At 56.0% G+C, this 55895-nt stretch carries 57 protein-coding genes (2 of these 57 running past the window's edge); 26 read left to right on the top strand and 31 right to left on the bottom strand.

Translation table 11 applies throughout. The features are described 5' to 3' along the window. On the top strand, positions 1–650 hold the 3' portion of the coding sequence (locus tag AAC636_RS04490) for a LysR substrate-binding domain-containing protein (protein WP_340300549.1). The gene continues 331 nt to the left of window position 1, outside the view; only the last 650 of its 981 coding nucleotides appear in the window; its start codon lies off the left edge, out of view; its stop codon occupies positions 648–650. Between the two features lie 2 nt (positions 651–652). On the opposite strand, the gene AAC636_RS04485 is transcribed toward AAC636_RS04490, so the two are convergent. From AAC636_RS04485 to AAC636_RS04475, 3 genes are read right to left on the bottom strand one after another with little or no spacing between them, the layout of a single operon-like run. Next, positions 653–1405, bottom strand: coding sequence for an SDR family NAD(P)-dependent oxidoreductase (locus AAC636_RS04485; RefSeq protein ID WP_317656145.1), 753 nt, complete (start codon positions 1403–1405; stop codon positions 653–655). Positions 1406–1442: 37 nt separating this feature from the next. After that, the gene (locus AAC636_RS04480; RefSeq protein ID WP_340252268.1) at positions 1443–2489 is read right to left on the bottom strand and encodes a transketolase family protein; all 1047 of its coding nucleotides are present in this window, start codon (positions 2487–2489) and stop codon (positions 1443–1445) included. Further along, on the bottom strand, positions 2486–3304 hold the full coding sequence (locus AAC636_RS04475; RefSeq protein WP_340301087.1) for a transketolase: 819 nt from the start codon (positions 3302–3304) through the stop codon (positions 2486–2488). The genes AAC636_RS04480 and AAC636_RS04475 overlap by 4 nt, the downstream gene beginning before the upstream one ends. Positions 3305–3529: 225 nt before the next feature. On the opposite strand from AAC636_RS04475, the gene AAC636_RS04470 reads away from it, so the two are divergent. Continuing rightward, the gene (locus AAC636_RS04470) at positions 3530–4870 is read left to right on the top strand and encodes an NAD(P)H-dependent oxidoreductase (protein ID WP_340300548.1); all 1341 of its coding nucleotides are present in this window, start codon (positions 3530–3532) and stop codon (positions 4868–4870) included. 10 nt (positions 4871–4880) lie between these two features. Continuing rightward, a complete protein-coding gene (locus AAC636_RS04465; protein WP_340300547.1) occupies positions 4881–6830 on the top strand; it encodes a transketolase family protein in 1950 nt (649 codons plus the stop codon). Here AAC636_RS04465 and AAC636_RS04460 read toward each other — a convergent pair. Genes AAC636_RS04460 through uxaC form a run of 4 tightly spaced genes read right to left on the bottom strand, consistent with a single transcriptional unit; the run spans position 6827 to position 11228 of the window. Beyond that, entirely contained in the window at positions 6827–8254 is a 1428-nt protein-coding gene (locus tag AAC636_RS04460) for a mannitol dehydrogenase family protein (protein ID WP_445322539.1), read from the bottom strand. The genes AAC636_RS04465 and AAC636_RS04460 overlap by 4 nt on opposite strands. Further along, complete coding sequence (gene kduD / locus AAC636_RS04455) at positions 8244–8990, bottom strand: 2-dehydro-3-deoxy-D-gluconate 5-dehydrogenase KduD (RefSeq protein WP_340300545.1); 747 nt, start codon at positions 8988–8990, stop codon at positions 8244–8246. Before kduD ends, AAC636_RS04460 begins: the two co-directional genes overlap by 11 nt. After that, positions 8987–9811, bottom strand: a complete 825-nt coding sequence (kduI, locus tag AAC636_RS04450; protein WP_340297424.1) for a 5-dehydro-4-deoxy-D-glucuronate isomerase — start codon at positions 9809–9811, stop codon at positions 8987–8989. Before kduI ends, kduD begins: the two co-directional genes overlap by 4 nt. 13 nt (positions 9812–9824) lie before the next feature. Next, a complete protein-coding gene (uxaC, locus tag AAC636_RS04445) occupies positions 9825–11228 on the bottom strand; it encodes a glucuronate isomerase (RefSeq protein WP_340300544.1) in 1404 nt (467 codons plus the stop codon). Positions 11229–11311: 83 nt separating this feature from the next. On the opposite strand from uxaC, the gene AAC636_RS04440 reads away from it, so the two are divergent. Genes AAC636_RS04440 through AAC636_RS04430 form a run of 3 tightly spaced genes read left to right on the top strand, consistent with a single transcriptional unit; the run spans position 11312 to position 13874 of the window. Further along, on the top strand, positions 11312–12058 hold the full coding sequence (locus AAC636_RS04440) for a GntR family transcriptional regulator (RefSeq protein WP_340261256.1): 747 nt from the start codon (positions 11312–11314) through the stop codon (positions 12056–12058). Then, positions 12058–12936 carry a phytanoyl-CoA dioxygenase family protein gene (locus tag AAC636_RS04435; protein ID WP_340300543.1) on the top strand — a complete coding sequence of 293 codons (879 nt, stop codon included), beginning with the start codon at positions 12058–12060 and terminating at the stop codon, positions 12934–12936. The genes AAC636_RS04440 and AAC636_RS04435 overlap by 1 nt, the downstream gene beginning before the upstream one ends. 29 nt (positions 12937–12965) lie before the next feature. After that, entirely contained in the window at positions 12966–13874 is a 909-nt protein-coding gene (locus tag AAC636_RS04430) for an AEC family transporter (protein ID WP_340300542.1), read from the top strand. Here the strand turns inward: AAC636_RS04430 and AAC636_RS04425 are convergent. Next, positions 13871–14854: an aldo/keto reductase gene (locus AAC636_RS04425; RefSeq protein ID WP_340261259.1), complete on the bottom strand. Its 984-nt coding sequence runs from the start codon at positions 14852–14854 to the stop codon at positions 13871–13873. The genes AAC636_RS04430 and AAC636_RS04425 overlap by 4 nt on opposite strands. Before the next feature lie 148 nt (positions 14855–15002). Here AAC636_RS04425 and AAC636_RS04420 point away from each other — a divergent pair, with 148 nt between their 5' ends. The 3 genes from AAC636_RS04420 (at position 15003) to AAC636_RS04410 (ending at position 17529) form a co-directional block, all read left to right on the top strand. After that, positions 15003–15782: an SDR family oxidoreductase gene (locus tag AAC636_RS04420; RefSeq protein ID WP_340252293.1), complete on the top strand. Its 780-nt coding sequence runs from the start codon at positions 15003–15005 to the stop codon at positions 15780–15782. A 78-nt stretch (positions 15783–15860) separates the two neighbouring features. Then, positions 15861–16796, top strand: coding sequence for a BKACE family enzyme (locus AAC636_RS04415; RefSeq protein ID WP_340300541.1), 936 nt, complete (start codon positions 15861–15863; stop codon positions 16794–16796). Further along, on the top strand, positions 16783–17529 hold the full coding sequence (locus tag AAC636_RS04410) for an SDR family oxidoreductase (protein WP_340252297.1): 747 nt from the start codon (positions 16783–16785) through the stop codon (positions 17527–17529). Before AAC636_RS04415 ends, AAC636_RS04410 begins: the two co-directional genes overlap by 14 nt. Before the next feature lie 93 nt (positions 17530–17622). Here the strand turns inward: AAC636_RS04410 and AAC636_RS04405 are convergent, their stop codons facing one another. Together AAC636_RS04405 and AAC636_RS04400 are read right to left on the bottom strand one after the other, a co-directional pair. Beyond that, positions 17623–18093 carry a DUF1178 family protein gene (locus tag AAC636_RS04405; protein ID WP_340300540.1) on the bottom strand — a complete coding sequence of 157 codons (471 nt, stop codon included), beginning with the start codon at positions 18091–18093 and terminating at the stop codon, positions 17623–17625. Between the two features lie 85 nt (positions 18094–18178). Further along, the gene (locus AAC636_RS04400; protein ID WP_340252301.1) at positions 18179–18655 is read right to left on the bottom strand and encodes an NUDIX hydrolase; all 477 of its coding nucleotides are present in this window, start codon (positions 18653–18655) and stop codon (positions 18179–18181) included. A gap of 181 nt (positions 18656–18836) precedes the next feature. Here AAC636_RS04400 and AAC636_RS04395 point away from each other — a divergent pair, with 181 nt between their 5' ends. Both AAC636_RS04395 and AAC636_RS04390 read left to right on the top strand, forming a co-directional pair. Next, positions 18837–19370: a glutathione peroxidase gene (locus tag AAC636_RS04395; RefSeq protein WP_340297437.1), complete on the top strand. Its 534-nt coding sequence runs from the start codon at positions 18837–18839 to the stop codon at positions 19368–19370. 5 nt (positions 19371–19375) lie between these two features. Then, positions 19376–20509 (top strand): acetoin utilization protein AcuC, encoded by a 1134-nt coding sequence (locus tag AAC636_RS04390; protein ID WP_445322538.1) that lies wholly within the window; start codon positions 19376–19378, stop codon positions 20507–20509. 54 nt (positions 20510–20563) lie between these two features. Here the strand turns inward: AAC636_RS04390 and AAC636_RS04385 are convergent, their stop codons facing one another. Together AAC636_RS04385 and AAC636_RS04380 are read right to left on the bottom strand one after the other, a co-directional pair. Further along, positions 20564–22051, bottom strand: coding sequence for an NAD(P)(+) transhydrogenase (Re/Si-specific) subunit beta (locus tag AAC636_RS04385; RefSeq protein WP_340300539.1), 1488 nt, complete (start codon positions 22049–22051; stop codon positions 20564–20566). An 18-nt stretch (positions 22052–22069) separates the two neighbouring features. Then, positions 22070–23644: a Re/Si-specific NAD(P)(+) transhydrogenase subunit alpha gene (locus AAC636_RS04380; protein WP_340300538.1), complete on the bottom strand. Its 1575-nt coding sequence runs from the start codon at positions 23642–23644 to the stop codon at positions 22070–22072. 235 nt (positions 23645–23879) lie between these two features. On the opposite strand from AAC636_RS04380, the gene kynU reads away from it, so the two are divergent. The 3 genes from kynU (at position 23880) to moaA (ending at position 27523) form a co-directional block, all read left to right on the top strand. Further along, positions 23880–25070 carry a kynureninase gene (gene kynU, locus AAC636_RS04375; RefSeq protein ID WP_340300537.1) on the top strand — a complete coding sequence of 397 codons (1191 nt, stop codon included), beginning with the start codon at positions 23880–23882 and terminating at the stop codon, positions 25068–25070. 126 nt (positions 25071–25196) lie between these two features. After that, positions 25197–26471 (top strand): DUF3422 family protein, encoded by a 1275-nt coding sequence (locus AAC636_RS04370; protein ID WP_340300536.1) that lies wholly within the window; start codon positions 25197–25199, stop codon positions 26469–26471. A 41-nt stretch (positions 26472–26512) separates the two neighbouring features. Then, positions 26513–27523, top strand: coding sequence for a GTP 3',8-cyclase MoaA (moaA, locus tag AAC636_RS04365; protein ID WP_340300535.1), 1011 nt, complete (start codon positions 26513–26515; stop codon positions 27521–27523). 10 nt (positions 27524–27533) lie between these two features. On the opposite strand, the gene AAC636_RS04360 is transcribed toward moaA, so the two are convergent. Together AAC636_RS04360 and xseA are read right to left on the bottom strand one after the other, a co-directional pair. Next, positions 27534–28697 carry a M20 aminoacylase family protein gene (locus AAC636_RS04360; protein ID WP_340261270.1) on the bottom strand — a complete coding sequence of 388 codons (1164 nt, stop codon included), beginning with the start codon at positions 28695–28697 and terminating at the stop codon, positions 27534–27536. 85 nt (positions 28698–28782) lie between these two features. Then, positions 28783–30141 carry an exodeoxyribonuclease VII large subunit gene (gene xseA / locus AAC636_RS04355; protein ID WP_340300534.1) on the bottom strand — a complete coding sequence of 453 codons (1359 nt, stop codon included), beginning with the start codon at positions 30139–30141 and terminating at the stop codon, positions 28783–28785. An 86-nt stretch (positions 30142–30227) separates the two neighbouring features. Here xseA and purD point away from each other — a divergent pair, with 86 nt between their 5' ends. Continuing rightward, complete coding sequence (gene purD, locus AAC636_RS04350; protein ID WP_340300533.1) at positions 30228–31490, top strand: phosphoribosylamine--glycine ligase; 1263 nt, start codon at positions 30228–30230, stop codon at positions 31488–31490. Positions 31491–31511: 21 nt separating this feature from the next. Here purD and phaR read toward each other — a convergent pair whose 3' ends face one another. From phaR to phaC, 3 genes are all read right to left on the bottom strand, one after another. Continuing rightward, on the bottom strand, positions 31512–32072 hold the full coding sequence (gene phaR / locus AAC636_RS04345) for a polyhydroxyalkanoate synthesis repressor PhaR (RefSeq protein WP_340300532.1): 561 nt from the start codon (positions 32070–32072) through the stop codon (positions 31512–31514). Between the two features lie 170 nt (positions 32073–32242). Continuing rightward, positions 32243–32698 carry a Phasin gene (locus AAC636_RS04340; protein ID WP_340300531.1) on the bottom strand — a complete coding sequence of 152 codons (456 nt, stop codon included), beginning with the start codon at positions 32696–32698 and terminating at the stop codon, positions 32243–32245. A 131-nt stretch (positions 32699–32829) separates the two neighbouring features. After that, on the bottom strand, positions 32830–34602 hold the full coding sequence (gene phaC, locus AAC636_RS04335) for a class I poly(R)-hydroxyalkanoic acid synthase (RefSeq protein ID WP_340300530.1): 1773 nt from the start codon (positions 34600–34602) through the stop codon (positions 32830–32832). A 158-nt stretch (positions 34603–34760) separates the two neighbouring features. Here phaC and phaZ point away from each other — a divergent pair, with 158 nt between their 5' ends. After that, a complete protein-coding gene (phaZ, locus tag AAC636_RS04330) occupies positions 34761–36017 on the top strand; it encodes a polyhydroxyalkanoate depolymerase (protein WP_340300529.1) in 1257 nt (418 codons plus the stop codon). Here phaZ and AAC636_RS04325 read toward each other — a convergent pair. Beyond that, on the bottom strand, positions 36014–36784 hold the full coding sequence (locus AAC636_RS04325) for an alpha/beta hydrolase (RefSeq protein ID WP_340300528.1): 771 nt from the start codon (positions 36782–36784) through the stop codon (positions 36014–36016). The two genes, phaZ and AAC636_RS04325, sit on opposite strands and share 4 nt — an antisense overlap. Before the next feature lie 135 nt (positions 36785–36919). Between AAC636_RS04325 and thrS the strand changes: the two genes are divergently transcribed. Beyond that, positions 36920–38872: a threonine--tRNA ligase gene (gene thrS, locus AAC636_RS04320; protein WP_340261281.1), complete on the top strand. Its 1953-nt coding sequence runs from the start codon at positions 36920–36922 to the stop codon at positions 38870–38872. A 1-nt stretch (position 38873) separates the two neighbouring features. On the opposite strand, the gene AAC636_RS04315 is transcribed toward thrS, so the two are convergent. Continuing rightward, a complete protein-coding gene (locus AAC636_RS04315; RefSeq protein WP_340300527.1) occupies positions 38874–39203 on the bottom strand; it encodes an arsenate reductase family protein in 330 nt (109 codons plus the stop codon). A gap of 227 nt (positions 39204–39430) precedes the next feature. On the opposite strand from AAC636_RS04315, the gene AAC636_RS04310 reads away from it, so the two are divergent. Continuing rightward, complete coding sequence (locus AAC636_RS04310) at positions 39431–39637, top strand: cold-shock protein (RefSeq protein WP_317656193.1); 207 nt, start codon at positions 39431–39433, stop codon at positions 39635–39637. A gap of 51 nt (positions 39638–39688) precedes the next feature. Here the strand turns inward: AAC636_RS04310 and AAC636_RS04305 are convergent, their stop codons facing one another. The 3 genes from AAC636_RS04305 to AAC636_RS04295 form a co-directional block, all read right to left on the bottom strand. After that, positions 39689–40093, bottom strand: a complete 405-nt coding sequence (locus AAC636_RS04305; RefSeq protein WP_340300526.1) for a DUF2177 family protein — start codon at positions 40091–40093, stop codon at positions 39689–39691. 69 nt (positions 40094–40162) lie between these two features. Further along, a complete protein-coding gene (locus AAC636_RS04300) occupies positions 40163–40639 on the bottom strand; it encodes a dihydrofolate reductase (RefSeq protein ID WP_340300525.1) in 477 nt (158 codons plus the stop codon). 10 nt (positions 40640–40649) lie between these two features. Beyond that, complete coding sequence (locus AAC636_RS04295) at positions 40650–41468, bottom strand: thymidylate synthase (RefSeq protein ID WP_340300524.1); 819 nt, start codon at positions 41466–41468, stop codon at positions 40650–40652. 161 nt (positions 41469–41629) lie between these two features. Here AAC636_RS04295 and AAC636_RS04290 point away from each other — a divergent pair, with 161 nt between their 5' ends. The 5 genes from AAC636_RS04290 to AAC636_RS04270 all read left to right on the top strand — a co-directional run bounded on the left by AAC636_RS04290 (position 41630) and on the right by AAC636_RS04270 (position 45291). Then, on the top strand, positions 41630–42058 hold the full coding sequence (locus AAC636_RS04290; RefSeq protein ID WP_340300523.1) for a VOC family protein: 429 nt from the start codon (positions 41630–41632) through the stop codon (positions 42056–42058). Next, entirely contained in the window at positions 42025–42723 is a 699-nt protein-coding gene (locus AAC636_RS04285; RefSeq protein WP_340300522.1) for a DUF1194 domain-containing protein, read from the top strand. The genes AAC636_RS04290 and AAC636_RS04285 overlap by 34 nt, the downstream gene beginning before the upstream one ends. Positions 42724–42804: 81 nt before the next feature. After that, positions 42805–43008, top strand: a complete 204-nt coding sequence (locus AAC636_RS04280; RefSeq protein ID WP_340300521.1) for an Lrp/AsnC family transcriptional regulator — start codon at positions 42805–42807, stop codon at positions 43006–43008. Beyond that, on the top strand, positions 43005–43220 hold the full coding sequence (locus tag AAC636_RS04275) for an Lrp/AsnC ligand binding domain-containing protein (protein WP_340300520.1): 216 nt from the start codon (positions 43005–43007) through the stop codon (positions 43218–43220). Before AAC636_RS04280 ends, AAC636_RS04275 begins: the two co-directional genes overlap by 4 nt. Before the next feature lie 100 nt (positions 43221–43320). Beyond that, positions 43321–45291, top strand: a complete 1971-nt coding sequence (locus tag AAC636_RS04270; RefSeq protein WP_340300519.1) for a cation:proton antiporter domain-containing protein — start codon at positions 43321–43323, stop codon at positions 45289–45291. Here AAC636_RS04270 and cobT read toward each other — a convergent pair. Next, positions 45288–46298 carry a nicotinate-nucleotide--dimethylbenzimidazole phosphoribosyltransferase gene (gene cobT / locus AAC636_RS04265; protein WP_340301085.1) on the bottom strand — a complete coding sequence of 337 codons (1011 nt, stop codon included), beginning with the start codon at positions 46296–46298 and terminating at the stop codon, positions 45288–45290. The two genes, AAC636_RS04270 and cobT, sit on opposite strands and share 4 nt — an antisense overlap. An 87-nt stretch (positions 46299–46385) precedes the next feature. On the opposite strand from cobT, the gene AAC636_RS04260 reads away from it, so the two are divergent. Next, a complete protein-coding gene (locus AAC636_RS04260) occupies positions 46386–47150 on the top strand; it encodes an adenosylcobinamide-GDP ribazoletransferase (protein WP_340300518.1) in 765 nt (254 codons plus the stop codon). A gap of 57 nt (positions 47151–47207) precedes the next feature. On the opposite strand, the gene AAC636_RS04255 is transcribed toward AAC636_RS04260, so the two are convergent. The 5 genes from AAC636_RS04255 to AAC636_RS04235 all read right to left on the bottom strand — a co-directional run bounded on the left by AAC636_RS04255 (position 47208) and on the right by AAC636_RS04235 (position 52271). Continuing rightward, positions 47208–47720 carry a CarD family transcriptional regulator gene (locus AAC636_RS04255; protein ID WP_317656207.1) on the bottom strand — a complete coding sequence of 171 codons (513 nt, stop codon included), beginning with the start codon at positions 47718–47720 and terminating at the stop codon, positions 47208–47210. A 318-nt stretch (positions 47721–48038) separates the two neighbouring features. Next, a complete protein-coding gene (gene fdxA / locus AAC636_RS04250; RefSeq protein WP_317656208.1) occupies positions 48039–48374 on the bottom strand; it encodes a ferredoxin FdxA in 336 nt (111 codons plus the stop codon). 57 nt (positions 48375–48431) lie between these two features. Then, entirely contained in the window at positions 48432–48806 is a 375-nt protein-coding gene (locus AAC636_RS04245) for an RNA-binding S4 domain-containing protein (RefSeq protein ID WP_340300517.1), read from the bottom strand. Continuing rightward, complete coding sequence (locus AAC636_RS04240; protein WP_340300516.1) at positions 48803–51604, bottom strand: helicase-related protein; 2802 nt, start codon at positions 51602–51604, stop codon at positions 48803–48805. Before AAC636_RS04240 ends, AAC636_RS04245 begins: the two co-directional genes overlap by 4 nt. 46 nt (positions 51605–51650) lie before the next feature. Continuing rightward, the gene (locus tag AAC636_RS04235) at positions 51651–52271 is read right to left on the bottom strand and encodes a tetratricopeptide repeat protein (protein ID WP_340300515.1); all 621 of its coding nucleotides are present in this window, start codon (positions 52269–52271) and stop codon (positions 51651–51653) included. Between the two features lie 68 nt (positions 52272–52339). Here AAC636_RS04235 and AAC636_RS04230 point away from each other — a divergent pair, with 68 nt between their 5' ends. Together AAC636_RS04230 and AAC636_RS04225 are read left to right on the top strand one after the other, a co-directional pair. Next, complete coding sequence (locus tag AAC636_RS04230) at positions 52340–52633, top strand: SCP2 sterol-binding domain-containing protein (protein WP_340252356.1); 294 nt, start codon at positions 52340–52342, stop codon at positions 52631–52633. Next, on the top strand, positions 52630–53547 hold the full coding sequence (locus AAC636_RS04225) for an alpha/beta hydrolase (protein WP_340300514.1): 918 nt from the start codon (positions 52630–52632) through the stop codon (positions 53545–53547). Before AAC636_RS04230 ends, AAC636_RS04225 begins: the two co-directional genes overlap by 4 nt. On the opposite strand, the gene AAC636_RS04220 is transcribed toward AAC636_RS04225, so the two are convergent. The 3 genes in view from AAC636_RS04220 to AAC636_RS04210 are tightly spaced (at most 33 nt apart) and all read right to left on the bottom strand, a layout consistent with a single transcriptional unit that may run on beyond the window. Continuing rightward, complete coding sequence (locus tag AAC636_RS04220; RefSeq protein ID WP_340300513.1) at positions 53544–54236, bottom strand: ABC transporter ATP-binding protein; 693 nt, start codon at positions 54234–54236, stop codon at positions 53544–53546. The two genes, AAC636_RS04225 and AAC636_RS04220, sit on opposite strands and share 4 nt — an antisense overlap. Then, positions 54229–55542: a lipoprotein-releasing ABC transporter permease subunit gene (locus AAC636_RS04215; protein WP_340300512.1), complete on the bottom strand. Its 1314-nt coding sequence runs from the start codon at positions 55540–55542 to the stop codon at positions 54229–54231. The genes AAC636_RS04220 and AAC636_RS04215 overlap by 8 nt, the downstream gene beginning before the upstream one ends. A 33-nt stretch (positions 55543–55575) precedes the next feature. Then, on the bottom strand, positions 55576–55895 hold the 3' portion of the coding sequence (locus AAC636_RS04210; protein WP_340300511.1) for a peroxiredoxin. It continues 253 nt past the right edge of the window; the window shows 320 of its 573 coding nt (coding positions 254–573); the start codon falls outside the window, past its right edge — the gene reads right to left on this strand; it ends in the stop codon at positions 55576–55578.

Raw genomic sequence — 55895 nt, 5'->3', positions numbered from 1 at the left:
GCCTGTCTGATTTCATCGCGCGCCATCCTGATTGGGATCTTCACATTGATGCGGCCCCCGACCCCACCGATTTTGACCGCGAGATGATGGAACTGGATCTACGCTATGGCACGGGGAATTGGCCGGGCTATCACAGCGAAGCGGTGTTTGACGATTGCGTGGTTCCCCTGTGCAGCCCCGACTACCTAGAAGAGCTCCCACAAAGCGGCGATGCCGCCGCCACCCTTGCCGCGGCACGTCTCATTGGCACGCCACGGGCCTTGTGCCAGTGGGACTATTGGCTGAACCACAATGCCATCACCCTGCCCGAACGGCATATGCCGATTTTGATGGATCGCTCCTCTATGGCGCTGCAACTGGCCGTTGATGGGGTGGGCGTGGTGCTCGACAGCATGTCCTTAGCTATGCCTGAAATCGCCGAGGGGCGGCTTGTGCCAGTTCTGCCGCAAATTCCCGTTTTGCGCTTTCCATCCTATTGGGCGATCTGCCCGAGTCGCTATATCAAGCGGCGCGCTGTGCAAGAATTTCTTGCGTGGTTAAAATCGCAGACCAAGGATTTCGAAACTGAAATCACCGCTGCCTGCGCCCGCCACGGATTGCGTCAAACCCGTATAGAGTTCGACCTCGAGCGGGCGGCAGAGCAGCATTAGGTTTAGTGGATCAACGATCCGCCGTTCACATCGACCTCAGAGCCCGTGACATAGGCCGAAAGATCAGATGCCAAGAACAACGCGCAACCTGCCACGTCCGAGGCTTCGCCCGCGCGCCCCATCGGGATGCCCGCAAGGATCTGCACCTTCATCTCAGGGGTCAGCTTGCCCGCCGTGATATCGGTGGCGATAAATCCTGGGCAAATCGCATTGGCACGGATGCCATCAGGCGCCAATTCCCGTGCCATTGCCTTGGTCAGGCCCAAAACACCCGCCTTAGCCGCCGAATAATGCGGCCCGCCAAAAATACCGCCGCCCCGCTGCGCCGATACCGATGACATATTCACAAGCTTGCCGCTTTGGCGCTCGCGCATATGCGGGATTACAGCCTGACTCATATTGAGCGTGCCAAGCAGGTTCACATCTAACACGGCATCATAATTTTCATGGCGAATTTCCATGATCTTCAATGGCTGTGTAATGCCCGCATTATTGACCAAAATATCAATCTGGCCATAGGCCTCGAGGATCACAGCGACCGCACGGTCGCAATCCTCTTTGCGCGTCACATCGCAGGCAAGCCCGATATGGCCCGCACCCAAATCAGCGGCGGCTTCTTCGGCTTGGCCCTCGTCCAAATCCAAGATTGCCACTTTTGCGCCATGCTCCACGAAAAGCTTTGCCGTGGCCTTGCCCAATCCGCGCGGGCTTGCAGCCCCTGTGATGATGGCAATCTGTCCGTCCAGTAAACCCATTCTCGCTTCTCCTTTGACCGCGCCGCGCGGCGCGTGGTTATTGGTCGACCCAACGGCGCAGTTGCTCTGCAATCCGTTCAACTGTGATCCCGTATTGGTCATGCAGGCTTGGCAATGCGCCTGCGTCCAAAAATTCATCTGGCAAGCCAATTTGGCGCAATGGCACGAAGACATCATGCGTCATCAGCGTCTTGGCGACCGCATCACCAAGCCCGCCTGTGATGGAATGATTTTCTGCAACCACCACAAGGCGCCCGTTTTTTTGTGCCTCGGCAAGAATTGTGTCTTGATCCAAGGGTTTGATGGTTGGGCTGTGCAACACCGCAACGCCAATGCCATCTTGCGCCAGAACCTGCGCCGCATCCAAAGCGCGCATGGTCATGATCCCTGAAGAAATGATCAAAACATCCGCACCCTCGCGCAGCAACTTCGCGCGACCAAGCTCAAAACTATAATCATACGCGCCCAACACATTGGCCACTTGTCCGCGCAAAAGCCGCATATATGCAGGGCCGTTATAGTCTGTGATGGCGCGCGTGGCCTGTGCAACATCCACCGCATCGCAAGGGTCAATCACCACCATATTGGGCATCGCCCGCATGATCGCCATGTCTTCGGTCGCTTGATGGCTTGGGCCATAGCCTGTGGTCAAACCCGGCAGCGCGCAGACGATTTTGACGGGCAGGTTTTCCTCTGCAATCGCCATAGCGATAAAGTCATAGGCGCGCCGCGCGGCAAAAACCGCGTAGGTGGTTGCAAAGGGCGTAAACCCTTCGCGCGCAAGCCCTGCTGCGGCCGACATCAAAAGCCCTTCGGCCATACCCATCTGATAAAACCGCTCAGGATAGGCCTGCGCAAAAATATGCAGATCGGTGTATTTCGACAAATCGGCAGACAACCCCACGATATCCGCACGGGTCTTGGCCAAGTCCACCAATGCATGACCAAATGGCGCCGCAATCGTCTCGCGGCCTTCGGCATCAAGAGAGGCGATCATAGCGGATGTGCGCACTGCATCTGCGCCACTTGCGCGGCTGCGGGGGGTATATTTCGACTTTCTGCGGGAATGGGGAGGGATGCTCATAGCGGCTTTTTCTCCTCATGCTCAGCCAAGGCCTTGGCCCATTCATCGGCTTCGACACGGATAAAATGCGTTTTCTCACGGGTCTCAAGAAAGCTGATCCCATGACACATTTTGGTATTGCAAATAATAACACGAGGGCATGGATTGGGATGCGTTTTGGCCGCATCAAAGGCCGCAACCACCGCTGCTAAATCATTGCCATCCACCTCTTGTGCGAACCAGCCAAAGGCCTCCCATTTCGGCGCTTCGGCCCCTTGGGCCAAGGCCGCACGACTTGGCCCATCGGCCTGTTGATTGTTGAAATCAACGATCGCAATCAGGTTGTCCAATTTCCATTGGGTGGCAGACATCACGGCCTCCCAAGTCGAGCCTTCGCCAAGTTCGCCATCTGACAACAGATTATAGACAAAGGCAGGGTTGTTCTTACGTTTCAGACCCAAGGCTGCGCCCACCGCAATGCCCAACCCATGACCAAGCGATCCGCCTGTGATCTCCATCCCAGGCGTATAGGCGGCCATGCCCGACATCGGCAGGCGGCTATCATCCATGCCATAGGTGGCGATTTCATCCTCGGGCAAAATCCCCGCTTCAATCAGTGCTGCATAGAGTGCGATCGCATAGTGACCGATAGAGAGATAAAACCTATCGCGCCCTTCCCATTCTGGATCATCGGCGCGCAGGCGCATCACATGAAAATAGGACACGGCCAAAATATCAGCGACACCAAGCGCCTGACCAATATAGCCTTGCCCCTGCACCTCGCCCATCAATAGCGCGTTGCGCCGAATTGCCCAAGCCCGTTGTGCAAGCGACATATTTGCTCCGCTCTGGCTCACAACACCCCTCCCTGCATGCTCTGCGGTTTCCCCATGATATCCGCGCCGAAGATGCGGCAGCGACAGGACGAAAAACAAGACCAGATAAATGAATTATCTTTAAGCCCTGCTTTAAGATAATGCTCAAAAAAATGATGGTTATTGTCGCAGCCGTCCCGTTATCAAGGATAGGGCTTGTGCCGCAACCAATAGGGGAAAAACATCATGAACCTGTCACGACTGCTTGCCGAATATAACGCCGCCAAGGGGCCTGTGCGTGTTGGTTTGATTGGGGCGGGAAAATTTGGCTCAATGATCCTCGCGCAGGCAAAGCACATCAAGGGCTATCACATTGTGGCTGTTGCGGATCTTGATATCAGCAAGGCCAAATCCTCCTTCGCGCGCGTTCATTGGGCTGCCGAGGCCTATGACGCCCCGACCCTCTCTGACGCGTATAAGACGGGCAAAACCTGCATTACCGATGACGCGGAGGCGTTGATGGAATTTGATGGCATCGACTGCGTGATTGAGGCCACAGGGCATCCGATTGCAGGCATCCGCCATGCGCTTGCCGCCATTGAGGCGGGCAAACATGTGATCATGGTTAATGTTGAGGCTGATGTTCTATGCGGGGCCTATCTGGCCGCGCGCGCCCGTGAAAAAGGTGTGGTCTATTCCATGGCCTATGGCGATCAGCCTGCCGCCATTTGCGAACTTGTCGATTGGGTGCAGGCGAGCGGCTTTGAATTGGTCGCCGCAGGAAAGGGCATGAATTTCTGCCCGCATTACCGCTATTCGACCCCCGACACGGTCTGGGGCTTTTTCGGGTGGAGCGATGAAGAAGTCGCTGCAGGTGATTTCAATCCAAAAATGTATAACAGTTTCACCGATGGCACGAAGGCCGCGATTGAAATGGCCGCGGTCGCCAATGCCACAGGGCTTGACTGTCCAGAGGATGGCTTGGCCTTCCACCCTGCGGGCCTGCATGATCTGGCACGCGTATTCAAACCCCAATCCGAAGGCGGGCAATTGGCCCGCGCAGGTTTGGTCGATATCGCAGCAAGTCGCGAGCCCGATGGGCGGGTGGTAATGAACAATATCCAATACGGAATGTTCGTCACCTTTCGGGCGCCTGATGAATATACGCGCGCTTGCTTCCAGCAATATGGGCTCTTGACCGATGACAGCGGGTGGTATGGGTCAATGTGGCGGCCGTTCCATTTGATCGGCCTTGAAACATCGGTTTCCGTGTTGAACGCTGTTTTGCGGGGCGAGGCCACAGGCAGTTCAACGCTTTATCGCGCCGATGCAGTCGCAACCGCCAAAGGGGATTTCAAAGCAGGCGACTATTTGGACGGCGAAGGCGGGTTCAAAGTGTGGGCCAAGGCAATCCCCGCAACGCGCGCGGCCAAGGTCAATGCCTTGCCAATCGGGCTTGCACATCACATCAAACTCAAGCGCGACATCGCCCGCGACCAGATCGTGACCCTAGACGATGTCGAAATCAAAGACGATCTCGATATATTTGAGATGCGCCGTGCCTTGCGCGAAATGGCCAATGGCTAGGGAGGGCAGCATGAACATCCAATCCATGGCGGATTCAATCCGCTTTTTGGCACTTGATACGATTGTGGCAGCGGGTGAGGGTCATCAAGGCGTCCCGCTTGGTATGGCCGAGATTGCCGCAACGCTTTACGCCAATCACCTCAAGGTTGACCCCAAAAACCCGCTCTGGCCCGATCGCGATCGCGTGGTTCTATCCAATGGTCATGGATCTATGTTGCTTTATGCGCTGTTGCACCTCTCAGGCTATGAGAAGGTTGATCTTGCGGCGGTGAAATCTTTTCGAAAATTGCACTCGGTCTGCGCAGGCCATCCCGAGATTGAGCAAGATGCAGGGATTGAGATCACCACGGGGCTGCTTGGCCAGGGCATCGCCTGTGCGGTTGGCATGGCCGTGGCCGAAGAACGAATGCGCGCAGAATTTGGCGCTGATCTCTGCGATCATCGCACATGGGCCTTTGTGGGTGATGGCTGCTTGCAGGAGGGCATTGGCCAAGAGGCGATTTCACTGGCGGGTCACTTGCGCTTGGGGCGTCTGACATTTCTCTGGGATGACAACCATATCACCGATGACGGCGACACTGCTTTGTCGATCAGCGAGGACATTCCCGCCCGTTTCACCGCGGCGGGGTGGCATGTGGTCGAGGTGGATGGCCATGATATCGCCGCGATTGATGCCGCCATTCTATCTGCAAAGTCTGACCCCCGCCCGTCTTTGATTGCCTGCCGCACCACAATCGCGCGCGGCATCCCCCGCCTTCAGGGGCAACGCGGCGGACATAGCGCGCCACTCTCTCCAAAAGACGCGGCTGAGGCGCGCGCTGCGCGCAACTGGACGCACGAGGCCTTTGTGATCCCGCAAGACATTTATGCCGATTGGACAGCCGCAATGTCGCGCGGAAGAGATGCTGCGCGGGATTGGGCCGCGCGTCTAGAGTTCGACCCAAAGGCCGCAGAATTCACCCGCCGAATGGAGGGCATATTACCCCAAAACTGGCCGCAAATTATGGCCGATATTGAGGCGCGTTTAACAGCAACGGACGCAGCCCGCGCGACAATCGCCTCATCGGGTGATGTTTGCGAAAGATTAGAGGCCGCTTTGCCCGAGCTGTGCATTCTCTGCGCAGATTTGGAGGCCCCCACCAATCACAAGCGCGGTCGCACGGCATTCGGCCCTGATAACCGCCAAGGCAGCTATGTGCATTGCGGGGTGCGCGAGCATTTAATGGGGGCAATGGCCTGTGGGATCGCCGCCCATGGCGGGCTGATTGCGGTCAATGTGACCTATCTGGCCTTCGCAGATTACGAGCGCCCTGCGATGCGGATGGCCGCCTTGATGGGGCTGCCCGTGCTTTTTGTCTTTAGCCATGACTCCATCGGGGTCGGGTCGAATGGGCCAACCCATCAGCCCGTTGAAATCCTCGCCAGTTTTCGCGCTATGCCAAATTTCTGGGTGATGCGCCCCGCCGATGCGCGCGAAACAGTCATGGGGTGGGATCAAGCCCTGCGCCGAAAATCAGGCCCCACCCTTTTGGCGCTCAGCCGTCAGGACTTGGTGCAGCTGCCCCAAATATCGGGTTGTGCCAATGGGGGCTATATCCTGGCAGGCGAAGACCCTCGCGATATCACGCTGATTGCAACAGGCAGTGAAGTTGCACTTGCGCTTGACGCAGCCGCGCAGTTGCAACGGGCAGACATCCGCGCCACGGTTGTCTCGTTGCCCTGTTGGGAAATTTTCGAAACCCAAAGCCCCGCGCAGCGCGCCGCAATCTTGGGCACGGGGCCCAAAATCGGTATTGAGGCCGCTGTGCGGTTCGGATGGGATCAAATCCTTGCCCCAGAAGATCCGTTTATCGGCATGACGGGCTTTGGCGCCTCTGCAAAAGCGCCCGAACTCTTCGCCCATTTCGGCATCACAACCGAGGCCATTGTTGCCGCCGCCAAAGCACGGCTTTCGCGTTAAGTCGTAAGATAAGTCTCTAGCGTTTTGCGCACCCCCTCACGGGACAGGGCTAGATAGGCATCCGTCACGGGCACATGAATATCAGCGGCAAGGCTTGGGTCGAAGATCGCCTCAAGGCCCAAAATTCGTGTAACCGCCTCGGCCTCATCCACGCCTGAATGAGCGGCGCGCAGGACATCGGCCATAGGATCGCGCAACTCAATCGCCTCCCCCGCCTCGTCAAAGCCAGCGGTGTAGCGCATCCACCCTGCAACAGCGAGGATCAGACCCCGATCCTCAGCCCCCTTTTTGCGCGCCGCGCGCAATGTCCCAAGCAGGCGTTGCGGTAATTTCTGGCTGCCATCCATCGCGATCTGCCATGTGCGGTGCTGGATCGCAGGGTTGTTGAACCGCGCACGCAAGGCTGCGGCATAATTTTCGAGCGATACACCCTCAGGCGGGGTCAAATGCGGAATGACCTCGCGCGCCCAAAGACGTTGCGCATAAGCGTCAAACACGGGATCAGCCATAACATCCGTGATCGTATGATGCCCCGCCACATAACCCAAATAGGACAAGGCCGAATGGGAGGCGTTGAGCATCCGAAGCTTCATATCCTCATAGGGGGCGACATCTTGCACCAACTCTGCCCCGACCTGATCCCATGCAGGGCGCACACCGCCGACAAAATCATCCTCCATCACCCATTGGCGATAAGGTTCATGCACCACGGGTGCGGCATCGGCAAAGCCCGTCAGGCGCGCCACTTCTGCCCGTGTCTCATCGGTCGTAGCGGGCACGATCCGATCGACCATGGTTGAAGGAAAGGCCCCATGATCCGCGATCCATTGCGCAAGATCTGGGTCAAGGATTTGTGCAAATTCCAAAACCAGCCCGCGCAAGAGTTTCCCGTTATGAGGTAGGTTATCACAGCACAAAATGGTAAAGGGCGGGATGCCCGCCGCCTTGCGCAAGGCAAGCGCGCGAGTGAGATAGCCAATGCTGCTTTGCGGGCTGTCATGGGTCAAATCATGGATGATATCAGGGTGATCTCGATCCAACGCGCCGCTTGCGGGATGGTGGCAATAGCCTTTCTCCGTGACGGTCAGCGAAACAATTTTGACCGAAGGGTCTGCCATTGCGGCCAAAACCGCAGAAGGGTCTTCTGGGGCAACCAAAACCGTGCTTAGGCTTGTAACAAGGAGAAGCTCCGCACAATCTGGGGCAAGTTCCAAAGCGTGATAAACAGCGCCTTGCGGTTGCAGCGCATCACGGGTTGTGGGCGATTTGAGAGAAACCCCGATGATCCCCCAATCCCCGCCTGCCTTTGCCATGGCCTGTTGCGTGTAAATTGCCCCATGCGCGCGAAAAAACGCGCCAAGGCCCAAGTGAACAATGCCCGGGCTTGGGGCAGGTGCCGTGCGGGTCAAAGGGTTATCGGGCAAGCCATCCTCCATCTACATTGATCACCGCACCATGAATATAAGCCGCCGCAGGCGAGGCGAGAAAGGCCGCCGTATGACCAATATCTGACGGCTCGCCCCATCGACCTGCGGGAATGCGCGCCAGAATTGCCGTATTGCGATCGGCATCTTTGCGCAGGTTTTCCGTGTTGTTGGACACAACATAACCCGGCGCAATCGCGTTAACGTTGATGCCGTCTGCCGCCCATTCATTGGCCAAAATTTTGGTTAAACCCGCAACCCCATGCTTTGAGGCGGTATAAGCAGGTACGCGAATGCCACCCTGAAACGCCAACAATGAGGCAATATTCACCACCGCTGCGGGGCCGCGCGGCGCGCGGTCAAGATGCGCCTTGGCGAAGGCCTGCGTGGTAAAAAACAACGCCTTGAGATTTACATCCATCACCGCGTCCCAATCCGCCGCCGTATAATCGAGACTGTCCTCGCGGCGGATGATGCCCGCGTTATTGACCAAGATGGAATAGCCCGCGCCCGCAAAAATTTCGCGCGCGGCCATGGGATCCGCAAAATCAAGGATCATCTCATCGGCAATACCGCCCTTCGCCGCAATCGCCGCGCAAGTTTCAGCGCAGTCGCGCCGCCCCGCACAAGTGACAGATGCCCCTTGATCGGCCAAGGCAAGGGCAATGGCCTGACCAATGCCCGTATTCGCCCCCGTCACCAAGGCCCGTCTGCCGGCGAGGGAAAACGCGCTCATCGCAGATCCTCCAGATCAACAAAATCCATATCCGTGAAATCGACATTATCGCCCGCCATGGCCCAGATGAATCTGTAATGCCCATGCCCCGCGCCCGCATGAATTGACCACGGCGGCGACAGCACAGCCGCCTCATTTCCCACAACCAAATGGCGGGTCTCGTGCGGTTCCCCCATCAGATGCAGCACCCGCGCCTCTGGTGCCATATCCCAATAAAGATAGGCTTCCATGCGCCGATCATGCGTGTGTGGCGGCATCGTGTTCCAGACCGATCCTTGACCCAAAGTGGTGTAGCCCATGACCAATTGGCAGCTCTCCATCACCAAAGGATGGATGAATTGGTTAATCACGCGCTCATTGGCCGTCTCAGCCGCACCCAAGGCCACGCGGTTGCTGTCTTTCGGTGTGAGATGACGATGTGGATAGCGGTGATGCGCGGGGGCGGAGGTAATGTAAAACCGCCCCGCCCCTGAGAAGGTCACATCACCCGCCGCCATCCCCAGATAAAGCACATCGCCCTGCGCCATCTCCCACACCTGACCATCCGCGCTGACTTGGCCTGTGTCCCCAATATTGACGATGCCCATTTCACGGCGCTCCATGAAACTGGCCGTGCGCGTCTGTCCAATTTTATCAAGGCGCAGACTGCCGCCATTTGGCACGGCGCCGCCAAGGGTGAAGCGGTCATAATGCGAATAACACAGCTTGATCTTTCCGCTCTCAAACAGACCTTCGACCAAAAAGGACGCGCGCAACATTGCCGTATCCATACCCTTTGCGTGGTCAGGGTGAATGGCATGGCGGGTTTCAACCTCGATCATCGGGGCAGTCCTTTCAAAGTTTATAGGCACGGCGCGCAAGCCCCGTGGTTAAGTCCTGCATCAGATCACCCGCTTCGCTTTCGTCCAAGCGGCCTGTGACAATCAATTCCGCCAAATAGGCTGCATCGACCCGCCGGGCGACATCGTGGCGCGCGGGGATCGAGCAAAAGGCACGGGTGTCATCATTGAACCCTGCAAGGTTATAGAACCCTGCGGTTTCCGTAACCGAACGGCGAAAGCGCATCATCCCTTCATAGCTGTCATGGAACCACCAAGGCGGGCCCAGAAAGAGACAAGGATATACCCCCGCTAAAGGTGCCAGTTCGCGGGCGTAGCTGCTTTCATCCAAGGTGAATAGGATCAGATGGAACCCGTCCGCGCGGCCAAATTCCTGCAACAAAGGGCGCAGCGCGGTGACGTAATCGGTGCGTTGCGGGATGTCGTAACCCTTATCCCGACCAAAGCGCGCCAAGACCCAATCGGAATGATTGCGCTGTGATCCTGCGTGTATTTGCATCACCAAACCATCTGCAACCGACATGCGCGCCATCTCGGTCAGCATTTGCGCGCGAAACAACTCGCGCGTGGCGAGGTCAGCTTTGCCTGTCATGACATCGTCAAACAGGGCCGCGGCCTTGGCCCGCGAGAGATTGGCGGTGTTGGCCGTTGGGTGGCCATGGTCAGTCGCGGTTGCACCCAAAGATGCAAAATACGCACGGCGCGCATGATGGGCGGCAAGGTAGCTCTCCCATGTTACAGCACCGCCACCATGCGCACAGAAGGCTTCGACATTGCCTATGAACCCATCAAAATCGGGATCAATAACCGCGTCAGGCCGATAGGTGGTGATAACGCGACCCTGCCATCCGCTGTCGCGGATCGTGCGGTGATGGGCCAAATCGTCAAGCGCGCTTTCCGTGGTCGCGAGAACATCTAAGTTGAACCGCTCAAATAGGGCGCGGGGCCGAAAGGCGCGGCTTGCTAATTTCTCGTTGATTGCATCAAAAGCCGCGTCTGCCGTCTCTGGCGATAGTCTTTGATCTAGGCCACACAAATCTTGCAGCGCGTGGTCAATCCACATCCGCGAAGGGGTCGCTGCAAAAAGGCGATAGTGCCGCGCAAACAGCCGCCAGATTTTGCGCGGATCCGTTTCCACCGCACCACCATCGGCACGCGGCACGCCTAAATCCTCTAGCGCGACACCTTGGGAATGAAGCATCCGAAACACATAGTGATCGGGCGTGATGAACAGTTTGGCGACGTCTTCAAAGGGTTCATTCTGCGCGAACCACTGGGGGTCGGTATGACCATGGGGTGAGATGATCGGCGCATCTTTGACCTGCGCATAAAGCGCACGGGCCAGCGACCGCGCTGTAGGCTCTGTAGGAAACAGGCGGTCTTCACTTAAAAAGCCCATAGGCGGCCCCTTTTGGTTAATCTTCTTGCAAACTGATATGCTAGTATATAACCTAGGTCAATCAGACAGGGATTGATCCTGAAATGACCCAAGACATGCCACTCATATCGCTTGACCGAACCGCCCGCCCTGCGATCGCGGATTTGGTCTATGGGGAATTGCACAAACAGGTGCTCAACCTTGACCTGAAACCCGGTGAGAAGCTGTCAGAAGCTGAGATCGCAAAACGGTTTGAAGTCTCCCGTCAACCAGTGCGCGATGCATTCTACAGGCTTTCGAAAATGGGCTTCCTGCTGATCCGCCCGCAACGCGCCACATTGGTGTCGTTGATCTCCACCCGGGCGGTGATGCAGGCCCAGTTCATTCGCATCGCGCTTGAGGCTGAGGCCGTGCGCCATGCGGCCACACGGCTTGCCCCCGCAGATATTCAAGCATTGGAGGGGCTGATCGCAGAACAGGCCGCCGCCAAAGACGCTGGCGACAAGCTGCGGTTTCATGCCGCCGATGACGCCTTCCACCGCGAAATCTGTTTGCGGGCGGGGCTAGAATTTACATGGGACCTGATTGCCGAAAACAAAGGCCATATGGATCGGGTCAGAATGCTGTCCTTGGCGTTTTCATCGCAAACGGCATGGGATGATCATATAGCGCTAACCCGCGCCTTAGCTGATCGTGATCCTGATGGCGCGGCAGAGATCATGCGCGCTCATCTCTCACGCATTCATGAACAACTGATCCGTATTCGGGCCGAGCATGAAGCCTATTTCGAAGATGACGACCCAAGCGAGGCAACTCTGCCCCTTGGATTGCGGGAAAAGAGGATGACCTGATGCAAGAACCTGTCGCACGCAACGGAACCCATCTCGCCCCTGATATGATCGCGCGCTACTGGGAGGATGGGTTTCTCTTTCCAATAGATGTTCTGTCACGCGATGAGGCGCAAGCCTACCGCACTCAACTGGAATTGGTCGAGCGTGATTGGCTAGACGGTGATTTGCCCCTGCCCCTCAACACCTACAAACGCGTCAACGCGCAGCTGGTAATGCCCTTTGTCCATGAGATAGCGACTAAGCCACAGGTCTTAGACGTGATCGAAGGCATTCTTGGACCTGATATTTTGATCTATAGTGCCGAGTTTTTCATTAAAAACGCACAAAGCGATCAGTATGTCTCGATGCATCAAGACTTGACCTATTGGGGAATGGGCACCACCTCTGAGATGGTCACCGCTTGGATCGCCCTTTCTCCAGCAACGCGGGCAAGTGGCTGTATGGATTTCGTCAAAGGCAGTCATAAATCGGAAATTCTACCTCATACCGATACGTTCAGTGAGAAGAACCTGCTGTCGCGTGGCCAAGAGATTGCGGTCGATGTGGCCGAGACAGACAAAACCCCCATTGAGCTGATGCCGGGGCAAATGTCGTTACATCACGGGCTGACCATTCATGGCTCTGGTCCAAATGTCTCGGATGATCGGCGCATCGCGGTTGTAGTACGCTATCTCACGCCTAAAGTAGCGCAAAACATGGCCGATCAGGATTTTGCTATGCTTGCGCGTGGCATCGACCGGGTGGGCAAGTTTATCCATTACACCGCGCCCCAAACTCTGTTTGAGTCTCGCGCAATTGATCTTTATGACGAAATAAGGCAGTCGCGCGCCAAAGCGATGATGGCAGGCGCAAAAGCACAAAAAGGCATCTACGCCTAAGACCCCATAGTTTAGAAAGAGCCCTCCCCATGCTCGCGATGCTGCATGTTCTGACACATGACATCCTGCCAGTCTTTGCCATGATGGCACTGGGTTTCATACTCGGTAGGGGTAACTTAGTCAGTGTTCCAGATGCGAAAACGCTTAACCGTGTAGCATTTCTACTACAGCCTGCACTTCTGTTTCCCCTGACGAATTTGCTCGATTGGCATGACTTTCAATTCGACGCAATCGGTCTTTATGCAATTTGCCAAATAATAATATTTAGCATTACTTTTTTCATCTGCCGGATCGTTTTAGGTCGCGAAAAGCTTGAGGCCTGGCTGCTCTCAATGGCCATGATTTTCGTAAACACTTTGCTATACATGTGGCCGATTTCATATCTAATTTATGGCGAAGCCGCAGCCCTTCCGATCACTGCAATTGTGGCATGGGATGCCACTATTACATTTGCTTTCTTCATAATAACAACGGATTTGATGGCCAACTCAAAAGCAAATGTTTACCAATCTATGCGCCGCATAGCACTCAACCCTGTGTTGATTTCAATTTTTTTGGGGATCGTCACCAACTTGATGGGCGTAGTAGCGCTGGAACCAATACTCACAGGTCTCGACTTTGCTGGGGCAGCTGCTGCGCCGCTGACGTTATTCGCACTTGGCGTGATCCTATCAAGCCATCCACTTACACCCAACGCCAGTGTCATCATGCTTACAGGGATAAAACTTCTAGCGTTCCCAGCCTTGGTATTTGCAGCTTTGAGCCTTGGAGAACGTCCAGCCCAATGGAATACGCTTGTGGTCCTTTGCGCAGCGGGTCCGTCCGGGGCAATGGCATTTACACTCGCAATGCTACACGGAGTACGCACAGATACTATCGCCCCAGTCATTATCTGGACATCAACCCTCTCGCTGATCTCACTTGCCTGGTTGGCTTAGCAATACCGCTCGATCGTACGCATGTGAGTGTAAGAATAGCGATCCCCGCGGGCAAATCCCACAGGTAACACTGCTTCGATCCGCGCCATATCAGCATCGGAAAGGGCAACCTCATCAGCGCGAACCCATTCCATTAGATGCGCCGCAGTCCGTGTTCCAGGTATGGGAACAAACCCAGCGCCACGCTGCAGCACCCACGCCATTGCCATGGCGGATACAGGTACAGATTTGGCCCTTGCTAATTCTTTGAAGCGGTCGATCAGAGCCTTGTTTTTTGGATAATTCTCAGTTGAAAAACGTGGAATATCACGGCGCAAATCACCCTCGGCCATCAGCGTCGGATCGGGATAATTTTCGCCAAAGACGCCGCGCGCCAGAGGCGAAAACGGCACAAAGGTAATATCCAATTCTTCACAACTTTGGATTACTCCCAATTCCGGCAATCGAGACCAGAGTGAATACTCACTTTGGACTGCAAGCGGGGGTAAAATTGCATGAGCTTCCCTAACTGTCGAAGGCGCTACCTCAGATAGACCGTAACCGCCGATCTTTCCCTCTCGGATCAAATCTTGCATTACCCCGACAGCCTCCGATAAGGGCACTGCGGGATCGCGACGATGCAGATAATATAGTGCGACATGATCTACACCGAGGCGCTTCAGCGATCCTTCTATTTCAGCTCGAATATGGTCGGGGCGGTTGTTAACCGGCTCTTTGGCATCACGTTGGATCCCAACTTTTGTAGCAAGCACAACATCACGACGGGCTTTTTTTAGCCAAGAGCCAAGAACAGTTTCCGATCTCCCCATTCCGTAGACATTAGCCGTGTCCAAAAATGTGATGCCCATCTCATAAGCGCAATCAAGGCACGCGTGGCTTGTTGCCTCATCCGTTTCGCCAAATACACCCGCAAAACTCATACATCCCAAACCAATTGCCCCAACCATGGGCCCATTTGCACCAAGTCTGCGCTGTTTCATAAAATCCCCAGCATCATTTATAAAAGGTCATGGACATAGGGGACAGATGAAACCGAACTGTCAAGGTTATGAAAAAAATGACTCTTTTCAAAAACTCAGAAATTGCCCACAGTCGCATCTTAACAAGATCTGAAAGAGGTAGCTGCTAATGTCGATACTCGCGTCTTTGACTCCACGAAAGGGCTTACGCGTTTTGATAACTGCTGGAGCCAGCGGCATAGGCAAACACATCACGGATGGGTTCATAGAAGCCGGCGCTCGTGTCCATATCTCTGACATCAACTCAGATGCCCTCAATGAGGCAATAGGCGGCCCAATCACGGGAACCCTAGCAAACTCAGCTAGTCCCGAAGATACCAAGCAGCTGTTTACACAAGCGATGCTAAACCTGGGGGGGCTTGATGTAGTAATTGCAAATTCGGGGATAGCAGGGCCCACAGCAACTATTGATGATGTCTCACCAGAAGATTGGGATGAAACACTCGAAGTTAACCTGAAAGGAGCCTATCTAGCAGCTCACCACTCAAGCAATGAACTAATTAAATCAAAAGGCTTATTTATCGCAATGTCGTCAGCCGCTGGTCGACTTCCCTATGCTTTTAGGACACCTTATTCAGCCTCCAAATGGGGCGTAGTAGGATTGGCTAAATCCCTCGCTGCAGAGCTTGGTCCAAAAGGGGTGCGCGCCAATGCTATTTTACCGGGAATAGTTCAAGGACCCCGCATGGATGGCGTGATATCGGCCCGAGCCGAACAAACAGGCGTGAGCTTTGAAGAAATGCGGAATACATATCTTGCCAAAGTATCGTTGCGTCGAATGGTAAGCCCGCAGGACATTGCATCAATGTGTCTATTTTTGTCATCTCCCGGGGGCTCCAACATTTCAGGTCAAGCTCTAAGCGTCTGTGGTGGTGTTGAAACACTTTAATCCTGCTTGGATCATGTTCTTTACACTAAAATACTCAGGTAAGCTTGCTAACAGCTTTTAGAATAAGGAGCCGCCAGAATGCCGAAATCTTCACGTAAGGTGATCATCACATGCGCGGTTACAGGCGCAATCCACACGCCATCTATGTCACCCTTCCTTCCTGTCACCCCACAAGAGATCATTGATGACGGGATCAAGGCCTTTGAGGCAGGCGCATCTATTTTGCACCTGCACGCGCGCGATCCTGAAAATGGACGGCCTACACAGGACCCTGAGATGTTCCGCAAATTCCTGCCACAACTCAAACAGGCAACCTCAGCGGTGTTGAACCTAACCACAGGCGGTTCGCCCCATATGACCGTGGCGGAGCGAATGCGCCCTGCCGCAGAGCTCAAGCCCGAGGTTGCCTCCCTCAATATGGGAAGCATGAATTTCGGACTGTATCCCATGCTTAACCGTTTCAAAGAGTTCAAACATGACTGGGAGCGCGAGCATCTCGAAACCAGCCGCGACCTTGTCTTTAAAAACACATTTGCCGATATCGAACACATCCTGCGCACGGGCAATGCCAATGGCACGCGGTTTGAGTTTGAATGTTATGACACAAGCCATCTCTACAATTTGGCGCATTTTGTGGATCGTGGCTTAGTCAGGTCCCCTTTCTTGGTTCAAACCGTCTTTGGCCTCTTAGGAGGAATTGGCGCGCACCCCGAAGATGTCGCACATATGAAGCGCACTGCAGATCGCTTGTTCGGGGATACTTATGTATGGTCTGTTTTGGGTGCAGGGCGCAATCAATTGCCCGTGGCGGCCCAAGCCGCTGCGCAAGGGGGGAATATCCGTGTCGGGCTTGAGGACAGCCTTTGGTCGGCGCCGGGTCAATTAGCACAAAGCAATGCCGACCAAGTTAGAAAAGCTCGTGCCTTGCTTGAAGGACTGAGCCTCGAAGTGGCAACGCCTGACGAAGCGCGCGAGATGCTAGATTTGAAGGGGGCGGGTGATGTCGCATTCTGATCCAAAAGGCGCGGTCATTGTCACGGGCGGCTCACGCGGGATCGGGGCCGCAACGGTGCGCCGCTTGGCCCTTGCAGGCTATCCTGTGCTCTTCACCTATCACAGCAACGCCGCCGCTGCTGATACGCTCTGTGCAGACCTTCATGCACAGGACGCGCAAGTGGTGGCACTGCAATCTGATGCGGCTGACCCCGCCGCGGCGGAGGCCGTGGTGACCGAATGCATAAGGCGCTTTGGGGCCCCAATCGCGCTATTTGCAAATGCTGGCATCACGGGACCTGCCCTACCATTGCGTGATCTGGACATGGCTGATCTGCGGCGTGTTATTGATACCAACCTTCTGGGTGTTTTTGCGATCGCCAAGGCCGCCACTGCCGCGATGCCCCAAGGTGGGTCTGTCGTTTTAATGTCCAGCCGTGCGGCAAAACTGGGTGGCGCGGGCGAATGGGTGCATTACGCAGCCTCAAAAGGAGCGATTGACACTATGACCGTCGGCCTTGCCCGCGAACTGGGGCCAGCTGGCATCAGAGTGAATGCGGTGGCCCCTGGCTTGATCGATACGGAGATTCATGCAGCCGCAGGAGTGGGAGACCGGCTAGTCACAATGAAAAAAAATGTACCGATGCAGCGTATCGGACGGGCTGATGAGGTAGCCGAGGTCGTCAGTTGGTTGCTCTCAGACGACGCAAGCTATGTGACTGGAACAATTGTGGAAGTCTCAGGGGGGCGCTAGGCGTTTATAACCCCGCCTAGTATAACCCTAAATCTTCTAATCCACACCATCATTGCCCCTATTGGCCTTGCGTATTAAGGCCAAACAGCAGGGTCAATTTGCCTTCGACTTCGGTAAAAACGGCAAGGGCGCGATTTGCACGCCCTCCTCAATCAATGCTTTGGCTTCACCGGGGGCGGCTTCGCCGTGGATCATGCGCTCAGGCGCGGTGCCATCATGGATTGCGCGCGCTTCTTTGACAAAATTCTTGCCAACATAGGTCGAATTTTCTTCGACATGTTTGCGCATCGCTTGGATCATTTCCTGAAGTTTACCATCGGGGGCGCTTAGCGCCCTTGTGGGCGGGGTGCTTGGCACAGGCAGGTTATGTGCAATTTGAGGGCTATCGCCATCGCCATCGCTTGGGGCGACACGAGGCGCCATGATCGCCTTTGTGACATCAGAAGATCCGCAAACACCACAAGACAGCAATTCCCGCTCCGCCAGATCGTCAAAGGCGGCAGCAGATTGGAACCAACTGTCAAACCCGTGCCCTTCGGCACATTTCAACGCATATCGGATCATAGAGTCCCTAACTGTGGCGAAAACGTCAGATTGCAAGTGGCGCTAAGTGTTACATCCTGCGCATTGCCCCCTGCAAGGGTCAAAATCACGTGGCAGGTGGCGGTGGCAGAAACCCTTTCAGGATCGCCTTAAGGTCAGGCTCCCGCACCTTTGACGCGGCCTTTTTCGCGGAAAACCATTTGCGCCGCCGCTCCCCCGCTTCGGGATATTTATCGGCCAAAGATTTCACCTCGACAGGAAAGACGGACACGATACAGGGCACTGGATCGGTGCCATCAATCTCTTTGGAATAGGAATAAAGCCCGACACAAAGGTCTAGGGTCGTGCCGCGCACACCTGCCTCTTCCCATGCCTCTATCCCTGCGGCTTCGGCGGGGGTTTTGCCATCCATGGGCCATCCTTTGGGGATAATCCACCGCTCACTGTCACGCGAGGAGATCAACAAAATCTCGACGCCTTTCTTCTTGCGGCGAAAACACAGCGCTGCAAATTGCGAGCGCGGATCCCGTTTGGATGCCCCCTCAACCCGTAATGGCCCTTGCACTGTGCGAAGATTGCTCATCGCGTTTTATCACCGCTCTTTGTTATATTCGTTATGTCCCAGTTTGCCGAACTTTCCCAAGAAAAGCAAAATAAACCATAAATTTTTCAAGCGGGGCTTGGCGCATGTAGCACCCGCGCCCTTGATCACATTGGCATTTCAACTAACTTTTGCAAAAATGCCAATCGAAGGAGCAGCATTGATGACAGTCTCAGGGATTTTGGCCAAATCCGTTTTGGTTTGGGCTGTGGCCACATCAATGGCCGTGGCTGTAGAGGATTTCACATTTCCTTCGATTGACGGCGGTGAATATCAGTTTTCAGACTGGCGCGGGCAGCCAATTTTGGTGGTAAACACGGCATCGCAATGCGGCTTCACACCACAATATGAGGGATTGCAGGCCTTGCATGATCGTTATGCCGATCAGGGATTGATTGTATTGGCCGTGCCTTCCGATGATTTTGGGCAGGAACTGGCCAGCGAGGCCGAAGTGGCCGAGTTTTGTGAATTGAATTACAATTTGACCCTTCCGATGACCGAGATCACGCGGATTAAAGCCCCCGATGCACATCCGTTTTTCGAATGGCTCGCGCGCGAACATAATGCGCGGCCGTCATGGAATTTTTCAAAGTTTCTCATTGATGGAAATGGTGAATTTGTCGAGGATTGGTCAAGCCTGACAGGCCCGACAAGTGGCGCGATCATTCGGGCGGTTGAGCGCGAATTGGCGCGCTAGTCCCTGTGACCACGCCCGTTTTTCTTGGCTCCGAGATATATCGCGGATCAACCTATGGTTCGTGGCACCCCTTGCGCATCCCGCGTGTCTCAACTGTGATGGATTTATGCCGCGCCATGGGGTGGCTGAGCGCCGCGCAATATCGTCAAAGCCCGCGCGCCAAGCCAAAAGCCTTAACTGCATGGCATGACCCCCTCTATATCGAGGCGCTCATGCGCGCCGAAGAAACCCAAGATGTGGATGACGCAACCCGCGCGCGCCATGGCCTTGGGACTGTGGCAAACCCCGTCTTTCCCGAAATGTATCGCCGCCCCGCCACGGGTGCAGGTGGCGCGCTTTTGGCGGTTGAATTGCTGCGCGCGGGCGGTGTTGTTTTTCATCCGGGAGGTGGCACGCATCACGGTCTGCCTGACCGCGCAAACGGGTTTTGCTATCTCAATGACCCTGCGCTTGCGATCACGGCGTTGCGACAGCAGGGGCTGACGCGCATCGCCTATGTCGATATTGACGCCCACCATCCAGACGGGGTGGAGCATGGGTTCAAGGGCGCGTCCGATGTCTTGATGATCTCTGTGCATGAAGAGCGACGTTGGCCATTTACAGGAGCGCTGGACGATGATGGCGGGGGAAATTGTCTAAACCTGCCCGTCCCGCGAGGGTTTCATGATGCGGAAATGGCACTCATTCGCGATATGCTGATCTTACCCGCCCTCGCGGCGTTTTCCCCTGAGGCGATCGTGTTTCAATGCGGTGCAGATGCGGTGACCGATGATCCGCTCTCAAGGCTCTGTCTCTCTGCGCAAAGCTATTGGGACATGGTCGCTGCCGTTCAATCCTTACGCTGCCACCGCCTATTAGTCACAGGGGGTGGGGGCTATAACCCATGGACAGTCGCCCGCGTATGGAGCGGGATTTGGGCCACACTCAGCGGGCAAGATATTCCTGACCACCTCCCACAAGACGGCGAAGCGATCCTGCGGGGCCTATCTTGGGCGGGGCATTCGAAAGGGAAATCACCACCCGCGACATGGTTCACGCAGTTGCATGACAGACAAGACGAAACACCAATTCGCGACATAATCCGAGATCGCATTGCCCTGCTCTCTGCGCGCCCTGCGGCGCAGGGCGTTTTGCCGTAAAAAAGGCGGCCCCGAATAGGGGCCGCCTGATTGTCATTCTCGCACCACAAGGGCTTAGGCGATTTTCGGCAGCAAGCTGTCGATTGAGGCCTTTGCATCGCCATAGAACATCCGCGTGTTCTCTTTGTAGAAAAGCGGGTTCTCAATGCCCGAATAGCCTGTGCCCTGCCCCCGCTTGGAGACAAAAACCTGCTTGGCTTTCCAGCATTCCAACACAGGCATCCCTGCGATTGGCGAGTTGGGGTCTTCTTGCGCGGCTGGGTTCACGATGTCGTTTGAACCGATCACAATGGCCACATCGGTGGATGGGAAATCCTCGTTGATTTCATCCATTTCCAGAACGATGTCATAGGGCACTTTGGCCTCTGCAAGCAGAACATTCATGTGACCGGGCAAGCGGCCTGCAACGGGGTGAATGGCGAAACGCACGGTTTTGCCCGCCGCGCGCAGTTTGCGTGTAAGCTCGGCCACACCTTGCTGTGCCTGTGCCACCGCCATGCCATAGCCTGGGATGATGATGATGCTGTCGGCCTCGTTCAGCGCATTGGCCACACCATCGCTGTCGATTGCGATTTGCTCGCCCTCAATGGCCTGCTGCTCGCCTTTGGCACCGCCAAAACCACCCAAAATCACGCTGATGAAACTGCGGTTCATGGCTTTACACATAATGTAGCTGAGGATGGCACCCGAAGAGCCCACCAAAGCCCCCACAACAATCAACAGATCATTGCCAAGGCTAAAGCCAATCGCCGCCGCCGCCCAACCTGAATAGCTGTTCAGCATGGACACAACCACGGGCATATCCGCGCCGCCGATCCCCATGATCAGGTGATAGCCGATAAAGAGAGCCAGAACTGTCAAGGCAATCAATGTCCAGCCCCCTGCGCCGCCCAAATACATCGCGGCCAACGCCAAGGATGCGGCAGCGGCAGCAGCATTCAAGATATGCCCACCAGGCAATTGCTTCGCCGCACTGTTCACACGCCCTGCAAGTTTGCCATAGGCGATTACGGAACCCGTAAAGGTCACAGCACCGATCCAAATCCCCAAGACCAATTCAACGCGCAAAATGCCAACTTCAACGGCGGTTTTCTTGCCCAACAGCGCCGCGAAATTGGACAGGGTGCCAAGCATTTCATAAACTGGCGCCGCAATCGGGCCTTTGGGTTGCGGGAAGGCCATACCTGCCTCGCGCAGAACCTCGCCCACGCTGACCAATTCAAGATGCGCGTTAAAGCCAACGAAAACGGCAGCAAGACCCACCAAGGAGTGCATGATTGCCACAAGTTCAGGCATTTGCGTCATTTGTACCTTGGTGGCGAGTTGATACCCAACCCCTGCGCCTGCCACGATCAAGACCAATGACATCAGCCACAGCCCCGAACCTGGGCCGATTAAGGTGGCCGAGATCGCAATGGCCATGCCTGCGATCCCATACCAAACCGCGCGCTTGGCACTTTCTTGTCCCGACAAACCGCCCAGCGAGAGGATGAAGAGGACGCCCGCGACTGCATAAGCCGCAATGGTGAAACCGAAATCCATATCTGATACCCCTGCTGCTTACGATTTCTGGAACATGGCGAGCATCCGCCGTGTCACGAGGAATCCGCCGAAAATATTAACTGCAGCCATAAAGATACCAAGGGCCGCCAAGATCGTGATCAACGCAGAGCTAGAGCCGATTTGCATCAGCGCGCCCAAGATCACAATCGAGGAAATCGCATTGGTCACCGCCATCAAAGGCGTGTGAAGGCTGTGCGCCACGTTCCAAATAACTTGGAACCCGATGAACACTGACAGCACAAAGACGATAAAGTGCTGCATGAAGCTTGCAGGCGCAATCAAGCCCACGCCCAAGACCAACGCGGCACCAATCGCCAGAAGGGTAACTTGGTTCTTCGTCTGCGCCTTGAAGGCGGCGATCTCTTGCTCCCGCTTTTCTTCGGGCGTCAGTTCTTTGGGCTTTTCACGCTTCTGCGCGGCAATAGCCGCCACTTTGGGTGGGGGCGGTGGGTAAGTGACCTCACCGCCAAACACCGCAGTTGCCCCGCGGATCACGTCATCCTCCATGTTGTGCACGACCTGACCATCCTTTGCTGGGGTAAGATCGGCCAACATATGGCGGATATTCGTGGCATAGAGGGTTGAGGATTGCGCCGCCATACGGCTAGGGAAATCGGTGTAGCCGATAATCACCACGCCATTGTCGCTGACAATCCGCTCATCTGCCTTGGTCAATTCACAATTGCCGCCCCTTTCTGCCGCCAGATCGATGATCACCGAGCCAGGCTTCATGCTTTCGACCATGTCTTTGGTCCACAGCAATGGCGCAGGGCGGCCTGGGATCAAAGCCGTGGTGATCACGATATCCATATCTGGCGCGATCTCGCGGAATTTGGCCAATTGCTTGGCTTGGAACTCAGGACTTTGGGGAGGGGCATACCCACCAGTCGCTGCCCCATCGGGCAATTCGTCATCTGAGAATTCAAGGAACACGAATTCCGCGCCCATGGATTCAATCTGTTCTGCAACTTCGGGACGCACGTCAAACGCATAGGTGATTGCGCCCAAAGAAGTGGCCGTGCCGATGGCAGCTAGTCCCGCAACGCCTGCACCAACCACCAAAACCTTTGCAGGGGGAACCTTGCCTGCGGCAGTCACCTGACCTGTGAAGAAGCGGCCAAAGTTATTGCCCGCCTCAATCACCGCGCGATAGCCTGCGATATTAGCCATTGAGGAGAGTGCATCCATTTTCTGCGCACGGCTGATGCGGGGCACCATATCCATTGCGATCACATTGGCACCTTTGCTGCGGGCCAATTCCATCAACGCCTCATTCTGGCCGGGCCAGAAAAATGAAATCAGGGTCTGCCCTTCGCGCAAGCGCTTGACCTCAGCCTCTTGGGGCGGGCGCACTTTGATCACAACATCCGAGGCTTTGCACAAGGCCGCCGCTGTTTTCAAAACGCTGACGCCTACCGCTTTGTAGACTGCGTCTGAAAAGCCAGCTGCTGCACCCGCACCTGTTTCGATCACGCATTCATGGCCAAGCTTCTGCAATTGCGCCGCGCTGTCGGGTGTCATCGCAACCCGCGCTTCGCCCTGTTCGATTTCTTTTAAAGCGCCAATTTTCACGCTACATTCCCTCCAGTTTTTGGTGGCTCCCGCCCCCATAACAACTGCCGCAGATGGATACAACGGCCCATTCCGCGACATAATATTTCGTATACAACCGCATACCGCGCAATATCTGTTCAAATCAAGAATTGGCTCAAGTTGCGGCAATGTCCAGAGGCAGAACGCAGCCGCGCCAGATCAATTGACCTCAACGGGCAGATGCGGCAGCAATTCGAAAAGAGGAGTGGCCAAGATGACAGATTTCACCAAAACCCGTGCGGCGTTCCATATTCCCGATGGGGTGATCTATCTTGATGGCAATTCCCTCGGCCCCCTGCCCTTGGCGGCACAAGCAGCAGCCAGCCAGACCTTGACCGACCAATGGGGTGAGATGTTGATCACCGCATGGAACCGCGCAGGCTGGATTGATCTGCCGCGCAAATTGGGGGATCGCATCGCTCCGCTGATTGGGGCTGAGCCTGAAACAGTTCAAGTGGGCGATACATTATCCTTGAAACTTTATCAGGCGCTTGGGGCCGCTTTGGCGATGACCGATCGCAAGGTGATCCTCAGCGATCAGGGCAATTTTCCGTCCGATCTCTATATGGCCGAAGGGTTGATCCAAACCATGGGCCAAGGTCACGAACTGCGCTTGGTTGCACCCGAAGCCGTGGAGGAAGCACTGAGTGACGAGATCGCCGTGCTGATGCTGACCCAAGTTGATTATCGCACAGGCCGCAGGCATGACATGGCGCGCCTGACGGCTCGGGCACATGAATTGGGGATTATCACAATCTGGGACTTGGCCCATTCGGTGGCGGCGTTTCCCGTGCATCTGGCGCAAACAGGCGCGGATTTTGCGGTCGGATGCAGCTATAAATACCTTAATGGCGGGCCAGGGGCGCCCGCCTTTATCTATATCGCCCCGCAGTATCGTGACCAAGCGCATACCGTTCTCAACGGGTGGCTTGGGCACGCGACACCCTTTGCGTTTCTCCTAGACTATACGCCCGCTACAGGGGTGGATCGGATGCGGATTGGCACCCCTGCGGTGGTGCAGATGCAAATCCTAGATGCCGCCCTTGATGCGTGGCAGGGGGTTGATCTGAATGATCTACGTGCGGCCTCGGTCGCGCTGTCCGAGCGTTTGATTGCAGGCATTGAGGCCAATTGCCCCAATCTGCGCCTTGCAAGCCCCCGCGACCCCGAGCAACGCGGCAGTCAGGTATCATTTCATTTCGAACAGGCTTATGCCCTATGCCAAGCCCTGATCGCCCGCGGCATCATCGGAGACTTCCGAGCCCCCGACATTCTGCGATTTGGGATTGCGCCGCTTTACATCGGCACGGCTGAAATTGACGCAGCCATTGGCGCAATTTCGGAAATCATCAAAGGCCGGCTTTGGGATCGCCCCGAATGGAAGACACGCAACGCAGTGACCTAAGGCCACCTGATTGCATACCGCTGAGTGCAGATAAACCTTTAAAATACAAATAAATTTTTGGTTTACATATCCAAAAATTTTCGTCAGTTTGAAGCATCTTTCCCCGCCTGAAAGGCGTGACGGCATATGCTACAAGATCATCCGCTGCGCTATGCGCTTGCCAATGAGTTGCACGCGCGGCCCTTTCCTTCGCTGAACGCGCCTTCGCAGGCTTTGTTCCTAGCGATCAAACAGCCGCAAAATGCTGCCAAGCGCGACCGCGCTCTTGATCGCGCGCATCTTATCGCGCTGCTTGATCGGTTCGGCGCCGCGCATCCGCAGCCTGATGCCACCCATTATTTCGGTGATATGGGCAAGTTCCGTATCAAATGGGAAATGCACACGGAATTTGTAACCTATACCGTCTTTTTGGACGGGCCAGAAACACGCCCCTTTGATCCTGAGTTGTGGCAGGTCTTTCCCGAGGAATGGCTAAAATCCGCACCCGGTGCGCGGATCACATCCCTGCATATTCGCGTGGCCAATGCCCCAAGCGATGCCCAGATCGCACAAGAGATTGACGAGTGGTTCGTTCCAGAAAGCCTTGCCGTCAGTTCGGTTCTCGATGGAAGTGCTGTGATTGCAGGCGATTTTCGCATTGATAGCGGCGGGCATATGCGCTTTGCCGTTTTTGTGGATAGCGAGACAGGCCAACGGCGTATCGGCCGCGTGGTGCAGCGTATTTGCGAAATCGAAACCTATAAAACCATGTCCATGCTCGGCCTTCCCCGCGCGCGCGATATTGGCGCAAGGATGGGCGAGTTGGACGAAACCCTGTCGCAACTTGTCGCTGATATGAATGGTGACTTGGCACAGCCCGAAGACACGCTTGATCAACTTCTCTCCATCGCCGCGGAATTGGAGAAATTGCAATCTGAAAGCGCGTTTCGCTTTGGGGCCACGACCGCCTATAATGCGCTCGTCAATCAACGCATAAACGTGCTGCGCGAAGAGCGGTTCGCGGGGCGGCAAACCTTTGCGGAATTTATGATGCGCCGCTTTGACCCCGCCATGCGAACCGTCAAGGCGAATGAAAACCGCCTGCAACAGATCACAGATCGCGCCATTCGCGCGGGCGATTTGTTGCGCACACGGGTCGATGTGGGGCGGTCTGCGCAGAACCAATTGCTGCTGGAAAGCATGAACAAACGCGCGGATCTGCAGTTGCGGCTGCAAAAAACGGTTGAGGGTCTTTCGGTCGTGGCCATCAGCTATTACGCCATCAATCTGGTGGCCTATCTTTTGGGCCCTTTGTCCGAACCTTTGGGGATTTCCAAAACCACACTCACAGCCGCTGCGGTGATCCCTGTGATCGGGCTTGTCTGGTTTGTGATCAACCGCCTGCGCCGCCATATCGAATGAGGGCTTGCGCAGGGTTTATGCGCTGATTTAGGCTCGTGCGCATGAACACCACCACGCCTTTAATCGACCCATTTGCCCGCGCGATTTCCTATCTGCGCGTCTCCGTCACGGATCGCTGCGATTTTCGCTGCGTCTACTGTATGGCGGAGAATATGACATTCCTGCCCAAGGCCGAATTGTTGAGCTTGGAAGAGCTGGATCGGCTTTGTTCCAGTTTCGTCAATCTTGGGATCAAGAAACTGCGGATCACAGGCGGGGAACCCTTGGTGCGCCGTGGCATCATGACCTTTTTCCAGGCGATGGGACGGCATCTGGAAACAGGCGCGCTCGAGGAATTGGCCCTCACCACCAATGGCAGCCAACTTAGCCGCTTTGCGCAGCCGCTTTATGATTTGGGGATGCGGCGGATCAATGTCTCGCTTGATACGCTAAAGGATGACAAATTCGCCGCCATCACCCGATGGGGCCGCCTGCCCCAAGTCCTCGCGGGAATCGAGGCCGCGCGCGCCGCGGGTCTGCGCGTCAAAATCAATGTGGTGGCCCTTAAAGGGTTCAATGAGGATGAACTGTTCGACATCCAATCCTGGTGCGCGCAGCACGATATGGATCTGACCTTTATCGAGGTGATGCCAATGGGCGATCTGGGCAATGAAGACCGCCTAGACCAATATTGGCCCCTGTCGGATTTGCGCGGGCGTCTGGCCACGCGCTTTACCCTGACCCATCTGGCCGAACGCACAGGCGGCCCTGCCCGCTATGTCCGCCTTGAGGAGACAGGGCAGAAAATCGGGTTCATCACGCCGCTCACACATAATTTCTGCGAAAGCTGCAATCGCGTGCGCCTGACCTGCACGGGGCGGCTTTATATGTGCTTGGGGCAAGAGGACATGGCCGACCTACGCGCCCCCTTGCGCACCAGTGATGATAACGCCACCCTAGAGGCCGCCATCCGCACAGCCATCGCCCGCAAACCCAAAGGCCATGATTTCGACTATTCCCGCCAAAAAGTGGCGGGTCAGATGTCACGGCATATGAGCCATACGGGGGGGTAGGTTTACCCCTTCAGCCCGCCGCCATCCGCCGCTCTACGATCTCGGCCCACCAGCTGCAGCCTGCGGGGATGGCTTCATCGTTGAAATTGTATTTTGGGTGATGCACGCCTGCGCTGTCACCATTGCCGACCAGAATATAGGCCCCAGGGCGGGAATTGAGCATGAAGGCGAAATCTTCGCCGCCCATGATCAGGGGCGCTTCGACACAATCGCCTGAAACGGCGCGGGCGACTTCGGCGGCGAATTCGGTTTGCGCCTCCGAATTGATCATCACAGGATAGCCATGGTGATACTGCACCTCGGCCTGCCCGCCAAAACCCTCGGCGGTGGCTTTGGCAATCGCGGTAATCCGCGCTTCGGCCAATTCTCGCAGATCAGGGTCAAGCGTGCGCACAGTGCCGCGCAGATGGATTTTCTCAGGGATCACGTTATAGGCCTCGCCCGCGCTGTGCATCGCCGTCACCGAAACCACCACCTGTTTCACAGGGTCGGCATTGCGGCTGGCGATGGTTTGCAGGGCAAGCACCAGATGGCTGCCCATCACCACAGGGTCAATCGTGTCTTGCGGTTTGGCGGCATGGCCCCCTTTGCCCGTCAGGTAAATATCGAATTGATCGGTCGCGGCGAAAAATGGACCAGGTCGGATCGCGAATGCGCCCGTGGGCATCCCCGGCCAATTATGCATCCCGTAGACCTCTTGGATGCCGAAACGCTCCATCATCCCGTCATCGACCATTTCGCGGCCGCCGCCGCCGCCCTCTTCGGCGGGTTGGAAGATGATGGCAACCGTGCCATCAAAATTGCGCGTCTCGGCCAGATATTTCGCGGCACCGAGCAACATGGCCGTATGCCCATCATGGCCGCAGGCATGCATTGCACCGGGTGTTTTCGAGGCATAATCAAGCCCCGTTTCTTCATGGATCGGCAGGGCATCCATATCTGCGCGCAACCCGATGCAGCGACCCGATGCAGTGGATTTGCCTTTGATGATGCCCACAACTCCTGTGCGCCCTAAGCCCGTAACCACCTCGTCACAGCCAAATTCGCGCAACCGCTCGGCCACCACAGCCGAGGTGCGATGGGTTTCAAACAGGATTTCGGGGTTCTCGTGCAGATCGCGCCGCCACGCGGTGACTTCGGGCAGCAATTCGGCAAAGCGGTTTTTGATCGGCATAAGAGGCCCCTTTCTTGTGCATAGGCTGTCTCACGAAAACTATAGCCCGCCTAGATAAGGCAGCAAGCGGATTCCCGCCACACCTTTACGGGAGCGGCTTAACCTGCGCCTTACCATCGGCCAGTTCAACCTCAACCTCGGACGCCGTGCGCAGAGCTGCAGTTGTGGTGATCAACCCCGTCTCATTGCGCAACACCGCATAGCCGCGCTTGAGCGTTGCCGTGTAGCCGAGGCTTTGCCGCATCCGTTCAAGGGCATTCAGTTTTTGCTGTGCATCTGCAATCGCGCGGCTCAGAACCGAGGGGCGCAAATTGGCGCGAGCGCGCTCATAAGGCAGGCGTTTTTGCGCCAAAGCACGATCCAAGGCAGGCACCAGTCGCGCGCCCACAGTTTGCACATGATGGCTGCGGGTTTGCACGGATTGCACCAATGCAGGCTCAAGCCTGTCTGCCACGCGATCGAGGCGCTGCTGCGCAGTCTCAAGCAGCGAGGCAGGGCGCGGCAAGGCGCGCGAGAGATCCGCCAGCCGCACACGGCGCTGCGTGACAACTGCCTGTGCCCCCCGCGAGAGGCGCGCGCCGCAATCTTGAACCCAAGTGAGGATATCCATCCGCACAGGCACCGCACGCTCGGCCGCAGCGGTCGGCGTGGGCGCGCGATAATCAGCCGCAAAATCAATCAAGGTGGTATCGGTTTCATGCCCCACAGCGGAGATCAGGGGGATCCTGCTTTCGGCGGCGGCGCGCACCACGATTTCCTCGTTGAACCCCCACAGGTCTTCAAGGCTGCCTCCGCCCCGCGCCACGATGATCAAATCAGGGCGGGGGATGTGCCCCCCTGCGGTAAGGGCGTTAAACCCCCGAATGCCTGCCGTCACTTCTGGCGCGCATTTCTCTCCTTGAACCGCGACAGGCCAGATCAAGACCTGCCGTGGGAAACGATCCCGCAGGCGGTGCAAAATATCGCGGATCACCGCCCCAGAGGGCGAGGTAACCACACCGATCACCTCAGGCAAAAAGGGCAGCTCCTGCTTGCGCGCAGCATCAAATAAACCCTCAGCAGCCAATTTCATACGGCGCTGTTCCAACATCGCCATCAAGGCACCCGCCCCCGCAGGGCGCATATCCTCGATCACCAATTGATATTTCGATTGGCCTGCAAAGGTCGTCATGCGCCCCGTGGCGACAACCTCCATCCCCTCTTCGGGTCTGTGGGATAGGCGCGCGGCTGTGCCCTTCCAGATCACGGCATCCAAATTTGAGCGATCATCTTTCAAGGTCAAATAGATATGACCAGAAGCAGGGCGCGAAATACGGCCCAATTCGCCGCGCACGCGGATATGCGAGAACTCCCCCTCAATCATTCGCTTCACCGCACCAGAAAGCTCGGTGACAGAGAACTCTGGTGCGTTTCCGCCCTCGGCTTCTTCGATCAAATCCGACATCTGCCCTTCATCCCTTGGGTTGGCTTGCGTTGATTTCCCTCGCAGCTTAGAACGCGGCAACGAAAAGGCCAAGTGGAGCGGATGCGATGAATATCTTGATTTTGGGCAGTGGTGGCCGTGAACACGCTTTGGCTTGGGCGGTTTTGCAAAGCCCCAAATGTGATACGTTGATCGTTGCCCCCGGCAATGCGGGGATCGCCCAAATCGCCGCTTGTGCCGATATCGATATTCTTAACCCGCAGGCGGTTGTGGATTTTGCTGCCGAAAACGCCATTGATTTTGTGATTGTTGGGCCCGAAGCCCCCTTGGCCGAAGGCGTGGTCGATGCCCTGTCACAATCGGGCATCTTGGCTTTTGGCCCAAGCCGAGAGGCGGCGCGGCTTGAGGCCTCTAAGGCCTTTACCAAGGAAATCTGTGACGCGGCCAAGGCACCGACTGCCGCCTACGCGCGGTTCACCGATGCAGCATCCGCGCGGGACTACGTCACAGCACAAGGCGCGCCCATTGTGGTCAAGGCCGATGGTTTGGCGGCGGGCAAAGGTGTGATCGTGGCGATGACCCTGACCGAGGCGTTGGACGCGATTGACGATATGTTCGGCGGCGAGTTCGGCGATGCAGGTGCCGAGGTGGTAATCGAAGAGTTCATGGAGGGTGAAGAAGCCAGTTTCTTCATTCTCTCTGATGGCGCATCCATCCTGCCTATTGGCACAGCCCAAGATCATAAACGCGCCTTTGACAATGATGCGGGGCCGAATACGGGTGGCATGGGTGCCTATAGCCCTGCCCCCGTCCTAAGCGATGAGATCGCCGCGCGCGCCTTGCGCGAGATTGTGCAGCCCACGATTGACGAAATGGCCAAGCGCGGCACGCCCTATCGCGGCGTGCTTTATGCAGGGTTGATGATCAAAGACGGCCAAGCACGCTTGGTCGAATATAACGTGCGCTTTGGCGATCCTGAATGTCAGGTGTTGATGATGCGCCTCGGCGCGCAGGCCTTAGATCTGATGGTGGCATGCGCGGAACAGAGGCTTGACCAAATGTTGGTCAACTGGGCCGAGGATCACGCGCTCAGCGTTGTGATGGCGGCAAATGGCTATCCCGGATCATATGAAAAAGGCAGCGTGATCAACGGGCTTGAGGCGTTGGCGCAAGACAGCAACCACATGGTATTTCACGCAGGCACCAAGGAAGTGAATGGCGCAATCACAGCCGCAGGAGGGCGCGTTTTAAACGTCACCGCCCGAGGTGAAACGTTGGCTGAGGCCCGCCGCCGCGCCTATGACATGGTCAATAAAATTGATTGGCCTGACGGGTTTTGCCGCTCAGACATCGGATGGAGGGCGCTGTAGCACAGCGCGCCTCCGATGCCATCACAGCTTGGAGAGCTTGTTTTGCAGTTCCGCAAGCTGGCGTTTGATCTGGCTCAGTTCGTCCTCTTCGCTCGCAGGGGTGGGCGCGTCTTCCTCCTCTGCGCTCGGGCCTGACCACCCGTTGCCCAAACCACCAGTCATCGCCTTCATGAAGGCTTCTTGCTGGGCGCGCATGGCCTCAAACCCTGGCATGGAGGCCATCGGGTTAATCGCGCTCATGTTTTCCATCATCGCGGATTGGCCCTGTTTGAGCATATCAAAGGACATCGCGAGAAAATCGGGAACCACGCTTTGTGCTTGGCTTGTGTAACTGCGCACCAGATCATTCAGCACGGCGATTGGCAAAACACTTTCGCCGCGTGATTCATGTTCTGCGATAATCTGCAACAGAAATTGGCGGGTCAGATCATCCCCTGATTTCAGGTCAACAATCTTCACCTCGCGCCCCGCGCGGATGAACCCCGCAATATCATCAAGCGTCACATAATCGGAGGTCTCAGTATTATAGAGCCTGCGGCTGGCATAGCGTTTGATCAATAAAGGCTCTTGTGCCTGTGCCATTTCATCCTCCCTGACTTACTGTTACGCGTTCACCCTAGGGATCAGCCTAAGCAGTCGCAGAAAAAAAACAATAATTGTTTTGCAGATGCAAAAAGGGCAGGCGGTGAGGCCTGCCCTTCTTGGGAGCGCGTTGGAAGGGAGGATACCAACGCGGCACAGAAATCTGTAGCTTATGCAGCTGCAGTTGCTGCTTTCTTGGCTGCTGCAGTGACTTCAGCAGTTGCTTTTTTAACAGCTGCAGAAGCTTCTTCAGTTGCAGATTTGCCTGCAGCCATCATCAACTCAACAGTGTCCATCTGAACTTTTTTCGCGACTTCAGCGAAAGCAGCCATGTTTTCAGCTGCGATTTCTGCTTGTGCAGAAGCGAAATCGGTCAGGGCTTTGCTGTAATCAGCAGGCTCTTCTTTAACTTTTGCAACATCGCCGAGTTTCGCGATGGTTTCTTTTGTCCAACCTGCTTGGATCTCAGAGGATTTCTCAGCGGCTTCAAGAGCAACTTTCGAGAACTTCTCGCCGATCGCGGCAGAGTTTTTGAACGCGTCGGTCATTGCCGACATGTCCATTGGGTAAGCCTTCATCATGTCCTGAAGAACTTTTGCGAATTCGTTTGCGGCTGTTTTTGCCATGGTCTCTACTCCAAAAAATATCGCGTGTTTCGCGGACTGCGTTTGCTGCATGTGCAGTATATGCCATGCTGCATCGCAGCAAGTCAAGCACTTTTCTGCACCGCAGCAAAAGCCAAAAATTTTATGGATTATCAGAGTTCTGGCGTTTCCTTGACATAGGTTCCGGGGGCTTGCGCCAATATTTTATAGCCCGACTCACCCAAGCTGCGCGCGGCAACGCGCTTTCCCGAATGGGTGCGCAACCATGCTTCCCACCGAGGCCACCATGACCCTTCGTGGAATTCAGCCTGCTCGCGCCAGTCTTTCACGGAAAGGCTAAGGTCATCATGTGTATAGTGACCGTATTTCTTTTTGTTGGGCGGATTGATGATCCCCGCGATATGGCCCGATTGGGATAGGATAAAGGTTTTATCTTGTGACCCCATTTTTTGCACACCGCGATAACTGTCCTTCCACGCCGCAATGTGATCCGCCTCGCAGGCAATGGCGCAAAGCGGCAGGTCGACATCACTGACCTTGAGCTTCTTTCCCATCAATTCAAACGTGCGCTCAGCAAAATCATTGCTTTGGCAAAGACCTCGCAAATATTGCACGGTCATCTTGCCAGGCAAATGCGTCCCGTCACCATTCCAGTAAAGCAGGTCAAAGGCAGGCGGCGCCTCCCCCATCATATAGCTGCGCACCGCAGGGCCGTAGATCAAATCCTTGGCCCGCAAAAAGCTAAAGGTCTTGGCCATATATTTGTTATCAAGCACACCATCTTCGGCAACCTGCCGTTCGATGGCATCGACAAAGTCATCTTGCAGAAAGACCGTAAATTCACCCTGATCGGAAAAATCCGTCATCGTGGTGAAGAAGGTGGCCGATGAAATCGGCTTTTGGCGCCGTTTTTTCAGCAGCGAGAGCGTGAGGCTAAGGGTGGTGCCAGCAATGCAATAGCCCACCGTATTGACCGCCTTACTGCCCGTGATCTCTTTGGCGACGTCAATAGCCTTGAGATAGCCTTTCTCGATGTAATCTTCGAGGCCCTTATCTGAATAGGACTTATCAGGGTTCTTCCACGACACTACGAATAAGGTATAGCCTTGATCCACAATCCATCGGATCAAACTATTTTCGGGGCGCAAATCCATTACGTAATATTTGTTGATCCACGGCGGGAAGATGATCACAGGTTTTTTATAGACCTTCTCTGTGGTCGGCGCGAATTGCAGCAACTCCATCATTTCGTTGCGATAGATGACGGCGCCTTTTGCGGTTGCGATATTCGTGCCCAACTCAAAGGCCGAACCATCGGCCAAAGTTGGCAAGATCTCACCCTTATGGGCCTCAATATCGCGCACGAGGTTCTCTAAGCCCTTCACAAGGCTTTCGCCCTCGGTTTCGACCGCACGCTCCAATGCATCTGGGTTTGTGGCCAGAAAATTTGTTGGTGCAAAAAGATCAACCATCTGTTTTGCAAAGAATTCGATTCTCTGCCGATCTTTATGCTCTAGCCCCTCAAGATCCTTCAACGAGACCTCTATGGCATTGGCCGAGATCATATATTGCTGTTTGACGTAGTTAAAATAGGGGTGCGTTTTCCACAGCGGATTGGAAAAACGGCGATCATCTGGGGTGTTATCCTCGGGCGGCTCTAGCTTGCCTTGCGTAAGATTCTGTTGAGCTTCCGCGTAATGGGTGACGGAATCAGCCCAAAATTTGACCTGCCGCTCCATTAATTTTGCGGGGTTATTCACCAATTCCGACCAGTATGCCATGCTGGCTTTAATATAGAGATCGGGGCCTGGCCCATTCAGGCCAGGGTCGTTTTGGTCTTTATTTGCGAGGGCTTCGACCAAACGTCGGCTTAACTCTTCCACGCGTTTGAGATTGGTGTTTAACTTTTCTAAATGGTCACCCATGACTCTTGCCTCCTCGCGCGCGGATCGTCACTTTGCTTGATTTTATCCGATAAATGCTGCATTTGCATAGAGAGGCTTTACCAAGGTGAGGGGGTAGGGCTGATTTACCGCAGGGTGCATTGACGGCGCCCAAGCTCAATTTTGGAGATATGCATCCGATGCGACAGCTTCTCACCTATGATTTCATGGAAACCATGCGCGTGACCAACCAATGGCTTGGATCAACCGCGCGGGCGATGTGCTCCTATCCGCAATTCGGGCTTGTGGCCAATCCCGCCATCCAACTGACCGCCGCTTGGGGTGAGGTGATGGAGCGCAGTTTTGCGCGCATGGCGGTAAAACCTGATTGGGGCATTCGCTCCATCACACTCAGCGATGGCCGTGACCACGCTGTCAGTCCGAATGTTGTTCTTCCAAAACCTTTTGGCGATTTGGTGCATTTCGCTGTTGCAGAGCGCGCGGCTATGACCCGCAAAGTGTTGTTGGTTGCCCCAATGTCGGGCCATTACGCCACGCTTCTGCGCTCGACCGTCATCAGTCTTCTGCCCGATTGTGATGTCTATGTCACCGATTGGCACAATGCCCGCGACATCCCTGTCAGCGCAGGCAAGTTCGATGTCGAGGATTACACCCTCTATCTGGTGGAGTTCATGCGCCACATGGGGCCAGACACCCATGTCATCGCGGTCTGCCAACCCGCCCCTCTGACCTTAGCAGCGACCGCCTATCTGGCCGAGGAAGACCCCAAGGCACAGCCCCGCTCATTGACCCTGATCGGGGGCCCAATTGACCCAGAAGCCGCGCCAACGGATGTGACCGATTTTGGCAATCGCGTCACCATGGGCCAGTTGGAACAGTCCATGTTGCAGCGGGTGGGGTTCAAATATGCAGGCGCCGGCCGCATGGTCTATCCAGGATTGCAGCAGCTTAGCTCGTTTATGGCGATGAATGCCGAAAAACACAGCCGCGCCTTCACCGAGCAGATCCTTCGTGTGGCCAAGGGCGAGGCATCTGACAACGACAAGCATAACCGCTTTTATGATGAATATCTTGCGGTCATGGATATGCCTGCGGAATTCTACCTCTCAACCGTGGATCGTATCTTTAAGAAGCGCGAGATTGCGAAAAACACCTTCACCGTTTCAGGTAAGCCTGTTGATATCGGTCAAATCACATCGGTTGCGGTGAAAACTGTTGAGGGCGGCAAAGATGACATTTCCGCCCCGGGCCAATGTGTTGCAGCCCTAGATCTATGCACCGGCCTGCCAGACAGCAAAAAGGCGAGCCACCTCGAGCCTGATGCAGGCCATTACGGGATTTTTGCAGGCAAAAGCTGGCGCAACAATATCCGCCCGCTTGTTCTGGATTTCATTGACGCCAACAATAAGTCCGCGAAGATCAAAGCCGTCAGTTAAACCGCGCTTTCTAGCATTTCATCCAGCCTGCGCGCCAAAAGATCAAGGCAATGCGGGCTGGAAAAGCGGTGATCCTCGCCTTTGACCAATTCCAAATGCAAATCATCGCACTGCAAATGCGCAAGAAGGCGCAAAGCCACCGCTTGATCCACCGCCTCATCCTCGGTGCCTTGTAAAAGGCGCACAGGGGCGTCAATCGCCAGAGCGCTGCGCAGAACCAAATTCTTGCGTCCATCCTCAATCATGCGCTTGGTGACGATCATCGGCTCCCCGTATTCTGAGGGCAGCGCGGTTTGCCCCTGCCCCATGACTTCAGCGCGTTGATCTTCGGTGAAACTGGCCCAAAACCCATCTTCAGTAAAATCAGGGGCAGCCGCGATGCCAATCAGCCCCGCAATCCGTTCGGGGTTTCGGCGCGCTATCAACAGTGAAATCCATCCCCCCATGGACGACCCCACCAAAACCACCCGCTTCGGGGCAAGGCGATCTAAAACCTCGGCGGCGTCTTCGGCCCAATCGCCAATACAGCCCTCGGTGAACGCGCCGCTGCTTTCGCCATGGCCAGAATAATCAAACCGCAGGAAAGCCCGCCCACGGGATTTAGCGTATTCCTCAAGGAATACAGCCTTGGTTCCCGCCATGTCTGAGCGCAAGCCGCCCAAAAACACCACCATCGGATGGGTGCCTTCCGTCAGATGATAGGCAATGCTGCGAGATTTCTCGGTGATCAGATGGTCGGGCATGGTTTCGCTTTCATGTGCGGGCATATGTCCCCTCCATGCCAAAAACCTGTCCCCCCGCGCAAGAGTTGACACCACATCAAAGGCGCGCCAAAAGACCAAGCAACACTTAACCCGCAACCGGGCGTTTCGTAGGCGCCAAACTGACGAGGAGCAATGGCGATGCCACAGATTTCCCTAACATTTCCCGATGGCAATTCCCGCAGCTACGAGGCTGGCGTGACAGCCGCCGAGGTGGCCGAAAGCATCGCAAGCTCGCTTGCCAAAAAGGCGATCAGCGCCACAGTGAACGGCGCGCATTACGACTTGGCTTGGCCAATTGATGCCGATGCCACCATCGCGATCAACACCATGAAGGATAATGACGCCGAAGCCTTAGAGCTGATCCGTCACGACTTTGCCCATGTGATGGCGCGCGCCGTTCAAGAAATCTGGCCAGATGTAAAAGTGACAATCGGCCCCGTCATCGAAAATGGCTGGTATTACGATTTTGACCGCAAAGAGCCCTTCACCCCAGATGATCTGGGTCGGATTGAGGCGAAGATGAAAGAGATCATCAACGCCCGCGATGCCGTGCGCACAGAAATCTGGGATCGCGCACGCGCAATCGCCCATTACGAAGCAGCAGGCGAACCATATAAGGTAGAACTGGTTGGGATGATCCCCGAAGATCAACCCGTGCGGATGTATTGGCACGGGGATTGGCAAGACCTCTGCCGTGGCCCGCATTTGCAGCACACAGGGCAATTGCCCGCTGATGCGTTTAAATTGATGAAACTCGCAGGCGCATATTGGCGCGGCGACAGCAACCGCCCGATGTTGCAGCGCATCTATGGGGTCGCGTTCAAAAACCGCGATGACCTCAAGGCGCATCTGACTTTCTTGGAAGAAGCCGAAAAGCGCGACCACCGCCGCTTGGGCCGAGAGATGAACCTGTTCCATATGCAGGAAGAGGCCCCAGGTCAGGTGTTTTGGCACCCCAATGGGTGGCGCATATATACGGCGCTGCAAGATTACATGCGCCGTCGTCAGCAAGATGGCGGCTATGTAGAAGTTAACACCCCGCAAGTAGTTGACCGCCGTCTTTGGGAGGCCTCGGGCCATTGGGAAAAATACCAAGAGAATATGTTCATCGTGGAAGTGGACGAAGACCATGCCCGCGAAAAGGCCATCAACGCCCTGAAGCCGATGAACTGCCCCTGCCATGTGCAGATTTTCAATCAGGGCATGAAATCCTATCGCGACCTGCCCTTGCGGATGGCGGAATTTGGATCATGTAACCGATACGAACCATCGGGCGCATTGCATGGGATCATGCGGGTGCGCGGCTTTACCCAAGATGACGCGCATATCTTCTGCCGCGAAACGCAGATTGAGGATGAAACAAAGCAATTCATCGAGTTGCTTTCGGCGGTTTACAAGGATCTTGGGTTTGAGAAATTCCGCGTGAAATTCTCTGACCGCCCCGACACCCGCGCGGGCAGCGATGAGGTTTGGGACAAGGCCGAAGCGGCACTTAAATCCGCCACCGAAGCGGCGGGATATGCCTATGAACTGAATCCCGGCGAAGGGGCTTTTTACGGCCCGAAACTGGAATTCGTGCTGACCGATGCCATTGGGCGAGATTGGCAATGCGGCACGTTGCAGGTGGATTTCGTTCTGCCCGAACGTCTGGACGCCACCTATATCGGCGAGGATGGCGCGAAACACCGCCCCGTCATGCTGCACCGCGCAATTTTGGGCAGCTTTGAGCGTTTCATCGGCATCTTGATCGAGAACTTCGCAGGCCGCCTGCCCTTCTGGTTGGCCCCGCGTCAAGTTGTGGTTGCTTCTATCGTCTCCGAAGCGGATGGTTTTGTGGATGAGATTGTCGCGTTGCTCAAAAAACGGGGCGTGCGCGCCGAGGCTGATAAGCGCAACGAAAAGATCAATTATAAAATCCGCGAGCATTCCACAGGAAAGGTGCCTGTGATTTTGGCTGTTGGACGCAAAGAGATGGAAGATCGAAGCGTGACCTTGCGCCGTTTGGGTGAAAGTCAAACTTCCGTTCAGCCCTTAGATGCCTTGATCGATGCCTTAGTGGCAGAGGCGATTGCGCCTGATCTGCGCAGCTAATTTATAAAAGCGCGGCTTTTACATCCGCGCCCCATCCCAGATAGAGCGCCCCGTTATCAGCAAGGATGACGGGGCGTTTCATCAGGGCGGCATGGGTCGCCAACAGCGCCTTTGGATCAGTGGCGCGCGTGGCCTCATCCAAACCACGCCATGTGGTGGATTTGCGATTGATGAGGGCATCCGCCCCAAATTCTGCCAAAAACTGCGAAATCTCAGCATCGTTCAACGGGGTTTCGCGCAGATCACGCAACGCGGCGCTATGACCTGCAGCGGTCAATTCCTTCACCGCCTTGCGGCATGTGTCACAATTTTTCAGCCCAATAATCTGCATCTGTGCCTCTTTTTTATTCCACAAACCACAGCATAGGGCCGCAGGCGCTCGGTTCCAGAGAGTTTTTCTTGATTTTTAGTAAAACCAAGGCACTCTCTTGGCGTGCCTCTAGGTCACCGGTTGAACTGCTTTTGAGACGGCAGCAAAAGCATGGTCATCGGCCCTAGCTGCACCCCACGCGCAGACACGCTTGTGGGATTGAGACTTGAGACAGGAAAGATACGAAAATGCCCACTGGCACTGTGAAATGGTTCAACACCACCAAAGGTTACGGGTTTATCGCGCCTGATGGCGGCGGCAAAGATGTGTTCGTGCATATCTCTGCAGTTGAACAAGCGGGGATGAAAGAATTAGCCGATAACACGAAAATCAGCTTTGAGCTTCGTGAAGGCCGCGATGGTCGGGCCTCTGCGGTCGATCTGAAAATTCTCTGACGTCAAAACCCCGCGCGCAAGGCAGCCACACCGCTTTGCGCGCATGGCCCACTAGGCCGTGATGGCGCGCGCGATCATGACCCCACCCCATGCGGCAACCCCTGTCAGCGTGGCGCCCCAAATCACATCCATCACCACCATTTGCGGGTGCCAGTCACGCATCACCGCCCATGACGTGAACTCATAGGTGCCATAGGCCACAAAGCCCAAAATTGCGCCATTGATCAGGGCCAGGCTTGGCGTATCTGCGCGCATCGCGGGGGTGGAGGCAAAGTAAAGAATGCCCCCCATATAGGTCAGATAAAACAAGATTGCAGGCAACAGGCGAAACCCACCTTTATAAAGCAAATCGCCAATATGCCGCGCAAAGACAGGCTGCAACACTGTGTTCAACATCACCGCATCGGCAATGAGGAAGATCAAAGATGTCGCCACAAAGAGGATCAAGAGTGTCATCAGGTGCCGCCTTTTAGCGCTACGTCCCGCATGGCATAAGTTAGCGGTGCTTTTGAATAAGGCAAAACCTTAGGGCCGCACCAATTCCCGCACCACGCACGCGGGGCCATCCTCGCGCAAGGAATGCCGCCACGCCTCGCGCCAATTACCTTCGTTGATCTCAGGGAAGTAGGCATCTGCCGCCTCAATCACCAAATCAACCTCGGTGACCAAAAGCCTGTCTGCCATCGGCAGCATTTGCGCATAAATCTGTGCACCGCCAATCCCGTAAATCCGCGGATACCCTGCGCTTCGGGCCAACTCAATCGCTGCATCCACAGAAGCGACAACCGTATCGTGCAGCGTTTTATCACGGCTGACCACGATATTGAGGCGATTTTTCAGCGGCTTAAACGGTAGGCTCTCCCATGTGTTGCGGCCCATAATCACCGCCCCGCCCATTGTTTCACGTTGGAAAAAGGCCAAATCTTCGGGCGCGTGCCACGGGATTGTGTTGCCTTTACCAATCGCGCCGTTCTGCGCCCGCGCTACCACAAGTGAAATCATGACCGCCTCCCTAAACCGCCACAGGCGCTTTGATGGCGGGATGGGGATCATACCCTTCGATGATAAAATCATCGTAGCGGAAATCGAAAATCGACCCAACATCGCGTGCAAGCCGCAAGGTCGGCGCAGGGCGACTGTCGCGCGACAGCTGTTCTTTGACTTGATCCATATGGTTCGAATAGATGTGACCATCCCCAATGGAATGCACAAATTCACCAGGCTTATAGCCCGTGACATGGGCCAGCATCACAGCGAGCAAGGCATAAGAGGCAATGTTAAACGGAACCCCTAAAAACATATCTGCCGAACGCTGGTAAAGCTGCAGGCTCAGCCGCCCGTTCAAGATTTTCACCTGCCACAGCGTATGGCAGGGCGGCAGGGCCATTTGATCCACCTCGCCAGGGTTCCAAGCAGACACAATCAGGCGGCGGCTGTCAGGCGTGCGTTTAATCATCTCAACCAAATTCGAAATCTGATCAACCGATCCAATCGACACTGCGCCATCTGCGCCACGCGCAACCTTTGGGAAATGTCGCCATTGGTGGCCGTAAACAGGGCCAAGATCGCCCTTCTCATCGGCCCATTCATCCCAGATAGACACGCCATTTTCTTTGAGATAGCCGATATTCGTGTCGCCTGTGAGGAACCATAACAACTCGTGGATGATGGATTTCAGATGCAGCTTTTTGGTTGTGATGAGCGGGAAAGTTTCGCTCAAATCATAGCGCGCCTGCAGGCCGAAATAACTGCGCGTGCCCGTGCCTGTACGGTCGGTTGTATCCACGCCCTTTTCAAGGATCAGCGCCAATTGGTCATGATATTGCTGCATCGCCACACATCCACAGGTTGGGCCATCGTTACGCTATATATTGAAACGATTTTAGCACAAACCGCAATATCGGGTAGGGCATTTCTTGCCCCCGCCCCCTGTAATTCTGCAAATTTCACGCTAAGCTTGAGGCAACGCGAAATTTCACGAGGGAGACAGCCGTGGCAATCCGATATCTTCACACAATGGTGCGCGTCAAAGACCTTGAAGCAACCCAAAAATTCTTTGCGCTCTTGGGCCTAAAGGAGACGCGGCGCACTGATTATGAAAGCGGGCGCTTCAGCCTGATCTTCATGGCCCCTGAAGGCCAAGAAGAATGTCCCGTTGAACTGACCTATAACTGGGATGGCGATGATGGGCTGCCATCAGATAGCCGCCATTTTGGGCATCTCGCCTATGAGGTGGATGATATCTACGCGATGTGTCAGCACTTGATGGATCATGGAGTGACAATCAATCGCCCCCCGCGCGATGGTCGTATGGCCTTTGTGCGCTCACCCGATAATATCTCGGTCGAATTGCTTCAAAAAGGGGCGGCACAAGAGCCCGCTGAACCATGGGCTTCGATGCCAAATATCGGGCATTGGTAAGGGTCGCACTCATAATTGGGGTGGCTTTGCTGCTGCCCCAATCGGCCACAGCTTGCCGCTTGGCCTTGGCCCTTGGGTTGGATGCATCGGCATCGGTTGACAGTGATGAACACAGGCTGATGCGCGCGGGCCTTGCCAATGCGTTGACAAGCCCAGTTGTCATGACCGCACTGTTTGACAGCGCGGCACCTGTGGCAATCTTGGTGTATGAGTGGTCAGGGAGAAGGCAACAGCAAGTTTTGGTTGACTGGACGATCCTCGACACCCCGACAACCCTCACCGCTGTTGCTGCCGAAATTGTAGCCGCGCCGCGCGGGGATGATGAATTTCCAACCGCACTTGGATACGCGCTTGGCTTTGGGGCCACGCAATTAGCCGCCGCACCTGCCTGTGATTTTTATACGCTCGACATCTCTGGGGATGGTGAAAACAACGAGGGATTTCAACCAAGCCATGCTTTTGCCCATTTCCCATTTGACGGTGTTACTGTGAACGGGTTGGCGATTGGGGGCGCGGCGGTTGATATTGTCGAATATTACCAACGCGAAATCCTGCGCGGGCCGGGTGCCTTTATCGAACAGGCGCGCGATTACCAAGATTTTGAAGCCGCCATGTTGCGCAAACTCGAACGCGAATTGCGCCCCATGATGTTGGGCGGCCTTTAATCCGCGCGCGGAAGACTTGGAAAGCCTCACAAAAAATACAAATTATATTTAAATTTTGAGTATATTTTTGGCGATTTGCTCATGCTTGATCGAACTGACCGCCGCTTATTGCGTGCCTTGCAACAAAATGGCGCAATGACGGCGCAGGAGATGGGGCGCCATCTTGGTCTTTCGACCTCGCAAGCAGGGCGGCGGCGACAAAAGCTAGAACAAACAGGCGTGCTGCGCGCGGTCAGCATAGATATTGCACCAGAGGCCTGCGGCTTATCCGTGCAGGCGTTTTGACACTCACCCGCAGCGCCCATGATCCTGCCTTGATGGATGATTTCAAGCGATTGCTGCACAGCACCCCTGAAATCGTTTCAGCCTTTGATGTCACAGGCTCTGCAAACACAATCCTGCGCGTTTGGTGCAGCGATCTAGACGCGCTACGCGAGCTTATTGATACCATCATCTTACCCCTCCGATGGTCGAGAAACTGCACACCGAGATCGTGATGGCGCAAATCAAGCCAGACGGTGCCTTGCCGCTCTGATCCACTCGTGTCAAAGTTGCACTCAAGACAAACGCAACCTCCCCCACGCAAAGGACAGGCCGATGGAAAGCCTGCTTTTACAGGCGACAATCTATCTTTCTGCGATGGTGATCGCTGTGCCCCTGACCGTGCGGTTTGGTCTGGGATCGGTCTTGGGGTATTTGCTTGCTGGCATCGCGATTGGCCCATTGATTGGGTATATCGGCTCGGACACAGATGACCTTCAACCTTACGCCGAATTTGGCGTGGTGCTGATGCTGTTTCTGATCGGTCTAGAGCTAGAGCCGCGCAATCTTTGGGATATGCGACAACGCTTGATTGGTTTGGGCGGGGCGCAGGTTGTTTTGACAACCTTTGCGCTTGCAGGGGTCGCGCTGCTCTTTGGCTTGCAATGGCAATTGGCCTTGGCAACAGGGATGATCTTGGCCCTGTCTTCGACCGCGATTGTGCTACAGACGCTCAGCGAAAAGGGACTGATGAAAACCAACGGCGGCCGAGGCGCGTTTTCTGTGCTTATGACCCAAGATATTGCAGTCATTCCGATGTTGGCGTTCCTTCCCCTTTTGGCCGTGTCGGGCAGTTTAAGTTTTGCGCAAGACGGCTCGATCCAACGCGCCACCGATACGGCGGGTCATGGGGCCCATTCCTTCTCACTGGTCGAAGGACTGCCGGGATGGGGGGTGACGCTGGTCACAATTGCCGCCATCGCGCTCGTGATCCTTGCGGGGCATTTCCTATCCCGCCCCCTGTTCCGCTTTATCCACATGGCACGCTTGCGGGAGGTTTATACCGCGGTGGCCCTTGTGATCGTTGTTGGCATCGCGGCCCTGATGATCTTGGTGGGGCTTTCGCCCGCGCTTGGGGCGTTTATTGCTGGCGTTGTCCTTGCCAACTCCGAATTCCGCCATGAATTAGAGGCCGATATCGCCCCGTTCAAAGGCCTGCTCTTGGGGCTGTTCTTCATCACAGTGGGCGCAGGTATAAATTTCGGAACGCTATTTTCAGCGCCCCTGACAATCTTGGGTCTGACCTTGGGAATGATGGCCCTCAAAGGCGTGATCCTTTTGGCTATCGGCTTTGCCTTTGGAATGCGGAAAAAAGACCTGTCTCTCTTTACGCTTGGCCCTGCACAAGCGGGCGAGTTTGGCTTTGTTTTGATCTCATTCTCAGTTCAGCAATCGGTGATGACCGATGCGACCGGCCAAATGCTTTTGCTGGTTGTGGCGCTGTCCATGCTGCTGACACCTTTGGCCTTCATCCTCTATGATCGGCTCGCCCATCGTTTAGCCGATACAGGCACCGCCCCAGAGGCCGATGAAATCGGGGAAACCGCGCCCATCATCATCGCAGGCGTGGGGCGGTTTGGGCAGGTGGTCAATCGTGTTGTCCAAGGTGCAGGGTTTAAGACGGTGGTGCTCGATGCCGATTTATCGGTCATCCAGCTGATGCGCGGCTTTAGCTTTAAGGCGTTTTTCGGTGACCCGACCCGCCCCGAACTCTTGACCGCGGCAGGGTTAGAAGAGGCCAAGGTTCTTGTCGTTGCGGTCGACAACAAGGAAAGCGCGGTGCGTCTTGTCACCTATGCGCGCCGCATCAGGCCAGATCTCCATATCACTGCACGGGCGCATGATCGGCTGCATGTCTACGAACTTTATAAGGCAGGTGCAGATCATATCGTGCGCGAGATGTTCGACAGCTCACTGCGGGCCGCGCGCTATGTGCTTGAGGATATGGGCCTGTCTGATTACGAGGCCCATGAAATGGAGGTGGCCTTTTACCGCCATGACCGCCAAAATCTGCGCGATTTGGTGGAACTGTGGAAACCAGGCGTGCCGATTGCCGAGAACCCCGCCTATATGGAACGCGCGCGCGAATTGAACGCGAACCTTGAGGCGGCGCTGCTCAGCGCATTAGACGAAGCCACGCGGGAGAATGCCATGGGGGAAGGCCCGACAGATCGCCGCCGCGCGCGCGGTGATGCCAGCGCACTTTCGGGCAAGCTGTCACGCGGCGGTGCGCGGGATGCCTCTTAACCCGCGCTGACGCCAGCTTCAGCAAAGCTCGCCATGCCTGAGTGGCAGGCAAGCGCCCCTTTAAGAATTTGAATGGCCAAGGCGGCCCCGCTACCTTCACCAAGACGCAATCCAAGGTTCAGCAAAGGCTCTTTGCCAATCGCGTCCAGCAATTTGCGATGTCCTCCCTCATCTGAGAGATGGCCTGCCACACAATGATCCAATGCACCCTTTTGGGCCTGCTCCAAACAGGCGGCCGCCGCAGTGCAGATAAATCCATCAAGGATAACAGGGATGCAGTTTGCGCGCGCCGCAGCAATCGCGCCCGCCATGGCAACAATCTCGCGCCCGCCCAAGCATCGCAAAGCCGTCAATGGATCGCTCCGCGCCTCAGGGTTCGCGGCAATCCCCCGCGCCACCACATCCGCCTTGCGCGCAAGGCCCGCATCATCCACACCCGTGCCGCGACCAACCCAATCGCCCCCCGTGCCACCAAACAGCGCGCAGGCCATCGCCGCAGCGGCAGTGGTGTTGCCGATCCCCATTTCCCCCACCACCAAAAGGTCAGAGGTTGGATCAACAGCCCCCCAGCCTGTTGAGAATGCAGTCAAGAATGCGGCCTCATCCATTGCAGGGCCTTGCGTGAAATCTGCGGTTGGCTGTTCCAGATCAAGCGCATGAACATCCATCTGCGCGCCAGCAAGCTTGGACAGTTGATTGATCGCTGCACCGCCTGCCTCGAAATTAGCAACCATTTGCACTGTGACCTCAGCGGGAAAGGCACTGACGCCCTGAGCTGTGATCCCGTGGTTCCCTGCAAAGACAATCACCTGTGGGGCGTCAATTTGCGCGCGCGCATTGCCGCGCCACCCGCAATACCAGATTGCCACCTCCTCAAGCCGCCCCAATGCGGCAAGGGGCTTGGTCAATTGGCTGTTGCGCAACTCGGCAGCCTCCAACGCGGTTGCATCAGATTTGGGGGCTGCGACAAGGGCCGCGTGAATATCGGAAAGGGTCTCAAATTGCATGACGAGCTTTGTCCACCAGATCAAAGGATTGCGTGCTGCCCCCACTATCCGATAGACAATGGCGGGGACAACAGGAACATCGCAAGAATGACCCATAACTTTCTGCATGGAAACCGACCAAAACTAGGCGATATCGCCGTTGCCTTTGCGCTTTTGAGCCGCCTTTCCCTGCCGTTCAAACCCGATTACTCGCGCGGCGCAGAGGCTGCATGGGCCTATCCGCTTATCGGCGCGGCTATCGGCGCGATTGGGATGGGGCTTGGCGGTGCGGCTTTGGGGCTGGGCCTGCCGCTTAGCGTTGCGGGTATAATCGCGCTTGCGGCCCTCATCCTCAGCACAGGCGCGATGCATGAGGACGGTCTCTCGGATGTGGCTGATGGGTTTTGGGGCGGATGGAGCGTGGAAGATCGCCTGACCATCATGAAAGACAGTCATGTGGGCGTATACGGCGTCATTGCCCTGACCTTATCGCTGCTGCTTCGCGCAAGCCTAATCATCACGGTTTTACCGCAAGCCCCCCTTGCACTAATTGCCATCGCCGCATTGAGCCGCGCGCCCATGGTCGTGCTCATGCGCTTTTTGCCCAATCCCCGCACCACGGGCCTGTCGCGCAGCGTGGGAACCCCGTCTAACGTCACCACGGGCGGCGCGGCTATCCTTGCCTGCCTGATAACATTGGGCCTCATCGGGCCGCTTTCGGGCCTTTTGGTGATTGGCGCTGCGGCCTTGGCGGCAGTTGGCCTTGGTCTGTTGGCTAAGGCCAAAATCGGCGGGCAAACGGGGGATGTGTTGGGGGCAAGCCAACAGATCACCGAAATTGTCGCCATGGCGACACTTGCAGCTGTCTTATAACGAAAACGCCGCGCGAAGATCCCTTCACGCGGCGCATCCAATGTTTCAAGAAATGGCTTAGGCCGCGCGGGCGGTCAAAACCTCATCCACGCGCTGCTGCGCGCCGCGCTCATCCATGCCTTGCACGGCTGCCAACTCGCGGGTCAAACGCTCAAGCGCTGCTTCATACAGCTGACGCTCAGAATAGCTTTGCTCACGCTGGTCATCCGCACGATGCAAATCGCGCACCACTTCGGCAATTGCGATCAAATCGCCCGAATTGATCTTTTGCTCATATTCTTGAGCACGGCGCGACCACATGGCCCGCTTCACCCGCGCCTTACCCTTCAGCGTATCTAGCGCCTTGGACACGACATCGGGGCTCGACAGCGAGCGCATTCCGACCTCAGTGGCTTTTGCGGTTGGCACCCGCAGGGTCATTTTGTCTTTTTCAAACGAGATCACGAACAGCTCCAGATTGATGCCAGCAATCTCTTGCTCTTCAATCGAGATGATCTGACCCACACCATGGGCGGGATAGACCACATAATCATTGGGGCTGAATTCTTGCGATTTACGCGACTTGCTCATAAGCAGTGTTTCCTTTGCACGGGCCACCCACGGCAATCAGCCGAAAAAACCGCATGCAGAAAAGAGCTGCTTTTCTACATTGGCGATTGTTAAGGAATGTGAGGCGATGGCCTAAGCCCGTGAATATGTTGGTTTGGGCAGTGATTCCAAAAAAGTTTGCACCAGCAATGTAACACAAAATTACGCTGATTCAAAGTTGGCGCAGCAAACCTTCGCCCGTATACCTATTTTTTCAGATAAATTTGCGCACAAATAAAGGCCAGCACAAACAGAATACAGGCGAATCGGCACCAGAATCGCCGCGCCCTTGTTTGCTATTTAACCACCTTCACCGGGCTTTTCGGAAAAGAGATCCATTTTGCCCGGCTTACCATCCATCTCCTCTGCCTCGGGCAGCGGGTCTTTCTTGGTGATGATCACAGGCCATGCTTCTGACCATTTGCGGTTAAACTCAACCCACTGCTCCATATCTGGCTCAGTGTCGGGGCGGATCGCATCGGCAGGGCATTCAGGCTCGCAGACGCCGCAATCGATACATTCGTCTGGATGGATGACCAACATATTCTCGCCCTCGTAGAAGCAATCCACGGGGCATACCTCAACGCAGTCTGTATATTTGCAGGCAATGCAATTGTCGGTCACGACATAGGTCATAGGGTCATCACTCTTTTCAAAAGATCATGCGGCATGGGTTTACTGCCCTGTCGCCTATCATTCAAGCACCCCTTGGCGCAAAGAAATAGCCTGTCGCCTTTCGCGTTTTGAGGGGCGTCCATGTCCCTCCAATTGGGGCTTTTCTGGAACAGTTTCTCTGATCTCGCTCAAATCGGCGTAACAGGCCTGCGCCTCCGAGGCGGGGCCGCGGCGGTCGGGCAAGGATATAACCAGCACCACGCGCACGGTCTGGCCTTGCGCGAAGGTCAGAACATCCCCCGCGCCGATCGCAGTTGCGGGTTTGGTAACCCGCGCGCTGTTCACCCGCACCGCCCCCTCCTCAACAATACGGGTGGCAAGGCTGCGGGTTTTGAAGAACCGCGCGTGCCACAGCCATTTATCAATCCGCAAGGTCGGGCGGGGTTGGGTCAACCTTTCTCCTTCAGACCCATCAAGGCCTGCGCAAATGGGTTATCGGGATCAATGCGATCTTTTTTCTCGGGCTTGGCACTGAAACTGCGCGCGGCTTCGGGCTTGCCGCCCTGACCCTTCCCTTTGGGCCCACGCTGCGGCTTGCCACCTTTGCGCGGAGGCCGTCCTGATCCATCCGTCTCACCCGCACCTTCTTCGCGGCGCGGGTTTGGTTTACGATCCCGCCGTGGTGGCGCCCATTTGAAGTTATAGAAAACTTCCATCTCTGGGGCATCCTCTGGGGCATCGGGTGCTGCAGCATCTGCCACCTGTGGCACTTCGGCGGTTGGCTCAGGGGTGGTTTCACCGGGTTCCGCATCCGTGGCGGCATCAGGTGCTGCGATCTCGGCGGGGGCAACAACCACCGCCTTAACCTTCACCCGTTCGCCCCTCTCAGCGCGATAGCCAAGGCCTGTCATCAAATCCGCGAATTGTTCCAGCGTGAGGCCCGTGATCGACAGCATATCGGCATTGCCCTCGAACCCCGCGCGGCTGTCTTCCTTGCGCAGCATATCCGCGAGACGTTCAAGCATATCAATACGGATGGCACGCGTGCCAGCGGGACGGTAGCCTGACATTGTAAAATACCCCTCTGGCGCTTCTGCGTCATTGGGGATTGTCACCAGCCCCGGAGGGGGGCTTTCGGGGAATTGATCCAACTTGCCCGCCAACGCCCATAGAACCAAGCGCAACCGTGTCGGCGCAGGCTTTAGCAAAGCAGGCATGAATACTGTGAACTGACCAAAGCGCACCCCATGTTTGCGCAAGAGCGCGCGTGCCTCTTGATCAAGGGCTTTGACGTCTTCTGCGACATCGCTGCGCGGCAAGATGCCCATGGCCTCAGACAGGCGGAAGGCAAAACCGCGCGCAAGCCCCGTGATGCCCTCATCTTTTTGCATCGCTAACATGGGCTCAAACAGGGCCGCAATTTTGCGATCAATAAAATGCTGCAAGCGCCGCTGCACTTTCTGGATAACCTCGGGGCCAGCATCCTCGTCAACAAAGGCCTCAGCCAAGGGGCGTGTTGCGTCACTGCCAAGGGTGAGTTTGCCAACCGCAGATTGGCCCCACATCAGCCCACCTTGCTCGGTGAAGTCAAATTCCGTGTCGGGCGCATTATACAGACGATCTGCGCGCAGATGCAGCTCCGGCTTGAGGGCAGCCACGGCGGCTTGGCGCAAGGTTTTCGCCTCATCAGGGGTGGCGGCACTATCTTGGCGGAAGCGGAACCCGTCCAAACGACCAATGAATTGGCCCTCTACGGTGACTTCCCCGTTTTCATTCACTTCGGCCACAAGGCTCTCCTTCTGTTTCAATCGCCGCATCAAAACCGATGTGCGCCGATCGACAAATCTTTGGGTCAGTCGCTCATGGAGCGCATCTGACAAGCGGTCTTCTACCGCACGGGTTTCCTCGCGCCAATACGCGACATCATCCACCCAAGCAGCACGTTGTGCGACAAATGTCCATGTGCGGATATAAGCCAAGCGTTTCGATAATGTGTCAATGTCGCCATCTTGCCGATCAATCCGCTTCACCTGCCGCGCAAGCCAATCATCAGGCACGCGGCCCAATTCATGCAAATATTGAAAGATACCCGCCAAGAGGCTGCTATGCTCGGCGGGGCTGATCCCCCGAAAATCAGGGATACAGCATACATCCCACAAAAGCCGCACATCTTGGGCATCTCTGATCCGATGGGTCACATCGGCCCGTTCCGAAAGCGTCCGCAGCGCGATGACATCATCGGCTGCACGCGCCCGCGTCAGCCATTCATTGTCGGTTTGCGCCTCCAAAGACATCAAAAGACGCGAAATTGATCCAAATGACAGGCGACTGTTGCGCCATTGCAATTTACGGATGGGGGCAAAACGATGCTCGGTGATGGCTTTGGCCACTTCATCATCTAATGGGCTTGCCTCGCCCGTGACACCAAATGTGCCTGGCAATGTATGACGGCCCGCACGGCCCGCGATCTGGCCCAATTCATTCGGAGCCAAATCGCGCATCTTGCGGCCATCAAATTTGCGCAAACCCGAAAAGGCCACGTGTTTGATATCCAGATTGAGCCCCATGCCAATGGCATCGGTCGCCACCAGAAATTCAACATCGCCGTTTTGATACAAATCGACCTGTGCATTGCGCGTGCGCGGGCTAAGCGCACCCATCACCACCGCAGCACCGCCCTTTTGGCGGCGCAAAAGCTCGGCAATGGCATAGACGTTTTCAACCGAAAACCCAACAATGGCCGAGCGCGGCGACATGCGCGACAGTTTCTTTGAACCAGTATAGGTCAGTTCCGAAAAGCGTTCTCGGCTCAGGAATTGCGCCTTCGGCACAAGCGCCGCGATTGCGCCCCGCATTGTATCTGCGCCCAGAAACAACGTCTCATGCAGGCCCCGCGCATGAAGCAAGCGGTCAGTAAAAACATGGCCCCGCTCTGGATCAGCACAAAGTTGGATTTCATCCAGAGCCAAAAAATCGCATGCGTGATTTGTGGGCATCGCCTCGACTGTGCAGACCCAATATTGCACGCGGTCAGGGATTATACGCTCCTCACCCGTGATCAGCGCGACCACGGAAGGGCCGCGTATGGCCACAATGCGATCATAGACTTCGCGCGCCAAGAGGCGCAAAGGCAGGCCAATCACGCCCGTGCGATGCGCCAACATCCTCTCGATGGCGTAATGGGTTTTGCCCGTATTGGTGGGGCCTAATACGGCAGCGATCCGCCCTTGGCCCATCAATGTGCCCGTCATGCCGCTCATCTTGCCCGTTTTAGGCAGAGCCCTGCCCGCCTCCTGCCTAGAGGCTGATTCCTTCAAGCTGGCGCTCCAGCCGCTCCACTGCCTGTTCTAGGTCGGGGCGATGCGGATGTATAGCGCGCGCGGCACGAAAAGCGTCCAAAGCATGGGAATAGGCCTCGACCTGCTCCATGATCATGCCCAAGCCCGTGAGCGCACCAAAATGATTGGGGTTCAGGGCCAAAGTGCGCGCGATATCATCAAGGCTTGGGCCATAATCCCCCATTTCATAAAATAGGGTCGCGCGCGCGTTCCAGCCTTCCGCAAATTCAGGCGCATGATCGGTCAAGGCCGTCAAATGGGTCAATGCAGCGGAATAATCCCCCCGCGCCACGGCCTGCCTGCCACGGCGCAGCAACAAATCCATCGCGGGAGAGCCCGAGCGCGACCAAAGGTTCAGGATTTCGGCTTCGACCCGTTCCCAATCGGGCAAAACGGGGCTTTGCAACTCGCTTAATAGGGAGGCGAGCCTTGCATCGGATGCAGCCTCCTCACTTGGTGCAACAGGGGCAGATTGTGCGAGGGCAGCACCGCAGAGGGCCGTATTTATTGAAAATACCGCGATCAGGATGTTGAAGCTGATCCGAAATAGCCACATCATAGGTGAGAAGTTAGCAGCCAATCACGCGACATCCAGTCCTGATTTTCAAAATCCTTGCGGTGAGGCCGCGTTATGAAAGAGAAATTCCAATGTCCGATTTGATTGCCGCAGCCGTGGATGCAATCGCCAAAAAACTGGTCAAACCTTACGATGGCGCGGCAAAATTCGTGATCGAGGGGGCAGGTTGCGTGATTATCCAAGGCGCAGACGTGCGCCCCAGTGACGAGGCTGAACCTGCCGATGTGACCATGCGTGCAACATCAGAGGTGTTCCAAGACATCCTCGCAGGGCGATTAAACCCCGCCATGGCATTTATGTCGGGCAAACTTAAACTTGAGGGCGATATGAGTGCCGCCATGCGCCTTGGTGGGGTTTTGGCGTGACCCCTCCCCCCTTTTACGGCGCAGATCGGCCCGAGGATATACGTAGGATCACCGCCGCAGACGGCAAACGCCTACGGGCGGGCCATTGGCCGAAGGGGCAAAAGGGAACAATTCTTTTGTTCACGGGGCGCACCGAATTCCTTGAGAAATACACGGATGCGGCCCAAACTTTTGCCGCGCTTGGATGGGGGATGGCCTCGCTTGACTGGCGGGGCCAAGGCCTTTCGGAGCGGCTGCTAGAAGATCCACAAATCGGTCATGTGGGTGATTTTTCCGAATATCAACGCGATGTGGATGCGTTTCTTGCCTATTGCGCGCGTTGCAATTTGCCCAAGCCATGGGTCATGTTCGCCCATTCGATGGGGGGCGCTATCGGCCTGCGCGCCCTTCACAACGGGTTTCGCCCCGCGGCTGCGGTGTTCTCTGCGCCAATGTGGGACATTCAACTGCGCCCCGTTTTGCGGATCTTGGCAAAGCTTGCCTATTTCATCGCCAAGCCGATTGGCCTTGCCGCGCGCTACGCGCCCACGCAAGGCCCGCATGAGCCGATGGTATTTGAAGGCAATCCCCTAACCCATGATCAGGCGCGTCTCGATTGGATGAAGGAACAGGCTCAAGCAGACCCGCTGCTGACCCTTGGGGGACCCTCCATTTCATGGGTCTATCATGCCTTGAACGAGTGTCAGGCCCTTGCCGCACTGCCCGCGCCAAAAGGTGTTCCGACCCTTGGCTTTGTCGGCACGGATGAGCGCGTGGTCTCGCGCGACAGAATTGCAGAGATCATGGCGACATGGCCTGATGGTCAATTTCTTGACATTGAAGGCGCCGCGCATGAGGTGTTGATGGAAACAGATCCCCTGCGCGATCAAGCCTTGCGCGCCATAGCCCAGATTTTGGGGCGCGTTGTCCCTTAGGGGCGATGCGGGGCAATCTGCCCTTGGGACAACACCACCACCCGATCCATGCGCGCGGCCAAGGCGTGGTTATGGGTGGCCACAAGCGCGGCCATGTTGGAGGCGCGCACCAGATCAAGCAGCATATCAAACACCATATCCGCCGTATCAGGATCAAGATTGCCCGTTGGCTCATCCGCCAAAAGCATCCGTGGTGCATTAGCCAAAGCACGGCAAATTGCCACGCGTTGCTGCTCGCCTCCCGACATTTGGGCGGGGCGATGCTGCGCCCTTTGCGAGAGACCGACACGATCAAGCAAGGCGGCGGCGCGTGCCCGCGCGGCCCCCTCACCATGGCCAAGGGCCAATTGTGGCAGCACGATATTCTCAAGCGCGCTGAATTCAGGCAAGAGATGGTGAAATTGATACACAAACCCCAGATCGCGGCACCGCGCGGCACTGCGCGCCGCATCGGTCGCGCGCGCCATAGCCTGACCGCAGAGATCAACCTGCCCCGCGTCAGGCGTATCAAGCAGGCCCGCGATATGCAAAAGCGTGGATTTACCAGCACCTGACGGCGCAATGAGCCCAACAATCTCGCCTGCATGAATGCGCAGATCCGCACCCGACAAAACACGCGTTTCATTGGGGCGACCAAGGTTATAGGACTTTTCCACCCCCTCAAGGCGCAGCACAGGCTGATCACTCATAGCGCAGCGCCTCCACAGGGTTCATTCGTGCGGCACGGCGCGCAGGGAAAATCGTCACCAAAAATGACAACCCAAGCGACAGGGACATGGCGGAAAGAATATCGCCCATCTCCAATCGGGCAGGCAATTGCGACAGGTATCGAACCGAAGGATCCCAGACCCCGCCCCCTGCCATCCAATTCACAGCAGCAAAAATGGGATCAATATAAATCGCGAAGGCCGACCCAAGGGCCACGCCACATAGCGTTCCCGCCACCCCTACAGAGGCCCCGCAAATGAAAAAGACGCGCAAAATCGCCCCTTGCGTGAGGCCAACTGTTCGCAAAATCCCAATATCGCGCCCCTTGTTTTTAACCAACATGATAAGGCCCGAAACAATATTGAGCGTGGCAATCATCACGAGGATCGACAAGATGATGAACATCACATTGTCCTCCATTTGCAAAGCTTGCAAAAAGGCGCCAGAACTGTCTTCCCAAGTCCACGCTGTGGCCATGGGCCCCGCTGCACCCAGCACAGGGGTCACGGCCGCATTTGCTTGTTCGGGGTCGTCCAGCATCACATCGATGCGATCAACCAGACCTTCGCGGTTAAAATAGGGCTGTGCTTGATCAAGTGGCATATAGACCCGCACGCGGTCGATATCGAAACGGCCCACTTGGAAAATATACACCACTTCAGCATTCACAATCCGCGGGCTTGTGCCAAAGGCGGTGCGCGCCCCATAGGGCGAAATCAGGCGGATTTGATCCCCAACCACCACCCCTAATTCCCGCGCCACGCCCGAGCCGATGGCGACACCTTGATCAAATTGATCCAGATTGCCCCATGCGCGTTCAGGGTCCGCGACAAGGGGCAGACTGCGCAAATCTGCGCCTGTGATCCCCACAACCTCAACGCCTGCATTGCGGCCAAAAGCGGCGGCCATTACCTGCCCCGTGACCACGGGGGCCACATGGGCCACGCCATCTAGCGTTGCAATTGCCGAAGCAATATCTGTGTAATCCGAGATCTCGCGGCTCATCGCGCCTGTTGCGCTGTAATTGGGCGCACCATAGACCGAAATATGCGGGTTCGCGCCCAAAATCGTGCCAACAAATTCGTATCGAAACCCCGCCCGCACCGAGAGGGTCGCAATCAGCGCCGCCACGGCCAAAGCGATGCCAAGAAAGCTGATCCATGTCATAGCGGACACGCCCCCCTCAGCACGGCGGGCGCGCAGATAGCGCAAGGCGATCATAAATTCAAATCGCGCAAACGGGCGCGGGGAACGAGGGGCGGGGTTGGCGGTGGCAGCGGTGGTCATGACCACTCCTTCGCAGGGCTTCCTTGCCCTGATTTAGGCCTTCTTGAGGCGCTCTACAACTTGGCGCGCGTTTTCGTCAGGCGGAAACACGGGATAGATCACATCTTCGATCACCCCATCGCGACAGATCAGGGTCAGGCGCTTCAACAACACCTCCCCCGCAACCTCAAAACTGGGCAGCCGCAGCGCATCGCGCAGTGCAAGCCCCTGATCCGATAGCATCGCATAGGGCAAATGCAGACGCAGAACCGCCTCAGCCTGATAGGCGCTGTCTTGAGTTGAGAGGCCAAAAAGATGATCGACCCCAAGCGCGCGCAAATCTGCGTAAAGATCACGAAACGCGCAAGATTGCG

It is taken from the genome of Roseobacter sp. HKCCD5988 (genome assembly GCF_037830355.1).
Classification (GTDB): Bacteria; Pseudomonadota; Alphaproteobacteria; order Rhodobacterales; family Rhodobacteraceae; genus M30B80.
This window is presented reverse-complemented; position numbering and strand designations above follow the sequence as displayed.

What these genes read in the sequence shown, in the direction of transcription:
- uxaC (WP_340300544.1), bottom strand. Translation starts at nt 11,228, where the DNA reads ATGGGCTTTTTAAGTGAAGACCGCCTGTTTCCTACAGAGCCTACAGCG.
- phaC (WP_340300530.1), bottom strand. Translation starts at nt 34,602, where the DNA reads ATGGGTGACCATTTAGAAAAGTTAAACACCAATCTCAAACGCGTGGAA.
- AAC636_RS04255 (WP_317656207.1), bottom strand. Translation starts at nt 47,720, where the DNA reads ATGAGCAAGTCGCGTAAATCGCAAGAATTCAGCCCCAATGATTATGTG.
- AAC636_RS04385 (WP_340300539.1), bottom strand. Translation starts at nt 22,051, where the DNA reads ATGGATTTCGGTTTCACCATTGCGGCTTATGCAGTCGCGGGCGTCCTC.
- AAC636_RS04435 (WP_340300543.1), top strand. Translation starts at nt 12,058, where the DNA reads ATGCAAGAACCTGTCGCACGCAACGGAACCCATCTCGCCCCTGATATG.
- thrS (WP_340261281.1), top strand. Translation starts at nt 36,920, where the DNA reads ATGCCACAGATTTCCCTAACATTTCCCGATGGCAATTCCCGCAGCTAC.
- xseA (WP_340300534.1), bottom strand. Translation starts at nt 30,141, where the DNA reads ATGTCGGATTTGATCGAAGAAGCCGAGGGCGGAAACGCACCAGAGTTC.
- AAC636_RS04425 (WP_340261259.1), bottom strand. Translation starts at nt 14,854, where the DNA reads ATGAAACAGCGCAGACTTGGTGCAAATGGGCCCATGGTTGGGGCAATT.
- AAC636_RS04485 (WP_317656145.1), bottom strand. Translation starts at nt 1,405, where the DNA reads ATGGGTTTACTGGACGGACAGATTGCCATCATCACAGGGGCTGCAAGC.
- AAC636_RS04370 (WP_340300536.1), top strand. Translation starts at nt 25,197, where the DNA reads ATGCTACAAGATCATCCGCTGCGCTATGCGCTTGCCAATGAGTTGCAC.
- AAC636_RS04415 (WP_340300541.1), top strand. Translation starts at nt 15,861, where the DNA reads ATGCCGAAATCTTCACGTAAGGTGATCATCACATGCGCGGTTACAGGC.
- purD (WP_340300533.1), top strand. Translation starts at nt 30,228, where the DNA reads ATGAATATCTTGATTTTGGGCAGTGGTGGCCGTGAACACGCTTTGGCT.
- AAC636_RS04300 (WP_340300525.1), bottom strand. Translation starts at nt 40,639, where the DNA reads ATGATTTCACTTGTGGTAGCGCGGGCGCAGAACGGCGCGATTGGTAAA.
- AAC636_RS04240 (WP_340300516.1), bottom strand. Translation starts at nt 51,604, where the DNA reads ATGACGGGCACATTGATGGGCCAAGGGCGGATCGCTGCCGTATTAGGC.
- moaA (WP_340300535.1), top strand. Translation starts at nt 26,513, where the DNA reads ATGAACACCACCACGCCTTTAATCGACCCATTTGCCCGCGCGATTTCC.
- AAC636_RS04230 (WP_340252356.1), top strand. Translation starts at nt 52,340, where the DNA reads ATGTCCGATTTGATTGCCGCAGCCGTGGATGCAATCGCCAAAAAACTG.
- AAC636_RS04430 (WP_340300542.1), top strand. Translation starts at nt 12,966, where the DNA reads ATGCTCGCGATGCTGCATGTTCTGACACATGACATCCTGCCAGTCTTT.
- AAC636_RS04480 (WP_340252268.1), bottom strand. Translation starts at nt 2,489, where the DNA reads ATGAGCATCCCTCCCCATTCCCGCAGAAAGTCGAAATATACCCCCCGC.
- AAC636_RS04360 (WP_340261270.1), bottom strand. Translation starts at nt 28,697, where the DNA reads ATGCCGATCAAAAACCGCTTTGCCGAATTGCTGCCCGAAGTCACCGCG.
- AAC636_RS04470 (WP_340300548.1), top strand. Translation starts at nt 3,530, where the DNA reads ATGAACCTGTCACGACTGCTTGCCGAATATAACGCCGCCAAGGGGCCT.
- AAC636_RS04295 (WP_340300524.1), bottom strand. Translation starts at nt 41,468, where the DNA reads ATGCAGCAATATCATGACCAATTGGCGCTGATCCTTGAAAAGGGCGTG.
- AAC636_RS04260 (WP_340300518.1), top strand. Translation starts at nt 46,386, where the DNA reads ATGACCCATAACTTTCTGCATGGAAACCGACCAAAACTAGGCGATATC.
- AAC636_RS04325 (WP_340300528.1), bottom strand. Translation starts at nt 36,784, where the DNA reads ATGCCCGCACATGAAAGCGAAACCATGCCCGACCATCTGATCACCGAG.
- phaZ (WP_340300529.1), top strand. Translation starts at nt 34,761, where the DNA reads ATGCGACAGCTTCTCACCTATGATTTCATGGAAACCATGCGCGTGACC.
- kduD (WP_340300545.1), bottom strand. Translation starts at nt 8,990, where the DNA reads ATGAGCGCGTTTTCCCTCGCCGGCAGACGGGCCTTGGTGACGGGGGCG.
- AAC636_RS04305 (WP_340300526.1), bottom strand. Translation starts at nt 40,093, where the DNA reads ATGACACTCTTGATCCTCTTTGTGGCGACATCTTTGATCTTCCTCATT.
- cobT (WP_340301085.1), bottom strand. Translation starts at nt 46,298, where the DNA reads ATGCAATTTGAGACCCTTTCCGATATTCACGCGGCCCTTGTCGCAGCC.
- AAC636_RS04340 (WP_340300531.1), bottom strand. Translation starts at nt 32,698, where the DNA reads ATGGCAAAAACAGCCGCAAACGAATTCGCAAAAGTTCTTCAGGACATG.
- AAC636_RS04400 (WP_340252301.1), bottom strand. Translation starts at nt 18,655, where the DNA reads ATGAGCAATCTTCGCACAGTGCAAGGGCCATTACGGGTTGAGGGGGCA.
- AAC636_RS04440 (WP_340261256.1), top strand. Translation starts at nt 11,312, where the DNA reads ATGACCCAAGACATGCCACTCATATCGCTTGACCGAACCGCCCGCCCT.
- kduI (WP_340297424.1), bottom strand. Translation starts at nt 9,811, where the DNA reads ATGATCGAGGTTGAAACCCGCCATGCCATTCACCCTGACCACGCAAAG.
- AAC636_RS04315 (WP_340300527.1), bottom strand. Translation starts at nt 39,203, where the DNA reads ATGCAGATTATTGGGCTGAAAAATTGTGACACATGCCGCAAGGCGGTG.
- AAC636_RS04280 (WP_340300521.1), top strand. Translation starts at nt 42,805, where the DNA reads ATGCTTGATCGAACTGACCGCCGCTTATTGCGTGCCTTGCAACAAAAT.
- AAC636_RS04310 (WP_317656193.1), top strand. Translation starts at nt 39,431, where the DNA reads ATGCCCACTGGCACTGTGAAATGGTTCAACACCACCAAAGGTTACGGG.
- AAC636_RS04420 (WP_340252293.1), top strand. Translation starts at nt 15,003, where the DNA reads ATGTCGATACTCGCGTCTTTGACTCCACGAAAGGGCTTACGCGTTTTG.
- AAC636_RS04285 (WP_340300522.1), top strand. Translation starts at nt 42,025, where the DNA reads ATGGGCTTCGATGCCAAATATCGGGCATTGGTAAGGGTCGCACTCATA.
- AAC636_RS04465 (WP_340300547.1), top strand. Translation starts at nt 4,881, where the DNA reads ATGAACATCCAATCCATGGCGGATTCAATCCGCTTTTTGGCACTTGAT.
- AAC636_RS04475 (WP_340301087.1), bottom strand. Translation starts at nt 3,304, where the DNA reads ATGTCGCTTGCACAACGGGCTTGGGCAATTCGGCGCAACGCGCTATTG.
- kynU (WP_340300537.1), top strand. Translation starts at nt 23,880, where the DNA reads ATGACAGATTTCACCAAAACCCGTGCGGCGTTCCATATTCCCGATGGG.
- fdxA (WP_317656208.1), bottom strand. Translation starts at nt 48,374, where the DNA reads ATGACCTATGTCGTGACCGACAATTGCATTGCCTGCAAATATACAGAC.
- AAC636_RS04220 (WP_340300513.1), bottom strand. Translation starts at nt 54,236, where the DNA reads ATGAGTGATCAGCCTGTGCTGCGCCTTGAGGGGGTGGAAAAGTCCTAT.
- AAC636_RS04270 (WP_340300519.1), top strand. Translation starts at nt 43,321, where the DNA reads ATGGAAAGCCTGCTTTTACAGGCGACAATCTATCTTTCTGCGATGGTG.
- AAC636_RS04410 (WP_340252297.1), top strand. Translation starts at nt 16,783, where the DNA reads ATGTCGCATTCTGATCCAAAAGGCGCGGTCATTGTCACGGGCGGCTCA.
- AAC636_RS04405 (WP_340300540.1), bottom strand. Translation starts at nt 18,093, where the DNA reads ATGATCCGATATGCGTTGAAATGTGCCGAAGGGCACGGGTTTGACAGT.
- phaR (WP_340300532.1), bottom strand. Translation starts at nt 32,072, where the DNA reads ATGGCACAGGCACAAGAGCCTTTATTGATCAAACGCTATGCCAGCCGC.
- AAC636_RS04395 (WP_340297437.1), top strand. Translation starts at nt 18,837, where the DNA reads ATGACAGTCTCAGGGATTTTGGCCAAATCCGTTTTGGTTTGGGCTGTG.
- AAC636_RS04215 (WP_340300512.1), bottom strand. Translation starts at nt 55,542, where the DNA reads ATGACCACCGCTGCCACCGCCAACCCCGCCCCTCGTTCCCCGCGCCCG.